This window comes from Morganella sp. EGD-HP17 (assembly GCF_000512315.2).
Lineage (GTDB): Bacteria > Pseudomonadota > Gammaproteobacteria > Enterobacterales > Enterobacteriaceae > Morganella > Morganella morganii.
On sequence record NZ_AZRH01000005.1, the window covers coordinates 172,730 to 226,370 of the forward strand.

58 protein-coding genes and 1 riboswitch (1 of these 59 only partly in view) are annotated in these 53,641 nt (G+C 48.9%); of the genes, 23 read left to right on the forward strand and 35 right to left on the reverse strand.

Annotated features, from left to right (window positions below):
• From X965_RS07635 to mntP, 7 genes are all read left to right on the forward strand, one after another.
• Positions 1 to 254, forward strand: partial view of a CoA pyrophosphatase gene (locus X965_RS07635; protein WP_004237382.1) — the end only. 313 nt of this gene lie to the left of the window's left edge; 254 of the gene's 567 nt are visible here — the last part of the coding sequence; its start codon lies off the left edge, out of view; the stop codon is at positions 252 to 254.
• Positions 255 to 444: 190 nt separating this feature from the next.
• Positions 445 to 1,809, forward strand: a complete 1,365-nt coding sequence (locus tag X965_RS07640) for an L-serine ammonia-lyase (RefSeq protein ID WP_015422671.1) — start codon at positions 445 to 447, stop codon at positions 1,807 to 1,809.
• A 482-nt stretch (positions 1,810 to 2,291) separates the two neighbouring features.
• Positions 2,292 to 3,275 (forward strand): PTS mannose transporter subunit IIAB, encoded by a 984-nt coding sequence (gene manX / locus X965_RS07645; protein ID WP_170927072.1) that lies wholly within the window; start codon positions 2,292 to 2,294, stop codon positions 3,273 to 3,275.
• Positions 3,276 to 3,338: 63 nt separating this feature from the next.
• Positions 3,339 to 4,136 (forward strand): PTS mannose/fructose/sorbose transporter subunit IIC, encoded by a 798-nt coding sequence (locus tag X965_RS07650; RefSeq protein ID WP_004237385.1) that lies wholly within the window; start codon positions 3,339 to 3,341, stop codon positions 4,134 to 4,136.
• Between the two features lie 13 nt (positions 4,137 to 4,149).
• A complete protein-coding gene (locus tag X965_RS07655) occupies positions 4,150 to 5,007 on the forward strand; it encodes a PTS mannose transporter subunit IID (protein ID WP_004237386.1) in 858 nt (285 codons plus the stop codon).
• A gap of 109 nt (positions 5,008 to 5,116) precedes the next feature.
• Positions 5,117 to 5,575 carry a DUF986 family protein gene (locus tag X965_RS07660; RefSeq protein ID WP_004237387.1) on the forward strand — a complete coding sequence of 153 codons (459 nt, stop codon included), beginning with the start codon at positions 5,117 to 5,119 and terminating at the stop codon, positions 5,573 to 5,575.
• 157 nt (positions 5,576 to 5,732) lie between these two features.
• Positions 5,733 to 5,891: riboswitch (yybP-ykoY riboswitch) on the forward strand.
• A 45-nt stretch (positions 5,892 to 5,936) separates the two neighbouring features.
• Positions 5,937 to 6,506, forward strand: coding sequence for a manganese efflux pump MntP (gene mntP, locus X965_RS07665; RefSeq protein ID WP_004237389.1), 570 nt, complete (start codon positions 5,937 to 5,939; stop codon positions 6,504 to 6,506).
• Between the two features lie 51 nt (positions 6,507 to 6,557).
• Here mntP and rlmA read toward each other — a convergent pair whose 3' ends face one another.
• Positions 6,558 to 7,373 (reverse strand): 23S rRNA (guanine(745)-N(1))-methyltransferase, encoded by an 816-nt coding sequence (rlmA, locus tag X965_RS07670; protein WP_036417684.1) that lies wholly within the window; start codon positions 7,371 to 7,373, stop codon positions 6,558 to 6,560.
• An 82-nt stretch (positions 7,374 to 7,455) separates the two neighbouring features.
• Here rlmA and X965_RS07675 point away from each other — a divergent pair, with 82 nt between their 5' ends.
• The 4 genes from X965_RS07675 (at position 7,456) to X965_RS07685 (ending at position 9,829) form a co-directional block, all read left to right on the forward strand.
• Positions 7,456 to 8,286, forward strand: coding sequence for a hypothetical protein (locus X965_RS07675; protein WP_253280767.1), 831 nt, complete (start codon positions 7,456 to 7,458; stop codon positions 8,284 to 8,286).
• An 8-nt stretch (positions 8,287 to 8,294) separates the two neighbouring features.
• Positions 8,295 to 8,504, forward strand: a complete 210-nt coding sequence (locus tag X965_RS19745) for a hypothetical protein (RefSeq protein ID WP_253280768.1) — start codon at positions 8,295 to 8,297, stop codon at positions 8,502 to 8,504.
• Positions 8,505 to 8,603: 99 nt separating this feature from the next.
• Entirely contained in the window at positions 8,604 to 9,326 is a 723-nt protein-coding gene (locus tag X965_RS07680; protein ID WP_004237392.1) for a vWA domain-containing protein, read from the forward strand.
• Positions 9,327 to 9,598: 272 nt separating this feature from the next.
• Positions 9,599 to 9,829, forward strand: coding sequence for a YadA C-terminal domain-containing protein (locus tag X965_RS07685; protein ID WP_004237393.1), 231 nt, complete (start codon positions 9,599 to 9,601; stop codon positions 9,827 to 9,829).
• A gap of 91 nt (positions 9,830 to 9,920) precedes the next feature.
• Here the strand turns inward: X965_RS07685 and X965_RS19525 are convergent, their stop codons facing one another.
• Complete coding sequence (locus tag X965_RS19525; protein ID WP_230679333.1) at positions 9,921 to 11,444, reverse strand: phosphatidylinositol-specific phospholipase C; 1,524 nt, start codon at positions 11,442 to 11,444, stop codon at positions 9,921 to 9,923.
• A gap of 1,168 nt (positions 11,445 to 12,612) precedes the next feature.
• Here X965_RS19525 and X965_RS07700 point away from each other — a divergent pair.
• The gene (locus X965_RS07700) at positions 12,613 to 14,745 is read left to right on the forward strand and encodes an autotransporter domain-containing protein (RefSeq protein WP_036417622.1); all 2,133 of its coding nucleotides are present in this window, start codon (positions 12,613 to 12,615) and stop codon (positions 14,743 to 14,745) included.
• Positions 14,746 to 14,820: 75 nt separating this feature from the next.
• Here X965_RS07700 and X965_RS07705 read toward each other — a convergent pair whose 3' ends face one another.
• The 8 genes from X965_RS07705 to X965_RS07740 form a co-directional block, all read right to left on the reverse strand.
• Positions 14,821 to 16,413 (reverse strand): MFS transporter, encoded by a 1,593-nt coding sequence (locus X965_RS07705; protein ID WP_036414650.1) that lies wholly within the window; start codon positions 16,411 to 16,413, stop codon positions 14,821 to 14,823.
• Between the two features lie 72 nt (positions 16,414 to 16,485).
• Positions 16,486 to 18,354 (reverse strand): amidohydrolase, encoded by a 1,869-nt coding sequence (locus X965_RS07710; protein WP_004237400.1) that lies wholly within the window; start codon positions 18,352 to 18,354, stop codon positions 16,486 to 16,488.
• Positions 18,355 to 18,461: 107 nt separating this feature from the next.
• Positions 18,462 to 19,106 (reverse strand): hydrolase, encoded by a 645-nt coding sequence (locus X965_RS07715; protein WP_004237401.1) that lies wholly within the window; start codon positions 19,104 to 19,106, stop codon positions 18,462 to 18,464.
• 696 nt (positions 19,107 to 19,802) lie between these two features.
• Positions 19,803 to 20,297, reverse strand: coding sequence for a hypothetical protein (locus X965_RS07720; RefSeq protein ID WP_036417624.1), 495 nt, complete (start codon positions 20,295 to 20,297; stop codon positions 19,803 to 19,805).
• Positions 20,297 to 20,773, reverse strand: a complete 477-nt coding sequence (locus tag X965_RS07725) for a structural protein (RefSeq protein WP_051997320.1) — start codon at positions 20,771 to 20,773, stop codon at positions 20,297 to 20,299. The genes X965_RS07720 and X965_RS07725 overlap by 1 nt, the downstream gene beginning before the upstream one ends.
• Positions 20,774 to 20,776: 3 nt before the next feature.
• Complete coding sequence (locus X965_RS07730) at positions 20,777 to 21,049, reverse strand: phage holin family protein (protein WP_228342839.1); 273 nt, start codon at positions 21,047 to 21,049, stop codon at positions 20,777 to 20,779.
• On the reverse strand, positions 21,042 to 21,413 hold the full coding sequence (locus X965_RS07735; RefSeq protein WP_004239554.1) for a putative holin: 372 nt from the start codon (positions 21,411 to 21,413) through the stop codon (positions 21,042 to 21,044). Before X965_RS07735 ends, X965_RS07730 begins: the two co-directional genes overlap by 8 nt.
• Before the next feature lie 95 nt (positions 21,414 to 21,508).
• Positions 21,509 to 23,722, reverse strand: a complete 2,214-nt coding sequence (locus X965_RS07740; RefSeq protein WP_051997321.1) for a hypothetical protein — start codon at positions 23,720 to 23,722, stop codon at positions 21,509 to 21,511.
• A 157-nt stretch (positions 23,723 to 23,879) separates the two neighbouring features.
• Between X965_RS07740 and X965_RS07745 the strand changes: the two genes are divergently transcribed.
• The 5 genes from X965_RS07745 to X965_RS19315 all read left to right on the forward strand — a co-directional run bounded on the left by X965_RS07745 (position 23,880) and on the right by X965_RS19315 (position 26,710).
• Positions 23,880 to 24,131 carry a hypothetical protein gene (locus X965_RS07745; protein WP_036417626.1) on the forward strand — a complete coding sequence of 84 codons (252 nt, stop codon included), beginning with the start codon at positions 23,880 to 23,882 and terminating at the stop codon, positions 24,129 to 24,131.
• A 384-nt stretch (positions 24,132 to 24,515) separates the two neighbouring features.
• Entirely contained in the window at positions 24,516 to 24,692 is a 177-nt protein-coding gene (locus X965_RS19310) for a hypothetical protein (RefSeq protein WP_156341067.1), read from the forward strand.
• Positions 24,685 to 25,077: a hypothetical protein gene (locus X965_RS07755; RefSeq protein WP_051997322.1), complete on the forward strand. Its 393-nt coding sequence runs from the start codon at positions 24,685 to 24,687 to the stop codon at positions 25,075 to 25,077. Before X965_RS19310 ends, X965_RS07755 begins: the two co-directional genes overlap by 8 nt.
• 335 nt (positions 25,078 to 25,412) lie before the next feature.
• On the forward strand, positions 25,413 to 26,171 hold the full coding sequence (locus tag X965_RS07760; protein ID WP_051997323.1) for an ORF6N domain-containing protein: 759 nt from the start codon (positions 25,413 to 25,415) through the stop codon (positions 26,169 to 26,171).
• A gap of 104 nt (positions 26,172 to 26,275) precedes the next feature.
• On the forward strand, positions 26,276 to 26,710 hold the full coding sequence (locus X965_RS19315; RefSeq protein ID WP_156341068.1) for a hypothetical protein: 435 nt from the start codon (positions 26,276 to 26,278) through the stop codon (positions 26,708 to 26,710).
• Here the strand turns inward: X965_RS19315 and X965_RS07765 are convergent.
• From X965_RS07765 to X965_RS07830, 14 genes are read right to left on the reverse strand one after another with little or no spacing between them, the layout of a single operon-like run.
• Positions 26,703 to 30,098, reverse strand: coding sequence for a hypothetical protein (locus X965_RS07765; RefSeq protein ID WP_036417631.1), 3,396 nt, complete (start codon positions 30,096 to 30,098; stop codon positions 26,703 to 26,705). The genes X965_RS19315 and X965_RS07765 overlap by 8 nt on opposite strands.
• Positions 30,098 to 32,833, reverse strand: a complete 2,736-nt coding sequence (locus X965_RS07770) for a hypothetical protein (RefSeq protein WP_253280769.1) — start codon at positions 32,831 to 32,833, stop codon at positions 30,098 to 30,100. Before X965_RS07770 ends, X965_RS07765 begins: the two co-directional genes overlap by 1 nt.
• An 11-nt stretch (positions 32,834 to 32,844) precedes the next feature.
• Complete coding sequence (locus tag X965_RS07775) at positions 32,845 to 33,417, reverse strand: hypothetical protein (protein WP_036417633.1); 573 nt, start codon at positions 33,415 to 33,417, stop codon at positions 32,845 to 32,847.
• Positions 33,417 to 33,881, reverse strand: coding sequence for a hypothetical protein (locus X965_RS07780; protein WP_036417635.1), 465 nt, complete (start codon positions 33,879 to 33,881; stop codon positions 33,417 to 33,419). The genes X965_RS07775 and X965_RS07780 overlap by 1 nt, the downstream gene beginning before the upstream one ends.
• A 3-nt stretch (positions 33,882 to 33,884) precedes the next feature.
• Positions 33,885 to 36,347: a hypothetical protein gene (locus X965_RS07785; RefSeq protein ID WP_036417636.1), complete on the reverse strand. Its 2,463-nt coding sequence runs from the start codon at positions 36,345 to 36,347 to the stop codon at positions 33,885 to 33,887.
• Complete coding sequence (locus X965_RS07790; RefSeq protein ID WP_036417638.1) at positions 36,347 to 36,952, reverse strand: hypothetical protein; 606 nt, start codon at positions 36,950 to 36,952, stop codon at positions 36,347 to 36,349. Before X965_RS07790 ends, X965_RS07785 begins: the two co-directional genes overlap by 1 nt.
• Positions 36,952 to 37,263, reverse strand: coding sequence for a capsid staple protein (gene gp10, locus X965_RS07795; RefSeq protein WP_036417640.1), 312 nt, complete (start codon positions 37,261 to 37,263; stop codon positions 36,952 to 36,954). Before gp10 ends, X965_RS07790 begins: the two co-directional genes overlap by 1 nt.
• Before the next feature lie 49 nt (positions 37,264 to 37,312).
• Positions 37,313 to 37,660, reverse strand: a complete 348-nt coding sequence (locus X965_RS07800; protein ID WP_036417641.1) for a hypothetical protein — start codon at positions 37,658 to 37,660, stop codon at positions 37,313 to 37,315.
• 8 nt (positions 37,661 to 37,668) lie between these two features.
• Positions 37,669 to 38,100 (reverse strand): Bbp16 family capsid cement protein, encoded by a 432-nt coding sequence (locus tag X965_RS07805; protein ID WP_036417642.1) that lies wholly within the window; start codon positions 38,098 to 38,100, stop codon positions 37,669 to 37,671.
• A 54-nt stretch (positions 38,101 to 38,154) separates the two neighbouring features.
• The gene (locus tag X965_RS07810) at positions 38,155 to 39,135 is read right to left on the reverse strand and encodes a major capsid protein (RefSeq protein ID WP_036417644.1); all 981 of its coding nucleotides are present in this window, start codon (positions 39,133 to 39,135) and stop codon (positions 38,155 to 38,157) included.
• A 13-nt stretch (positions 39,136 to 39,148) separates the two neighbouring features.
• Positions 39,149 to 39,811: a peptidase gene (locus X965_RS07815; RefSeq protein WP_036417646.1), complete on the reverse strand. Its 663-nt coding sequence runs from the start codon at positions 39,809 to 39,811 to the stop codon at positions 39,149 to 39,151.
• Entirely contained in the window at positions 39,808 to 40,131 is a 324-nt protein-coding gene (locus X965_RS07820; protein ID WP_046892312.1) for a hypothetical protein, read from the reverse strand. The genes X965_RS07815 and X965_RS07820 overlap by 4 nt, the downstream gene beginning before the upstream one ends.
• Complete coding sequence (locus X965_RS07825) at positions 40,128 to 41,789, reverse strand: portal protein (protein ID WP_036417648.1); 1,662 nt, start codon at positions 41,787 to 41,789, stop codon at positions 40,128 to 40,130. Before X965_RS07825 ends, X965_RS07820 begins: the two co-directional genes overlap by 4 nt.
• A gap of 15 nt (positions 41,790 to 41,804) precedes the next feature.
• Positions 41,805 to 42,011 carry a hypothetical protein gene (locus X965_RS07830; RefSeq protein WP_004239577.1) on the reverse strand — a complete coding sequence of 69 codons (207 nt, stop codon included), beginning with the start codon at positions 42,009 to 42,011 and terminating at the stop codon, positions 41,805 to 41,807.
• 198 nt (positions 42,012 to 42,209) lie between these two features.
• On the opposite strand from X965_RS07830, the gene X965_RS07835 reads away from it, so the two are divergent.
• Positions 42,210 to 42,575, forward strand: coding sequence for a Gp49 family protein (locus tag X965_RS07835; protein WP_036417649.1), 366 nt, complete (start codon positions 42,210 to 42,212; stop codon positions 42,573 to 42,575).
• Between the two features lie 46 nt (positions 42,576 to 42,621).
• Here X965_RS07835 and X965_RS07840 read toward each other — a convergent pair whose 3' ends face one another.
• The 11 genes from X965_RS07840 to X965_RS07890 all read right to left on the reverse strand — a co-directional run bounded on the left by X965_RS07840 (position 42,622) and on the right by X965_RS07890 (position 49,179).
• Positions 42,622 to 44,106: a hypothetical protein gene (locus X965_RS07840; RefSeq protein WP_036417650.1), complete on the reverse strand. Its 1,485-nt coding sequence runs from the start codon at positions 44,104 to 44,106 to the stop codon at positions 42,622 to 42,624.
• A complete protein-coding gene (locus X965_RS07845) occupies positions 44,106 to 44,666 on the reverse strand; it encodes a terminase small subunit (RefSeq protein WP_024472877.1) in 561 nt (186 codons plus the stop codon). Before X965_RS07845 ends, X965_RS07840 begins: the two co-directional genes overlap by 1 nt.
• Before the next feature lie 305 nt (positions 44,667 to 44,971).
• Entirely contained in the window at positions 44,972 to 45,322 is a 351-nt protein-coding gene (locus X965_RS07850) for a hypothetical protein (protein ID WP_036417652.1), read from the reverse strand.
• Positions 45,319 to 45,678 (reverse strand): phage protein NinX family protein, encoded by a 360-nt coding sequence (locus X965_RS07855; RefSeq protein WP_036417654.1) that lies wholly within the window; start codon positions 45,676 to 45,678, stop codon positions 45,319 to 45,321. The genes X965_RS07850 and X965_RS07855 overlap by 4 nt, the downstream gene beginning before the upstream one ends.
• Before the next feature lie 59 nt (positions 45,679 to 45,737).
• Positions 45,738 to 46,031 carry a hypothetical protein gene (locus X965_RS07860; protein ID WP_036417656.1) on the reverse strand — a complete coding sequence of 98 codons (294 nt, stop codon included), beginning with the start codon at positions 46,029 to 46,031 and terminating at the stop codon, positions 45,738 to 45,740.
• A gap of 205 nt (positions 46,032 to 46,236) precedes the next feature.
• On the reverse strand, positions 46,237 to 46,599 hold the full coding sequence (locus X965_RS07865; RefSeq protein ID WP_036417658.1) for a RusA family crossover junction endodeoxyribonuclease: 363 nt from the start codon (positions 46,597 to 46,599) through the stop codon (positions 46,237 to 46,239).
• Entirely contained in the window at positions 46,589 to 47,011 is a 423-nt protein-coding gene (locus X965_RS07870) for a hypothetical protein (RefSeq protein WP_036417660.1), read from the reverse strand. The genes X965_RS07865 and X965_RS07870 overlap by 11 nt, the downstream gene beginning before the upstream one ends.
• Positions 47,012 to 47,217: 206 nt before the next feature.
• Positions 47,218 to 47,691 carry a replication protein P gene (locus X965_RS07875; RefSeq protein WP_036417662.1) on the reverse strand — a complete coding sequence of 158 codons (474 nt, stop codon included), beginning with the start codon at positions 47,689 to 47,691 and terminating at the stop codon, positions 47,218 to 47,220.
• Positions 47,660 to 48,592: a DnaT-like ssDNA-binding domain-containing protein gene (locus tag X965_RS07880; protein WP_036417663.1), complete on the reverse strand. Its 933-nt coding sequence runs from the start codon at positions 48,590 to 48,592 to the stop codon at positions 47,660 to 47,662. Before X965_RS07880 ends, X965_RS07875 begins: the two co-directional genes overlap by 32 nt.
• Before the next feature lies 1 nt (position 48,593).
• Positions 48,594 to 48,827: a hypothetical protein gene (locus X965_RS07885; protein WP_051997324.1), complete on the reverse strand. Its 234-nt coding sequence runs from the start codon at positions 48,825 to 48,827 to the stop codon at positions 48,594 to 48,596.
• A 133-nt stretch (positions 48,828 to 48,960) separates the two neighbouring features.
• Positions 48,961 to 49,179: a hypothetical protein gene (locus tag X965_RS07890; protein ID WP_036417664.1), complete on the reverse strand. Its 219-nt coding sequence runs from the start codon at positions 49,177 to 49,179 to the stop codon at positions 48,961 to 48,963.
• A 131-nt stretch (positions 49,180 to 49,310) separates the two neighbouring features.
• On the opposite strand from X965_RS07890, the gene X965_RS07895 reads away from it, so the two are divergent.
• From X965_RS07895 to X965_RS07915, 5 genes are all read left to right on the forward strand, one after another.
• On the forward strand, positions 49,311 to 49,901 hold the full coding sequence (locus X965_RS07895; RefSeq protein ID WP_036417666.1) for a helix-turn-helix transcriptional regulator: 591 nt from the start codon (positions 49,311 to 49,313) through the stop codon (positions 49,899 to 49,901).
• 327 nt (positions 49,902 to 50,228) lie between these two features.
• Positions 50,229 to 50,387 (forward strand): hypothetical protein, encoded by a 159-nt coding sequence (locus X965_RS19530; protein ID WP_172794082.1) that lies wholly within the window; start codon positions 50,229 to 50,231, stop codon positions 50,385 to 50,387.
• Complete coding sequence (locus X965_RS07905) at positions 50,371 to 52,068, forward strand: PD-(D/E)XK nuclease-like domain-containing protein (protein WP_036417671.1); 1,698 nt, start codon at positions 50,371 to 50,373, stop codon at positions 52,066 to 52,068. Before X965_RS19530 ends, X965_RS07905 begins: the two co-directional genes overlap by 17 nt.
• A gap of 93 nt (positions 52,069 to 52,161) precedes the next feature.
• Positions 52,162 to 53,169, forward strand: coding sequence for a RecT family recombinase (locus X965_RS07910; RefSeq protein WP_371257982.1), 1,008 nt, complete (start codon positions 52,162 to 52,164; stop codon positions 53,167 to 53,169).
• Positions 53,170 to 53,257: 88 nt separating this feature from the next.
• Complete coding sequence (locus X965_RS07915) at positions 53,258 to 53,518, forward strand: AlpA family transcriptional regulator (protein WP_072144566.1); 261 nt, start codon at positions 53,258 to 53,260, stop codon at positions 53,516 to 53,518.
• The last annotated feature ends 123 nt before the right edge of the window (positions 53,519 to 53,641 follow it).

Sequence of the window (53,641 nt, forward strand, 5' to 3'; positions counted from 1 at the left end):
CCGGCTTCCGGGTCACCCCGGTGGTCGGGATTATTCCGCCATATCTGCCGCTGGCCGGTAACCCGCAGGAAGTGTCAGATATTTTTGAGCTGCCGCTGGATGCCGCCCTCGATCTGAGCCGCTACCGCTACATTGATATGACCCGCAATACTGTGGAGCGCCGCCTCTATTTTTACTTATATGAGGGACGGATGATTTGGGGGTTAACAGCGGGTATTTTATATCGCCTCGCAACGCAAGTGAAAAATGATTGATTTGTAACCGAATTCACACTTCTGCCCTATTTCCCCCTGCTTTTTTTCATCAGGTATGCCCGAATTTTATCCGAAAGCGCTGTTCCGCAGTGAAAAATGCGATAAACTACTTTATCCGTGTGAGCAAATAACAGTAAAGTAACGCGCTTTACGATAAATCACTATTACATTGTTTTTTAAGGAGTCTGACGTGATTAGCGTTTTTGACATGTTTAAAGTGGGGATTGGTCCTTCCAGCTCCCACACCGTAGGGCCGATGAAAGCCGGGAAGCAGTTTGCTGATGAGTTGGTTGAAAAAGGTCTGATTTCCCGCGTGACCCGCGTTTCTGTTGATGTCTACGGATCACTCTCCTTAACCGGGAAAGGTCACCATACCGATATCGCTATCATTATGGGTCTGGCCGGTAACTTGCCGGCAACTGTCGATATCGATGGTATCGCCGGTTTTATCCGCGATGTCGAAGAGACTGAGCGTCTGTCCCTGGCCAATGGTCAGCAGACTGTGGACTTCCCGCGTGAAGGCGGCATGAATTTCCACACCGGTAACCTGCCGCTGCACGAAAACGGCATGAGTATCACCGCATTTGCCGGTGATGAAGAGCTGTACACCAAAACCTATTACTCCATCGGCGGCGGGTTTATCGTCGATGCCGAGCATTTCGGTCAGGATAACGCCAACGAAACACCGGTATCCTACCCGTATGCCTCAGCGGAAGAGCTGCTGAATCACTGTCATCAGACCGGGCTTTCCGTCTCCTCCCTGATGCTGAAAAATGAGCTGGATATGCACAGCCGTGAAGAGATCGACGCGTATTTCGCCGATGTCTACAAAACCATGACTGACTGTATCGCTCACGGTCTGGAAACCGAAGGCATTCTGCCGGGGCCGCTGCGTGTGCCGCGCCGTGCCGCTGCACTGAACCGCCTGATCAACTCCGCCGGTAAACTCTCCAAAGACCCGATGAACGTGGTTGACCTGGTCAATATGTTTGCTCTGGCTGTCAACGAAGAAAACGCAGCGGGCGGCCGTGTGGTTACCGCACCGACAAACGGTGCCTGCGGGATCGTCCCTGCGGTACTGGCGTATTATGATCACTGCATCGAGAAAGTGACACCGGAAACCTATCTCCGCTACTTCCTCGCCTGCGGCGCGGTCGGCATTCTGTACAAAATGAACGCGTCTATCTCCGGTGCGGAAGTTGGTTGTCAGGGCGAAGTCGGTGTGGCCTGCTCAATGGCGGCAGCCGGTCTGACTGAAATCCTCGGCGGCAGCCCTGAACAGGTCTGTGTGGCCGCTGAAATCGGTATGGAACACAACCTGGGTTTAACCTGTGACCCGGTTGCCGGTCAGGTTCAGGTGCCGTGCATCGAACGTAACGCCATTGCCTCTGTGAAAGCGATCAACGCTGCCCGTATGGCTATGCGCCGTACCAGCGCACCGCGTGTTTCTCTCGATAAAGTCATCGAAACCATGTATGAAACCGGGAAAGACATGAACGCCAAATACCGTGAAACATCACGCGGCGGTCTTGCAATCAAGGTTCAGTGCGACTGATTTCGTGATTTAACTCACAAAACATAATTCGCTGACATTAATATCCCTGCAACATTGCAGGGATATTTTTTACCTGAAGCGCATCAGCATCGGTCATTTTTCGACCGATTTGTAATATTTTCAGATGTGAATGTTTATAATATGTAAAATATCATAGTGTATAACTCTGCAAAACAGTCAAATATCACCTCATCACTCTGACAAATAGCTCATTCAACACAATAATTAACTATAATTAAGTGTTTAATGTTTCTGTTTTGTTGTTTTCTGACGGAAAGCAAGTTTTTTTACCTTCATAGAATGTTAACCTTCTATTTAATTAGTGCCCCGAAATTAATTATCGCTGTTTAAACGTAAATAATTAGCGGTATCACGGGCCTGAGACTATCTTTACACCGGAGTCTTACGGTTTTTTCCTGACCCATAAAAGATTCTGTGTAATACACAAGAACCATCCTGACTGATGTTAAGGGGGAACAGAGGTGAGTATAGCCATTATGATTGGCACCCACGGCAAAGCCGCTGAGCAGTTACTGCGCACGACGGAAATGCTGATCGGTGAACAGGAGAACGTCTCCTTCATCGATTTCGTACCGGGGGAAAATGCCGACACACTATATGCGAAGTACAATGAGAAGCTGCCCGGTTTATCAACCGCTGACGGGGTATTATTCCTCGTTGATACCTGGGGCGGCAGCCCGTTCAACGCAGCAAACCGTATTGTGACTGAACAGGATCAGGCCGCAGGCGGCAACAGCAATTATGAGATAGTCACAGGCGTTAACGTGCCGATGCTGGTCGAGACCTTTATGTGCCGTGATGATAATCCGTCATTGCAGGAACTGGTTGCGGTGGCGCTGGAAACCGGCCGTGAAGGGATCCGCGCCCTGAAAGCACAGGACGAACCAGCTCCGAAAGCGGCACCTGCACCAAAACCGGCCGCACAGCCGGCGGCACCGGCAGGCCCGGGCGGACACATGACTATCGCTCTCGCCCGTATCGATGACCGTCTGATCCACGGCCAGGTCGCCACCCGCTGGACCAAAGAAACCAACGTCAAACGCATTATTGTCGTCAGTGACGAGGTTGCCAAAGACACCGTCCGCTCAACACTGCTCAAGCAGGTTGCTCCTCCGGGTGTAACCGCGCACGTGGTGGATGTGGCGAAAATGGTGCGTGTCTGGAATAACCCGAAATACGCCAATGACCGCTGCATGCTCCTGTTTACCAACCCGGCAGATGTTCTGCGCCTGGTGGAAGACGGTGTGGAGATTAAATCAGTCAACATCGGCGGGATGGCCTTCCACGAAGGTAAAAAACAGGTTAACAATGCGGTTTCTATCGATGAAAACGATATCGTGGCATTCAAAGCGCTGAATGACCGCAACATCGAGCTGGAAGTCCGCAAAGTCTCCACCGATTCAAAAATAAAAATGATGGATTTAATCAGCAAAGCTGAAAGTTAATTTGACCCATTACTCAATACAAAATTTGTTGTCTGCAAAATGACTGGTTAAAGGAGAAACACAATGGAACTTTCCGTTGTACAAATCGTCCTGGTCTTCATCGTTGCCTGTGTTGCAGGTATGGGGTCAATCCTCGATGAATTCCAGTTCCACCGCCCGCTGGTCGCCTGTACGCTGATGGGGATCGTACTGGGTGATATGAAAACCGGGATCATGATCGGCGGTACGCTGGAAATGATCGCACTCGGCTGGATGAACATCGGTGCGGCAGTGGCACCGGATGCGGCGCTGGCATCCATCATTTCCACTATCCTGGTTATCGCCGGGGGCCAGAACATCGGTGCCGGTATCGCGCTGGCTATTCCGCTGGCGGCTGCCGGTCAGGTGCTGACCATTATCGTCCGTACCATCACCGTGGCCTTCCAGCACATGGGTGACCGTGCGGCTGATAAGGGAAATCTCACCGCGCTGGGGATGATCCACGTCGGTGCCCTGCTGTTACAGGCAATGCGTATCGCTATTCCGGCGGTTATTGTGGCCGTGTCTGTCGGTACTGATGTTGTCCGTGAAATGCTTGACTCGATTCCTGACTGGGTCACCAACGGTCTGAATATCGCCGGGGGCATGATTGTTGTGGTCGGTTACGCGATGGTTATCAACATGATGCGTGCCGGCTACCTGATGCCATTCTTCTATCTGGGTTTCGTTACCGCGGCATTTACTGATTTTAACCTGGTTGCGCTGGGTGTCATCGGTGCGGTTATGGCTGTGCTGTATATTCAGCTCAGTCCGAAATACAACAAATCGGAAGTCGTTGTCGCTGCCGGCAGCAAAAACGACCTGGATAACGAGTTAGACTAAGAAGGTGAGCAACATGGTTGATACTACAAGCAACGTAACCGGCAGAAAACAGTTAAGAAAGAGCGACATCCGGGGTGTCTTCATCCGCTCAAACCTGTTTCAGGGTTCATGGAACTTTGAACGTATGCAGGCAATGGGCTACGCCTTCTCCATGGTACCGGTGATCCGCCGTCTTTATCCGGAAAATAATGAAGAACGCAGACAGGCTATCAAACGCCATATGGAGTTCTTTAACACCCACCCGTATATGGCTGCACCTATCCTCGGTGTAACCTGTGCGATGGAAGAGCAGCGCGCTAATGGTGCGGCTATCGACGACGGTGCCATCAACGGTATCAAAGTCGGTCTGATGGGGCCGCTGGCCGGTGTCGGTGACCCGATTTTCTGGGGTACCGTGCGTCCGGTCTTTGCCGCCCTCGGTGCGGGGATTGCCATGACCGGCAGCCTGCTCGGGCCGTTACTGTTCTTCTTCCTGTTTAACCTGGTCCGCCTGGCAACCCGTTACTACGGCGTGGCTTACGGCTACAAAAAAGGCCTGGATATTGTTCAGGATATGGGCGGCGGCTTCCTGCAGAAACTGACAGAGGGGGCATCAATCCTCGGTCTGTTTGTCATGGGTGCGCTGGTGAACAAATGGACAAAAGTGAATATCCCGCTTGTGGTGTCGGAAATTAAAAACCCGACCACCGGCGAGATGGAAATCACCACTGTTCAGACCATCCTCAACCAGCTGATGCCGGGCCTGATGCCGCTGCTGCTGACATTCGGCTGTATGTGGCTGTTGCGTCATAAAGTGAATGCCCTGCTGATTATTATCGGCTTCTTTGTGCTGGGTATTCTGGGTTATGTCTTTGGTTTCCTGGGATTGTAACCGGTAAAAAACACGTTCTGACGAACGCGTATTTTCAGAAAGAGTATGGTAGTTTAAACGGGAGGCTCGCCTCCCGTTTTCTGTTTCACTTCAGGGGAAAAGAACCACAATGAGTGTAAATGATATTGTTCTGCTGGCTGTGATTGTGCTGATGCTGCTGTTTGCCGTCTACGACGAATTTATTGTTAACACACTAAAAGGCAAAACACAGCTGCGGATAAAACTGCGCCGTAATCACCGCGCTGACGCTGTGATCTTTATCCTTCTTATCGGTATTGTTATTTATAATAATATAACCGGACACGGCAGCCCGTTAACAACTTATTTACTTTCCGGCTGTATTATCATTGCTATTTATCTGGCTTTTATACGTTCACCGAAGTTATATTTTAAGCAGGACGGATTTTTTTACGCCAATGCATATATTAAATATGACAGAATAAAAACAATGAATTTATCAGAAGACGGTATTCTTCTTGTGGGTTTGGAAAATCGTAAAATTTACATCAAAGTCACGCATCTTGATGATTTACAAAAAATTTATAATTTTATGATTAATAATAAATAATAACCCCTTCTTTTTATCCCCCTACAGAAATAAAGACTAATGATGATATTAGTCTTTATTATCTTATTAAAATACCATGTAATGAAAATCATTCTCATTAGCATCTTTTAAAACTAAAATATATATTCTTGCCTTTTTTATTTTCTGTGATATCTTTCCGGTCACGTCATTGGGGAGTAGCCTGTTCTGTTATTAACCTCTCAGGGAAATAACAGAAAATCCGTGTCAACATACTTGCGTGATATTATATCAGCATGGTGCGGATGCCGTTTCGGTTGGCAAGACCATAGACACGCAGTTCACCGGAGGTCGGGGTTGGATTGTGTGTATATGGATAAGCTACCCGACCGAGACTGAGTTTATGAGTTTTTACGCCACCCTCGTCCTTGCCCTGGCCCTGTCTATGGATGCCTTCGCCGTTGCTGTCTGCAAAGGCGCTACCCTGCACAAACCACCTTTACGCGAAGCACTGCGCACCGGATTTATCTTTGGTGTGATTGAAGCCCTGACACCGCTGATCGGCTGGGCTATCGGTATTTACGCCAGCCGCTACGTGATGGAATGGGATCACTGGATTGCCTTCTCACTGCTGTTTATTCTCGGCGCCCGCATGATTTACAACAGCGTCACCGCCGGTGATGACTGCTGCGCCCGCCATGAAAAACCACAGCGCCACAGTGCATTACATCTTGCCACCACAGCGGTTGCCACCAGCCTGGATGCGATGGCGATTGGTGTCGGCCTTGCGTTTCTGGAAGTCAATATCGTCCATACCGCGATGACTATCGGGCTGATGACCATGATTATGGCCACCACAGGGATGATCCTCGGGCGTTATATCGGCCCGATGCTGGGTAAGCGTGCAGAAATTGTCGGCGGGATTGTACTGATCCTGATCGGATTTACCATTCTGTATGAACATATTGGTTAATCGCTTAATCACTTCTGATGACCCGCTCCGGCGGGTCTTTTTGTTTCTGAATCAGGCTTCCCGGCGGTAAACCCGGATCAGAAAATCTGTTTCGCAGGAAAAGGCGGTTTCTGCTGCCAACTGATGTTTCACAGCCTCTGTCGCTTTCCAGGCAAACGGTGTCATTGAAAGCAGCGCGAGTGCGTCCGCACCGTTCAGCAACATCGGGTAAGCCACCTGCTGCTCTTGTGCCGGACCGAATCCCGGGAAATGCTCTTCCTTCAGCGGGTGCAGATGAACTTCATCATAAATAAGGGATTTCAGCTGATACAGATGACGCGGCCCCGGGGTCACGGTAATCACAATGCCGCCCGGTTTCACCACACGGGTTAACTCATCCGGATTACACGGCGCATAGATCCGCAGCACCCCATCCAGACTGTTATCCTCAAACGGCAGCCGCTGGCTGGATGCCACACTGAAGCTGACCTGCGGATAGCGTTTTGCGCCGTAGCGGACAGCAACCTTCGCCACATCCAGCCCGTACACCGTCACCTGCCGTGCCGCAAGGCTTTCCGCCAGTGCGCCGGTGTAGTACCCCTCGCCGCAGCCGATATCCAGTACCTGCTCCGCCTGTGCCGGTAAATGCTGTTCAAATGCCGCGATTACCTGATCCCGCATCGGGCGGTAATGGTGATTATCCAGAAATGCCCGGCGCGCCTGCATCATCTCTTTACTGTCACCCGGCTCTTTCGAGCGCTTGAACTGGACAGGCAGGAGATTGATATACCCCTCTTTCGCGAGATCAAACTGATGGTGGTTTTCGCAGCTGTAACTGCCGGGGCGGTGCGTCAGCGGGTGCTGGCAAAGCGGACATTGGTAAGACATAATCATTCACTGTGAAATAATGTAAGGGTGCAACCGGCAACGGCCTGTGCCGGTGACGGAAAATCTGAGGCGAAACCATACCATGAAAACCTACTGGTGGCAGGATAAAATTGATGATTATCAGCAATGGCACAGCCTGCTTGTCAGGGTTAATCCTGAAGCGGTAAATGACGATGCCCCTGCGCTGCTCAGCGGCCATAACAGCCGGATGCAGCTGCAGCTGCGTGGTTATCCGCTGTTCTGGGCAACCGTACTGCGAGATCACTGTGGTGTCTGGCTGATTTATAATCAGGACCATCCGGCTCAGCAGAATCTGTTATCGCCGCTTCGCTCACAACAGGCTGAGAAAATCGCCGCTCTGCCGGCAGAAGAACAAACCCCGCAGTGGTGCCGTTACTTCGCCCGTGATTTGCAGGAGCGCCCTTCCCCGCTGCTTGCGGCCGGAGAGTGGCTGCTGCGCCCGATGAATATCAGACCGCCGTCCGCCCCTTATGTTGTCAATGCCCCCTGTCCCCGGGAAAAATGGTGTTTCCGTTCACCGTCCTCCAAAGATATCAGTAATGCGGACTGGCTGTTATACAGCGAAGACCTGCCGGATCTGCAATCCCCCGGACGGGTTATATTTGCGGACTGGTGGTTCGGCGGTTACCAGCTGCTGCCGCGTTACGCGGTTGAGCCGCAGAGCAGCCGCCTGAAATACTGGCGTAAAGTTGCCCGCGAAGGCAAACTACCGCCGGTGCTGATCTGGTACATCAGCGGCCTGTGGCATCCTACATTATACTCGATGGCCATCTGCGGTTGCAGGCGGCGTATGACGAAAATATTCCGCCTTCCTTTATTGTGCTCAGCCAGTACCATGAATGCAGCTATGAGCCGGATCCTGCCGCGATTGCAAAAGTGCAGCAGGCAATAGCGCATCAGATGGATAAAAATCCGCATCCGGATATCCGCGGGATCAACCAGACATTAATCAGCCTGTATCAGAACCGCTACGGGCGGCACTCCACCCGCAGCCGGGCAATACTGGGCGACGGCCGTTCATGGGAAGAGGATGTTTCCCGTTATCTGCGCCGCCACGGAGACACCGGGCACCTCACTGCTATTTTGCAGCGGACGGAAGAAACCGCGTGATAGTTAATCAGATAAATCTGCTGTGAATATTTTTTGTTCACCTCAGAATACATCATTATCCGTCGTATAACCCTGTCAGAAATAGTATAAGGAATATCTATGTTCAGACTCTCCCGCACCTTTATTGCACCACTCCTGCTGTTATTTTCCGCCTCGCTGTTTGCGGCAGCCGAAACCAAGCCTGCGGCACCGGCAGATTTGGATCTGGTTTTTGTTCTGGATAAAAGCGGTTCCATGTCCGGTTTTGAACAGGACACCATCGGTGGTTATAACTCCGTTCTTGCCGAAAACCGTAAAAAAGAAGGCAATATTTACGTCACCACCGTTTTATTCAACCACGAAAACAGTACGCTGCATAACCGCGAGCCTATCAGCAAAGTCAAAAACCTGACACTGGATGATTATTCTGTCGGTGGTAATACCGCGTTACTGGACGCTGTCGGTATTACTATTGATAAAATCCGTGAAAACCGCAAAATTACCAAAAATAATAATGTGTTATTTGTGATTATTACTGACGGTGCAGAAAACAGCAGCAATGAATATAGTCGTGATAAGATTAAATCAATGATTAATTCTGCAGAGAAAGAAGATAAGTGGGACTTTATTTTCCTCGGCGCCAATATTGATGCTATCGCAGAAGCCGGTAATATCGGGATTAAAAGTGACAACGCCACCGGTTATGTGCAGGATAAAGCCGGTTACGGCAAAGCGTATGACGCCGTAAATAAAGCAGTTGAAGTAAAACAGCAATCAAAACCAATTACGTCCGAATGGAAATCTGAAGTCGAAAAAGATAACAACGAACGCAGTAAAAAATAACAAAACACCTCTTATTTATTCACCAAAACAGTACGGTCCGCCGTACTGTTTTATTTTCTCATCCCGCCGTTCTTTTTTCCCCGCAACTCTGCTTACCATGAACATCAAATGACTGAAGTTCAGCCGGATAAATACGCCAATTTGACTATATTAATGCTAACACCACGGCGCAGAAAGCCAATAATACCGCGAATAATGCGTATAATCTGGCAACACACAACTCGGCCCGTATTGATAAACTGGAGCTGCGTTATGATGAGCTGAATGACAAGATGCAGCGCGGCTTTGCAATGTCAGCCGCCACGTCAAACCTGTTCCAGCCGTATAATGTCGGTAAATTTAACCTCAGTGCAGCTGTCGGCGGATATAACTCCGAAAATGCGGTTGCTGTCGGCAGCGGCTACCGTTTCAATAAAAATGTGGCAGTTAAAGCCAGCCTGGCAACCTCAACATCAAACGGCGGTGATGTCATGTATGGTGCCGGTATGAACCTGGAGTGGTAACACACCGGCATATACGGGATAACATATTTTTATAGTGAAGAGCCGGTAAGGTATTACCGGCTCTTTTTCTATCGGGTGATAATCATATTCACTATGATATTAATAAAAAAGCTAAAAACAATCCTCTTGCCGGACTTAGTATATTCCGAAAGTTAGTCGTGATAACACCATTAGAAAGCATAGCGATATTATGAAAATCAGAAACGACGACACCACAGCATTCACCACGGGACATTATATGAGTAGCCAGTTCCGGGTTTTTATCTTCAGCATAATCTCGGATACTGGTTGTACCCCAGAATTCAGGTGCAATGCTGGTAAAATTAATCGTCATCCATTCAGGTTTCCCTCTGTCCGCCGAAAAATACCATGCATCTCTTATTGCATGCCATTTTTTGACTTCATCAGTTTGATTATATTCATCCTGTACGTGTATTCTTTCGCCAATATCAAATGTTGCATTATCTTTCCAGGACGTTTGTATTCCGTGGGGTCCGCCAAAGCGGCTGAAAAGAACAATTTTGCCTCTGACTTCCTCCAGCAGAGGGAAACGATCCTCCCCAAACCACCAATAAGAATCATAATATTCCTTCTCAAAGGTTTCCTGAAAACTCCGGGTACATTGCTCTTCTGTATGTTCACGTTTAACTGACATAAGAATAAATTCACTCGGGTTTTCCCGCAAAAAACGCTTGCATTCATTCAGGATATCACCAAACATTTTATTTAAGTATATGATTCCATGATGCATGGCAAATGAATTACTTATATGACGACAACGTGCATCAATAAACCGGACGCCCGATTTAAGTTGCTCATAAACAGACTCATCCTGTGTTTTTACTATTCCGCCTTCACCGATCCCTTCACTGTATGTACCTGTAGCAGAATCGTGTGTCCCGGGTAATGATATCTGATTAATAGGTAATTTTCCGTCAATGAAATTCAGCCAGCGCGCTTTAGTCACTTTTCCCATACAGTGCCAATACTCATTATCCCGACCATCCTCCGGAAAATACCAATGGTGAGCAGATGGTGTACCATTTGTTTTAAAAATAAAATAATTGCCATTCCTTTCATCTATGTAATAATCACCTTTCTGACCTTCATCCTGCCAATATTTAGGTTCTACAGGGTTTCCTGCTTTAAAACTGATAAAGTCCCAATATTCATTGGACTTACCACCAGATGGGAAATACCATTTATTTTCAGATGGATTACCTTCTTTCTTCAGACGCAAATAACCATATTCTTTTTCATAGTAAATACACCCGGGAACACCGTATTCACGCCAAATTTTTGGCTCAAACATAGTTCCGGAAAAATACCCCACCCAATCCCAGTATCTATTACTCTCAGATTCAGTCGGAAAGTACCAATTATTATCAGATGGGTTGCCATCACGCTTTAATTTAAAAAACATCCCTTTTCCCTGGTAATAATAAATATCACCAGCGACTCCTTTACTCCTCCATGACTTAGGTCTATTAAACGTTCCTGATTTTACTTTATTCATAAAAACCTCAATTATTACCGCGTGTAAATTATATTCACACATAACAAAATTTGACTCATTTATGGCGTAAATATTAATAGCGAGAATAAAAAATTCCATTATTAATGGTCAATATTTTTATAAAATCAGACGGAAATAAAAATTTAAATATCTTTAAACGATAATCGCACAGGTTAATATTACCATTAAATTATGATATTTAGTCGGGGAGGGGGGCTGAGGGGGAATTTAAAAAAATGACATCACGAAAATATAATATTAACAGAAACTCTGACATGATATTGATATATCAGCTCAGCCGACATATCAATATCAGAGTCAAATGAGAGGAATATATCCTTCCGGGCTGTTCAGTACTAAAACTGAAGCAACATCGTTCAAAGCACAGAAAAGAGAATAACCGAAAATAAAAATACAATTACAACCGCCGCGAGTAATACCCTGAATATCCCCTTCACCGTCTGTTCAAGAAATACCAGTCCGTGTTTGTTACCCATCTCGTTCAAGATCCATCATTTTACTCATTTTATTTTTAGTTATGTGAAACCCATCACGATATAATGATATTACTTATTCATTTAGTCAATAAATATACTGTTACCGGACTCTTTTTTTGATGACCATCAGTGTCACCCGCTCAGCAGACAAGGCAGTGCTCTGCATTCAGATCTGACGTATTTTTTATCCGTTTTGCTCTTCACCGGGGAAAAAACACATTCCCGCAACCGAACTGAAACAATTCATCGGATGCTGCCAATCAGTTGATAATGCTTTATCACTGAAAGTATGACGTAACGCAACAAACACGGTATCATCATGTTATTACTCAGCTTTTACCCTTACAACACTATACCTTTCATAAAACAGATCTGCCATAAATACAACGTCAATTGCAATTAATTCCAACCTATTCAAAATAACCAGATTTATAATCCGGAAATACCCTTTCAACCTCCCCAAAAGCAGTTCATCTGTTTTTTTTACTAAAAAAATGTGTCTGAGCGCAATTTTCATTTGCCTTAAGATCGAAAACCCAATAAATTACGCGCAAAATTGGTTTAATCCAAAATTTTCATGCAGTCATCCGCAACGGCACACGCGTGCCTGACACGATCTGGTTTGCATCCCCATTTTTATGATGGACACATATTATTAATATAATTAACTAATCTGATTTTTTGACAACACCTTTTAACTAACACCGGGTTTATTGCTGACACCGCAATAAGTCACATCATCGTATTACCTGAAAAGAATAAATATCATCATGGCTTACGCACATAAAAAACACTTTAATAAAACATTACTGGCATTATTACTGACTTCACAAAGCACATTGGCATTTTCCGCAATGGATTATGAAGTCTCAAAGATAAAAAACATTGGTCAGTCTGCCGCCATATCAGCAGATGGTCGTGTAGTTGCCGGTACTTATGAAATCTCAAATGATAATTACCGTCCTTTCATTATTATTGATGGCAATGCAGTTGACCTGAGTAAATATGCAGCCGGGAATAACAGTATTTATGTCTCCGGCCTTTCAGCAGACGGTAATATCGCCATCGGTTATATCGTTGATGTAAATAATAAATCTGACTCTAAAATGTATATTTATGATACCAATACCGATACGGTGAATATCCCTGATCAGCAGGCATTTGCCAGTGTCGCTTCCCTGGGTATTTCCGGTGACGGTAAAACCGTTATCGGCATTGCAGACGAAAAAGCTTTCCGCTTTAGCGGACAGGACGGCATTACATTATTAGATCCGTCAGAAACAGCAACCTCCACCGCAAACGGCGTTAATTATGACGGCAGTGTAATTGTCGGCCGCTTCATCAGCGGCAGTGGTCAGGCATTTAAATATACCGGTGATAAAGGCATGGTTTCACTGGGCACCCTGAGAGAAGAGAATGCGGGCGAATCCGGCGCTAATGCCGTATCCGCTGACGGGCTTGTTACCGTAGGCTGGTCAAATATCAGTGAATATGAAACACATGCGATGAGTCATACCGATAAAGACGGTATGCGTGATCTCGGCACCCTGAAGAAAGATAACAGCGGCTATTCCAGTGCTTCATCTGTTTCAAGTGACGGACAATTTATTGTGGGTTCATCCGATAACGAAGATGATATCGCACGTGGCTTTGTCTATGTTTCAGGTGAAAAAAAGATGTACGAACTGAAACCACTACAGGAAAGCTTTGAAGGTGAATCCAGTGCGGAAGCCATTTCTGCGGATGGCAAAGTGGTCGCCGGTTATGTGCAGAATGACAATAATGAAACATCCGCTGTTCTATGGAAACTGGACTATAAACCACCAATGACCCCGCTTGAGCCGTCAAAACCGGTTGATCCGTCTGAACCACTGACACCGCTTGAGCCATCAGAGCCGGTCAAACCAGTCAAACCAATCCTGCCGCTGACACCGGTTGACCCGGCTGATAACGGCGGTATCACGGTCTCTGATCCTGTTGATATTATTAAAACCCGCAATACAGTAACAAAACTGGCAAACAGCAGTTATCAGGTTCTGGATTTATACCAGACCGCCCTGTATAACCTCGCGGAAAGCCGTTGCCAGATGGGTGACGATAATTACTGCGCCGGCCTGTTTACCCAATATGACAATGTGCATCAGAACAGCCGTGTGGCCACCGGCGTATTTGGTTCATTCCGTTTACCGGCAGAAAACTGGACGCTGGGCGCGTCACTGAATTTCGCCGTAAATACCCGTCTGGCCGATGGCTACGACACCCGCGGCAATAATCATCCCGGTGTTGGCGCATGGCTGCGTTATCAGGAAAATAAAGATAACTCCGGCTTTAACAGTGAGCTTTCCGCTGCATTTTTACAGCAGGGTCTGGAAATCACCCGTCAGGCACAACGGGGCACTGAAACCGGAAAAGGCAATTCTGATATCAAAGGTTACTATGTAAAATTCACCACCGGTTATGGCATTACCGTGAGTGCAAATACCCTGGTGACACCACTGGCTGCTATTAAATATCATAATGTCACCCGTGCCGGATATACAGAATCAAATGGTATTGATTTCCCGGCAACCTATGGCCGTGCCGGAAATAAAAACCTTGATTTACAACTCGGCGTGGATTTGAAACATCAGTTTAATAAGAGCACAGAACTGGATGCAGGTATCGGCGCGGATATTAAACTCAGTCACCAGCGTGATGCCTTTACCGGCCATATTCAGTATGTGAACGATGCTGATTATATTTATGATCACGGCAACAGCCAGAGTGTAAAACCGTATGCCCGTGCCGGTGTGAATTACTTTATCACGGAGAACTCCACCCTTCGCGGCGATATTGGTTATCACACCACGGATTACCGTAATGATGGTTTGCAGATTGGTCTCAGCTATTCATACCACTGGTAACCACTGTTTCAGTTAATTAAAATCATCCGGCAATAACTATTTATTGCCGGATTTTTATTATCTGTACAACCTGTTTTATTTCTGTTTTTCCGTATCCGCAGAATATGAGAGATAATGCACAACCGTTTTGCTCCGGATAATAGCATTTAACTGACTGTCAATCCGGCGATCATCCACGGTTGCCCGTTTATGCTGACGGTGATGTTCTGCCGGGGATGACACCATAAATGTCTCCATAAATTCATCCTGCGTACCGGGAACCGAAAACAGCCCTCTGGAATAACCACCATCCCGTAACCGGATCCGTTTTAATTGCTCCATCAGTGCAAAAAATTGCGCCTGATGTTCCGTATCCACTTTATACTGAATACACACCATCACCGGTTTTTTATCTTCCTCAGAATACGGTAATTCCTCCGGCATTGTCAGATGTTCAGACGGTGATAGATTGATATTGTCGTGGTCAATTTTCACTTTCAGCACACATAACCAGACAACAATAATACCTGCTGCCGCCGCAAGCAGCGCGATTGTTATTGATGTGTGTGAGGCAATCTGCCCCCAGATTAATGACCCCAGTGCCATTGACCCCGAGAATACCGTCAGATACAGCGCCAGCCCTCTCGCTCTGACCCAGTCCGGCAGTGCTGTCTGCGCTGACACCATCAGCGTGGAGAGCGTGATCAGCCAGCTGAACCCGGCAATAATACTGCCGGCGATTGCCAGATATTTTGATGTGGTCACGGCAAAGATCACCAGCACAATAACCGTTCCGGCAGTCCCGGCAGTCACTAATATTCCGGTACTGAACCTGGCCCGCAGCGCAGATAAACTGAATGCCCCGGCGACCGCCCCGATACCGATACTGGTGGTTAAAATCCCGTATAACGTTGCATCCCCCTGAAGCGACACTCTGGCAACCAGCGGCAGCATTGCCCAGTAAGCACTGGCGAACACAAAGAAGGCGGCGGCTCTGATAATGGTTTTAATCAATGCCGGACTGTAACGGGCATAGCGCAACCCGGAAATCATCGCGGCGACAACTGATTCCGCCGGTAAGGTATTTTCTTGGTGTTTTTCCCCTTTCCACCACCACACCGCCACAATAATGGCAATAAAGCTGAGTGCATTAAGCATAAAAGGAAGATAAAGCCCCACCTGCGAAATCAGCACACCAGCCAGCGCCGGGCCGATGGCGCGGCTGATATTAATCCCCATACTGTTCAGTGCGATCCCCGCCTTTAATTCATGCGGCGCCACAATACCCGGGACAATCGCCTGCCATGCCGGGCCTAAAAAAGCCGCACCGGATCCGAGAATAAAGGTAATTAACAATAACCAGCCGATACTGACCACATTGAAGTAAACCAGAACAGCCAGTAATGCAGCGGCAAAAAACATCATGATATTGACAAATATAAGCAGCTTGCGCTTATCGAAAATATCAGCAATCGCCCCGGCCGGTAAGGCTAATAAAAAGACCGGCAATGTGGTCATCGCCTGAATGGTGGCAATCATGACAGGATCAGGACTCAGATTGGTCATCAGCCATCCCGCACCGACATCATTCATCCATGTTCCGATATTAGAAAATAATGTCGCCATCCATAACACAAAGAAAATACGGTTACGCAGCGGCGACCAGGCTGATGATTGCGGATTAGTCATGTGAATATGATCTCCGGTTTAATATGGCCGGTGTTTTACCACCAGCCACAGTATTAACATGTACAGCGATAATTAAAATGCAAAGCAGGAACAACCCAGCGCGCCCCAGAAGGCATTATCATCCGCAACCGGCACAGACGATTTACGGGCGATATCATGCTGGTGTCCGTGAACATGACACGAACCGCAGCACTGGTGTAACTGATTCAGGATCGCAGCTTTATTTTCCTGCTGTAAATAAGAGTAGTGTCCCGGCACTTTAATAACCGGTGACCAGTCAGGTAATACCGGAATTGACGGCGGTGCCAGCGGCCCGAAAATACCGTTGCCGTAAACAACCTCGCCGTTCACCACCGTCAGCAGGGATTCTATCGCTTTAATTTCCGCTTCCGGCACACGGAAATAATCGTCAGATAAGGCAATAAAATCTGCAAACTGCCCTGATTTAATCTGCCCTTTTTTACCCTGTTCATCAGAGAACCAGGAGCTGCCGATAGTCCATAACTCTAACGCGGTATCCCGGTCTAACCGGCTATTGTCGTCATACATCTTCATACCGCCGACTGTCCGGCCTGACACCAGCCAGTAAAGCGCTGTCCACGGGTTATAACTGGCTACGCGCGTCGCATCCGTTCCCAGACCGACCGGCACCTCTGCGTTCAGCATTTTCGCCACCGGCGGCGTGTGTTTCACCGCTTCATGACCATAGCGGTCCGCAAAGTATTCACCCTGGAATGCCATACGATGCTGAATTGCCAATCCGCCGCCCAGCACTTTTACCCGTTCAATATTTCGTTCACTGATGGTTTCCGCGTGATCGAAAAACCAGTGCAGGCCGTCAAACGGGATCTCTTTATTTACTTTTTCAAACACATCCAGCATACGGCTGATGGATTGATCATAAGTGGCATGCAGACGGAACGGCCAGCGGTGTTCAACCAGGTGGCGGATCACGGCTTCCAGCTCCGCATCCATATTATCCGGCAGATCCGGTCTCGGCTGCAGGAAATCCTCAAAGTCAGCCGCAGAGAATACCAGCATTTCCCCTGCACCATTGTGACGGAAAAAATCGGTTCCCTCTCCCGGCGACACCATCGATGTCCATTCGCGGAAATCCTCCAGTTCCTGTTTCGGACGCTGGGTAAATAGGTTATAGGCGATACGGATAGTCAGTTGATTCTGTTTTGCCAGCTCCGCGATAACCTCATAATCTTCCGGATAGTTCTGGAATCCGCCCCCGGCATCAATCGCACTGGTTACCCCGAGACGGTTAAGTTCGCGCATAAACTGACGGGTTGAATTAACCTGATAATCCAGCGGCAGTTTCGGGCCTTTCGCCAGCGCGGAATACAGCAGCATGGCATTGGGTTTTGCAATCAGCATGCCGGTCGGGTTACCGTGCTCATCCCGCTGAATTTCACCGCCCGGCGGGTTCGGGGTATCTCTGGTATAACCGATCACACGCAGTGCCGCTTTATTCAGCAGCGCGCTATCATAAAGATGCAGCACAAAAACCGGGGTATCCGGTGAAACCGCATTGATTTCATCTAATGTCGGCATCCGTCTTTCGGCAAACTGGAATTCACTCCAGCCACCCACAACACGGACCCACTGCGGCGCCGGCGTCACATCAGCCTGTGCTTTTAACATCGCCAGGGCATCCGATAATGACGGCACACCTTCCCAGCGCAATTCGAGGTTATAATTCAGTCCGCCGCGGATAAGATGAAGGTGCGAATCATTCAGGCCGGGAATAATCACCAGCCCTTTAAGATCAATAATCTCTGTTTCTTCATTCCGTAACTGCATAACTTCATCGTTGGTTCCGACAGCAATAAATTTGCCGTCACGGACAGCAACGGCCTGAGCAACGGGATTTTCACGATCGAGTGTATGAATATCACCGTTGATAAATATTTTTGATGCGAAGCGTTTATTCATGATGATGTGTTTCCTGTTTATGAGGAACTCACTGCTTATCAAATACTGTTGCGGCAAGCGGTATAGGAAAAAATAACCGGAGAGCGACCTCTCCGGTTGTTACGCTGTTACTTAATAACGCGCTGAGGTGCTTTATGAACCATAGTATAGGCGTAATCGACACCCATGCCGTAAGCACCGCTGTGCTCCTGAACCAGCCCCATTACTGCGTCATAGGTTTCTTTACGGGACCAGTCGCGCTGGTACTCCAGCAATACCTGCTGCCAGGTCACAGGAATAGCCCCGGCCTGCACCATACGATCAATAGAACGTTCATGCGCATCAACTGAGGTACCACCGGATGCATCTGTCACAATATAAACTTCATAACCGGCTTCAATCGCCATTAAGGTCGGGAAATTCAGGCAGACTTCTGTCCATAATGCCGCCATCACTAATTTTTTACGTCCGGTGGCTTTAACGGCTTCGACAAATTTCGGGTCTTCCCAGGAATTCATGGAGGTACGTTCGATAGGTTTTGATTCAGGATGGACGGCCAGTAATTCAGGCCAGATATATCCGCTGAAGCTTTCTGTTTCAACGGAGGTATAAATTGTCGGCACATTGAAAATTTTTGCTGCTTTTGCCAGGCCAACGGTATTATTTTTCAGCTGCTGGCGGTCGATATTTGCCACACCAAAGGCCATTTGCGGCTGATGATCAATAAAAATAACGGCAGAATTTTGTGGGTTTAACAGTTCTAATTTAGACATAATGCGTTCCTGTTCAATTGGTTAAATTGATAAAAATAAATATTAATCTTGCTCACTGACAGGAAACATAATAGGCCGGCACCGGATAATGACCAGATGCCAAATTTGACTTTAGAAGTCAAAAAAAATGAACGATATTTGTTATTTGTTGATTATATTGTTTTTTATGCTGGTTTTTTCGGAGTAAATGGCAATCGCTTTATGCACCTATAACAATATGCTCATTATAGTTTAACTAAAAAACAGCATATTAATTCTTTCTTTGTTTTATTGTTCCGGAATGAAATGATATCTACTGATCGTCGTATGTTGATGATCATTCGTTATTCAGATGATCCTCAAAAATATCTCATTTTGTCCTTCATCACTCTTTTCTTATTTTATCTTTTTATACCAGCCATAATGTAAGTATCACGGTAAAAAGATGCGATAATACCGACTTTAATACCTCATTCAACTTGTGCTTGGCGCTGCTAATAAGTACCAGATACAACAACCGCCAAAAATAAAAAAGCCCATTTTTACATGGGCTTAACTCATTATTTTGCCAGCCACTGCCAGCTAATTTCTTATTGCAGGATCATTCCCACTCAATTATATTCCATTATCTTAATGAATTGATTTATTTGAATTTATTTTTCATTACCTGAAAATATACCGTCACTGATACCGTCACGCGGAAAACTGTCTACTTTTTCACCGGTAATTTTCGAGCAGTTTTTCCTTCGCTTTCAGGTCAATGATACAGAGATTAAGGAGCCGGGTATTCTCATCGGCCCGCTGAGCTTCACGCCCATACTTTTCAAGTGTGCTTCGTAGTTGTCGAGAAAGTTCACCGGCTTTGTCTCTCTCAATTCGGCAGGTATCGGCGTGGCCGGGATTTGCAACTTCTGCTTTCGTGGTACCGGCTGGCTGCTGCATGCGGTCAAAATGATTAAGCACCCGATCAAGCAGAGCCTCTGTGCGTATCGTATCACTCTTTTTTCCATCCTGATATTCCCTGATGCTTACCTGCTGCCGTTCGTCTGCCTCCCGGCGCAGTTCGATATTTGTGGCCACGTCTTTCTCATCCTGCTGTTGACCGGCGATCTGCCCTTTCATCTGCCTGTTATCATGCAGGGTACTGCTGGCCCACCAGCCAGCAGCGAAAGAAACAGCCAGAGCGATCAGTGCAATGGCTATATTTTTCATCAGATAAGTGTCCAGGCTCGTTTAAAAACATCATCGACGTATGGCTGCTGGCCGTTTTCGACAGTTACAATCGCTTTAGCCATTGCGAGTGACGTGTCTTTGTCATACAGATTTAAACAGTCGTGACGACCAAAGCCGGTTTCTTTACAGACCCGTTTAATGTAGTTCTCTGTGTGGTTGTTATCACCAGACGGTGCCCACCGTTCAATGATTTCTTCCACGGTATCGATCTTACCGCAGCCGATATTTGGTTTACCCTGGTATTTGGTGTACGTCTGCAGGAGCTTCATCAGCGCACGGATGCCGAACTCGGCAGAAATGAATGCACAGAATTTGCTATCCGGCTGTGTCGCTGCAAGTCCCTGCCACTTTGAATTGCTGTGACGGATATTCCCAGGGTTGTTATTCCTGATCCCCCGCGCCCCTGTATTAACGAAACCATCCTTAAAGATTTTTTGTTTAACCTGTTCCGGCATAAATCACCCCGCTTTAAAAAATGACATGACATTGCCGCGATACACCAGCACCGCAGCACAGATAATAAGATTTGAAATCACGCTGGTGATATCAGCGTGATAGACAGGATCAAAGTAGGCCCGCACCGGCACACTCGCGGAATAAGACAGAATGAGCCAGGCTATCCATGCCCCTTTTGCGCAGTGCTGCCGGCCGTTTCGTCTGAACGAAAACACCCGGACAAAAATCACTGAGCAGATGACGGCATTCAGAATGATCAAAACTTTCTCAAACATCATTGCCTCCTTGCGGACTATCCGCTTTTCGGTACGCTTTGATGCTCAGCTTCACCGACAGTAACGCAGATACAAAAGCGCCTACGGCGTCGATGCTATCGATGCTGTAGGCGTCAGGTGGGATCTCGAATATCTTGGTTACTTTGATGAACATCGCCGCTGCAGGACTGAAAAACAGCAGGCCGGAAATAAAGCTGACCAGTGCCAATACCGACCGGCGCAGCAGTGTATATTCAGTGGCAGCGGTGATGAAGTAGATGGCCCCCATCAGGGACCCCATCACCACCTCGGCAGGCAGCCCGGCAAAGTAGCTGAAGAACGCAGCAAGGCTGAGCGTGGTTTTTACAGAGAGGTCTTCATGCATTGCGTAGCACCATGATTATTAAATAACCATGATGCTACAGCAGAAAAAAGATAAACAAAAATGCGTTATAGGGTTTTATGGTAAAACCATATCAATCAGATACACACTATCTCTATGAAAAAAATTGCACCCGTTGGTACCTCTGATAATGGAGATGCCGCTGTGCCGCCATCCTTGGTGATATAAAACCACGCTTTACCTTCTGATGCTTTAGCCTGGTTGTAAAATGGTCTCAGAGAGTACCCTTTTGTATTATTGGTATCCTGGCAGATAACGTAGGGGTTCATTCCGTCATCAAATCCAGGCGTATAATCAAGAACTAACGCATAAGAATCAGATGAAGAAACAGATATTCCATTAACACCGACAGGAGTGTGATAACCGCGCTCAATTTCATAACGTCCAGAACCAGTATGCTTTATCGCGCAAATACGGCGATGTAGCACAGATTTATATTCCAATGTACGATACAGAGAATGGTAAGTATTCTGAGATGAAGAAAATGAAATATGTTTCAGATCCATATTACCTGAAATATAATTATCCCGGCCGTCAACACCTTTCACAACTACAGCCTTGTCCGGCTTTGTTTGATATCCGCTGTAATCCCAGGCGAAAAACTCGATCTTATTCTGTCCTGCGTTATCAATATAAACAGCTTCTTTTGAATCGTTCATCCACTGCTGAACAAAATCAATTTGTATTTCAGCTATCTGTGTATTATATGGGTAAGCTCCTGCGTTAATAGGTATACAGGACATTTCAACACCTCGTTTTACTCCTTCAATCTTTGTGCCCTTAAATTGGCACGATGTTATCCATGAACCACCATCACCAACATGAGGCCCGAGAACATCACTAGCTTTTGCCTGATAAGCCGTCACACGTAAGCCGGTATTGCAATAACCAAAAGTTAGGTTGTTAAACTTACTCCAGCAGATGCTGTTCCATTTACGACCCGGCTGTGAAGGGTCAGTTTCCTGCCCGCCATCTCTGCTTAAATCAGCTCTTAACTCTAAGCCTGTACCTGAAAAATCCGCATAACATCCAACCAGATTTACATTACATACTGCTAAATTTCTCAGGTTATTTTTTCCCAGAACCAAAGCAACTGCATGGTTCCAACCCGTCAGTTTATTATCAACAGCAATTCTTGCCTTATTTCCGTAACCAACAGTACTGAATTCAATATTATCATTTTCAAATACAAACCAATCGTTACGTAGTGAGCGGTTAATTAACTGAGCTCCTCCAGAAAAACGGAAGTTTTTCTTAACCTTGACCTGGCTGTTACAATCAAATGACATTTTAGGGATCAGGATAGTGTTTGCTGCTGCAATTTCCTGAAGGCCAACCAGAATACGTCCGATGTCCGTATTCGCCTGAGCGCCAACAGAGAGGATATCAACGCCGTTTGTCACATCCAGCGTTGCTGTCAGTCCGTTATCCAGATTGACGTTTACGAGAGCGTCAGGCTGGTTATTTGTGATTGCGTAAATGCCCTCACCACCATCACCAGGGGAGTAATATCCGCGCGTTTTGACTGTTGCCCCAAGTGGCAGTGATGTCTCCGCTACCATTGCAGCGACATTATCGAACACACGAAGGTAGTTTTCTGTCAGTCCACCGACCAGTCCGAATCCATCCGGTTTACCCAATTCAGCCAGCACATCAGCAGCACTACCGGACTCAGGCACAATAACAACCGGATTCCCGTTGTCATCGAACGACAGCAGCTTATTGGCGCGTACCGCCGCACCAGGCAGCGCCGGTATGTCCTTATCAGCCACACGCAGAGAGCGTTTATCTTTCGCGCTGACGTGTTCCTTCATAGTACCAAGATCAACCGCGTCACCGTCTTTTACCGGCTTTCCGAGGTTGGAAATTTTATTGCCTTTGGCATCGTAGTGATCAGAGATAAAACTCGGCTTACGCAGGCACAGCGACAGGAAGCCCAGCGACTTCTGGATCAGCATGGTGAGGTAGTCAAAAGCATCCTCATGCACCTCGGCAAAGAATTTCCCCTGGTTGCGCAGGTCGGTTTCCTGAACGGCAGGCAGGTCACGGGCAATACCGATTTTCCAGCCGGTCTCCAGCGGCATTTTTAAAATTACCTTTCCGCCACGGTATGATCCGACGCCGCGCAATGTGTAGTCGGTGCCGTTCGTCAGGATGCGCTCAGTTCCGTCCGGTTCGGCTACGGACACAACGAGGTGTTTGGCTTCAAAGATACGGAAACGGAAGTCGAAATCAGTGGTGACACCGTTGCCGGTGTACTCTTCATGGCTAAGTTCGGTTGATACGGTCATGGCTTTTTCTCCTGGTCAATACTGACAGGATAGCCAAAACAAACCATATACGGAATAATGGTTTTATTTTTATTGGAAATATAAACAAAATTATAAACAAATTACTTTCATATCGATATGATAACAAAGGCAATAATGCACAATATAGGAATAGAAAATGAAACAGAAATATGTGTATCAATCGCCTGAAAATTATGCAGAAAAAGTAAATGACAATGACGGGATTAAACAGCTTTCTATCACATCGATGCTCGAGGAGTTACTGCGGGAAATGGATCGTGATGGTCATGATGTATCAGGGCCGATGACTGAGCTGGTGGCGATGAAAAATTACGTTACACACACGGAGAAGCAGCGAAATACGATAAAGACCCACTTGGAATTTATTTTTGCTGAATTAAATAAATAAACAAAAAATCATATACGCATAATTAAGCACCTTTTAAAGGTGCTTTTTACGTCACAACAGGGATAATTTTATCTCTATGCCATGAAAAACTGTCGGCAATGAGATGAATCATGTATACTTTGATTACCTAGAAGGTCAACTGGATTTGTAGATCGCAATGAAAACCAATGAACTACGCAGAGTGCATAGGCTCATTTCGGTAAAGCATAAGCCTGACATATGCTTAAGAATGCATGCTTGCGTTAATGCTCATGAATTTATTCATCTTTCAGCGCAACAGCATGACCTGATTGAGTCTGTGGATTTTATCCTGCCGCGCATTGGTAAAAGTGGCTTTGGCAAATTCAAAGTGCAGTTCAAGAATTTTAGATTTTGGAGGTAAGCATGGAATATATCATCAGAGCATTGTTAAAATCAGTGGCTACCGGCATCGGTTCGGCAATGATGCTGTGCGGTGCTATATCCTATGTGGTGCCAGCCATTATCACAATCTCGACTGTGGCAACCCTGTCTGCTGTGATGAGTGCGTTCTTCATCGGTCTGCTGTTTAAAAATGCTTGATTTCCTATTAAAAATGTTTGATTTCCTACACCCCGAAAACGTACAGGAACTGTGTAAATTCTACCTGTTCCTGTCTTTGTTTTACCTGCTTATTCATTTAGCGTGGGAACACTTCGATAAGAGCGTCGAAAACTTTTCACTGAAAAGGCTTCCGCAAAAAATGGATATCATCTATGCCGCAGCAACCTTCGCAACCAGCGTGTTCCTGATCATTATTCTTATGGATTTAGGCAACCCACTGAGAACGGATGATGTAATGGCATTGCCTTTTACACTTGCCGGACTGACCGGACTCTGTAGCTCTCTTGGCTCTCTCCAGCCTCAGCGCAAAGCCGTGATAACCCCTATCCAGCCTGCTGCGAACCAGGATAAAAAAGCCTCTTAATATACGAGGCTTCCGATGCCCCACAATTTCCCCCTTCCAAAAACATGACCAAATTGGTATATTTACAACCCCCAAATTATGCGCCATAGTGAATATGCACCAGCAAAATCTGGTGCCGGGATTGGAACCCCGCCGAATACTCACAGCGCATAACCGCGTTAGCGGTTTTTTTATGCACAAAGCACAGCTACATCTTTTCAATGGTGGGCTGGGCGGGGCTACCGAGAGGTAGGCCGGTACTGTGAGTCCGGTAGTTCCAACCCCGTCCAGTTCACCACCCAAGAGATTGGAACCTCCGGTGGTGATTTAAAAAATATCTCACAGGAGACGTCAAAATGACTAATCTCAGCATTTCTGTATCACACCTGCCGTCTATCATTCATAACAACATGCCAGTGATCACTACCGAATTACTCGCTGATGTCTATGAAACCGGTATCCAGAATATCAAAACAAACCATTCAAGAAACAGAAATCGCTTTACCGAAGGCAAGCATTACTTCAATTTAACTGGTTCAATATTAAAGGATTTTAAGAACAGAGTTACTTTAAGTAACCCTGTTGATGGCTGCAAAACAGATACTCGTTACGGTATCATCGGAAAGAACGCCAGAAGCATTATCCTCTGGACAGAGCGCGGCGCTGCCCGTCATGCCAAAATGCTGGACACCGATCGCGCCTGGGATGTATTTGAGATTCTGGAAGACAACTACTTCACCAAATACCGCGGCACCGGTCGGATCAATAAATCATTACCCCGCAATGCCTCTACCGAGGAACTGCTGGCGCTGGTGGATCAGCTGCAACGTACTATTCACGAAGGTGAGTTCATCCCTGCCGGGCAGGTAGCGCAGGAATACAGCTTCCCGAAAACGAAAAAATCACGTTCGCAGATCCTCAATGACTTTCTACGGTCACCGGAAGACGATACGCTCCACCAGCTTCTGGCCTACCTGAAACGGGACGGCCACAACGTGGAAGAAGCAGAGCGCGTCCTGATGTGGCTCCGAGATTATATGTGCGATATGGGTAAAACCATCAACACTATCATCACCCACGCTCAGTACATAGAACACGCTGTCAGTAAGTTATAATGTGATCGGGCACCGGTTTAGACCGGTGCTTTTAAATTGGTGGTAGCCATCCGCTAACTTAGACAGGTATTATCAATACCAAATATTTTTCAATTGGATTGATAATGAAAACCTTATCCAGCGCTGTACTATTTTCAATGCTTTCGATTACCAGCACCGCAATGGCGAGTTATACATTACCAATAGATGGGGACTTTGCAAAATCTGTCACCCCAGAATTAATTGGCGCTTCTAGTGCTATTAATAGAAGCGTCAGAGTCACTTATATAAGTGCAACTGATAGAACTGTTGATATTCTTGTTCGTGTTGGTGCCGTTGATACAACAAAGAACGAACAGTCATCAAACATGATTGACCACGATGTGCCGTCTTATACGAAGAAAAATATCGAGAATAGATATTGCGCGCCTTTCGGTGGTGGAAATATACACTTTGATCAGTTTAGGCAAAGAAATGTGGTGTTGAATTATGACTTCGAGTCAGGTTCATCAACACCGTTATTTTCATTTTCTATAAAACCATCAGACTGCTCTATTTAAGTTGTTCTTCAACCTGATTAAGTAATGGCGCCAAATAAAACAGGTTCTGGAAAGGCAATAACTTGCGTACAGATCGCACTTCGCGATCATCAAATTCACCATTCAGCACACCGGCAGTGATGTTTTTGATATCGCCGCCCAGGTCGAATGTCGGTCCCAGTAATGCGCCGATACCGTTACGGCTCTGATAGCGTGATGCCGGTGGACCGCCGAACATAGCGCTCATGCCGTAGGTACCGCCGCTGAGGTTTTCCAGTACGTTGTTCGGCTCCCCCAGCCACCCCATCATTCCTGACCAGTCCAGCCCCTCTTTTACCAGGTTGGAAGGATCTGTGTTTATTTCCCGCCCGGCCATCATGGATTTCAGTACGTAGACCAGCGAACCCAGCCCGACCTGCAATAACGCACCGTAATAAAACGAGGCATCACCGGACTGAATGCCGGATACCAGCGCGCGGTTATGGGTGGCAAAGAAGAAAGTTTTAAACTGCATCACGATTTTACCCAGCTCACTACTCATCATCAGCGGTGTGTCACCGATACCAGGCGTGATTACCGTGGTGCGGACGTCTTTCAGTATCGCTGACTGGAACGCTTCCCGCACTACTCTGTCATCCCACAGATGGCTATGTCCGGTCAGCAGTCCGTCCAGATCCTCACCATGACGGCTGTACTGGTCTGCAATGCGGTGCAACATAGATTCATCAATGCCGATATGCGCCAGCTTGGTGACTTCTTTTTTGCTGAGTTTTTTACCACCAGCAACGGCCTTGGCTGCGTTCAGCACTTTGGATTGAGTGATAAGCCCGGACCACATTTTCATAGTATCGGTGTACTGGTTCATCAGGGTGAAGTTACCGAATTTCTGTGATGACCATTCCAGCCCTCGCTCCAGGAATGTCCGGCGGCTGTAGGGGTCATTCAGATCGGCAATCACTTTTGACCGGCTGGACAATGCATATTCCAGCCCTACCCCCATTTCCCGCAGATCCGCTTTGGCGATACGCATCTTACTGATGTCCGTCATCATCTTGCCGAGGGGTTTCAGTGCCGAGCGCAGGCCGTGCTGCATAATAGGACGGGCCATATCCGGCAGTGACGAAATAGTCATACCGCCCAGCAGGCGTAGGAAGTTAACGTGACGCGCTACGCGACCGGCACGGACAAAGAAACTGGCTGGATCTTTCGGTGCGCCGTAGGTTCCCAGCAGGCGGTCACGCATTGCCCGGATATCCCGTAAATCAGCTTCACGCCGTTTTTCCAGCTTTGCCCGTTCTTTTGGTGTAGCAGCCTCTGATATCAGGCGGTTGTAGTCCTCCGTGATCGCTTTTATCTGACCGTCCATATCAACACGGCCAAATCGTTTTGTCAGTTCGATTTCCGGGGCCACCTGGCGAATGTAGTTTTCCATCACATAATTCACATCCGATTCCAGGAAATCTTTTATCCGTTCGTCGGGGATGTTCAGGGTACGCGCCTTTGTGAAACCAGCGTGTTTTGTCAGTCCTTCTGGGATCAGTTCTCCTGGAACAATGCCTGCGGGTGCGCCGATGATTTTATTGATAATATCGTCAGCTGCCGCCTCAAGCTCTTCACGGGCCATTGGCTCCATACGGCGCATGGCTGCCTGACGGCGACGGTCAAAGCGGGTCAGTGAATTGGCGTGACGGGACAGTCGTGCATGTTCATTGCGGAACTGGCGCGGTTTATCCAGGATCTCAAGGTGGCGCTGTAGTTTCGGTAAAGTCTGCTCTGCGCTGTCAATTGCAGACAACTTTCTTTCCAGTTGCGCCTGGCGCTTTGCCTGTTTCTTTGTCTGCTTATCCAATCCTCTCAGAGCGCTGAGTTCATCAGTAGCCGCCTGCTTTTCTCCAATCAGCCGGACGTTTTTATCGACCTCTGACAGCAGTTCTGTTTTTTTACCGGACCAACTTTCCGCCTCACGGATTTCAGCGCCGAGTTTATCCGCCGCCGGCCGGGCATTTTCTGCACGTTCAATACCGGCAACTGCTTTATCAAGGCTGCCCTGCGCTTTGTTAACAGCAATCTGATTGGTCTCGCCCAGCCAGTCAACGATAACCTTTTTAAACTCAGATCGGTCACTGAGTATTTTGTCGAATTTATAAATGCGCGGGAAATAGCTTTCTGCTGTGGTGACTTTTACGCCCTCGCGCAGAATACCTAATTCCACCATGTGATTTTTTGTCTGTTCCACAATCGGGCGGATTGCGCGTGCAGCTTCCGCTACCTGTGGTATGGCATGCTGATCACCATTACGCATGGCATCCCCCACCGCCTCGCTGAACTCAATATGACTCATACGGGTATCGCCACCGGTACGGGCTGCCTGCTTATACTGTTTGTAATAGTCGCGGGTGGACTCGACCTGTTTATAGATTAGCGCATCAAAGCGGCGTACAGCAGTCTCCACCGCGCCGAACGAGGCGATCCCCTCTTCGTTTTTTGCATAGGTGAAATTATTTTCAGCCAGCTGCTGGTTAACCTGCCTGGCGATTTTTGACGGTGATTGTGCAACACGGCCCACCGGGCTGACATTCATTGTTCTGTTAACAAAAGATGGTCCCTTTATCGCTTCCTGTTCCAGCGTAGTATTGAATACCTCAGCGGCACCAATGCTTCTGTCTCCGGGAATATTATTTGGAATATTTTGTGGCTGAGTTTGTTGTTCACCGATCACATCATTACGGAACTTTGACGCCAGCGCTCCCCGGTTTTTAACCAGCTGAATTGCCGACCCCATCACGCCACCAAGGGTAGCATCAAATGCAACGTTGAGCGCACTCTCCGTCAGCGTCCGAGTTTCCTGTGTTGCACTGAGAGCCGTTTCTGACAGCACTCCGGCACCTGCGTTTGATAGTGCCAGCGTACCGGCTGTTCTGGCCACGCTTCCGCCACGCACCGCCAGTCCACCGGGAATAAAAGTCGCTGCCACGTTTATCGGGTCAATCACCCCCATAGCCAGACTGCTGGTAAATCCTGCGCCGCCAGCCTCTGCCAGCAACGTTCTGTCCTGTATCTGGCGATCTATTCGCTGCTTGATGGCGGACGTTTCCAGCGGTGATTGAGAGTGAATAAACGCATCAGCATAATCCTCATACCCTGCCAACGTATTATCGTCTTCAAACGGGTTATAGCCCTCTACCGCCTCAAACTGATTAAACGGTATGGTGGCGATCAGGCTGCCGACAGAGTTATCAATCCGGAATGCAGCGTCACGCAGACGCTTTGTCTCATTACTGTCATCAAGCGGATTCAGTGGCGCATACCAGGATAGTTTTTCATTATCACCGTATACCGGCTCAGGTTGTTGTATCGCGTTTACGTCAGCAGGTAGGATACGTTCCGGTTCCATTTCATAGATCGGCATTATTTATTTCCCCATATCAAACGATTGCCAAGTGGGTTTGTGTATATATCAACGCCACCATCCCGGATAAGATCATTCTTCTTGCGCTTATCCGCAGCATCCTTCAGGTTTTGTTTGCGCTCTTCCATCACTTCTCGGTACATCGGTGATGTTGCCTGATCCGGCTTAAAGCGTACCAGTTGCCCGTTATCGCCATAATACGGATGGTAGATTGGTACACCATCACTACCAGTTTGTTTAACCATTACCCCATAACTAAGATCACGTGGAGTGACTGCATCCGGAATCATGACGATCTCAGAGTCACCCGGCAACCCGCCGAACATCTTTGATGCTAGCTGTTTTTTATCTTCTTCCCACTGCCCCTGAATCCAGTTGCCCGCACCAGATGACGTAATGCCATAAGCAGCTTCCGGCGCGTATTTCATGATTTCTTCTTTGCCATTTACTGAAGTGACACCCCATGTCTTTTTCACCTGTGCATCAGTCATTTTCTGAGCCAGTTTTGCGTCACCACCAGTCTCGGCAAAGTTAGCGTCATAAAGCGTCTGATAATCCCGCAGATACTCACGGTTATTGATGCCAGGTTTATCCGTGCCGGGTGATGAGAACGGCTTGTACCACGGGTAATTGCTGTTGATATTGCTTTGCGCCGCGCTGTCACGCGCTTTCATATAGTCTTTGTCGCGTACCTGAGAAGCGATCATCTGTTTTGTACGATCGTCCTGCTCATAAGTCAGTCGGTACGCTGTTTCTACTGCCTTGTCTTCTGGCATCCCGGCGCGGTTAAGTTCGTACACTTTGGTGTAATAGGCCATGGTTGATGACGGCATATCAGTTGCTGCTGCCGGGTTATTATCAAAAATTTGCCCGTACATCTTGGCAATCGGCAGAACCACCTCCGGATCCTTTGAAGTTGCGCCAGCATTGAAGATTGTTTTTACCTGTGACGGGATAATACCTGTACGCGAGGAAAGTTCAGCAACGGCATTCAGGCTGTTTTCATCACGCAGACTGAAACCGGATTGCAGGTTTTTCTCGAAGTAGTTGTCCGCTGCCTCCTGATTGTTTTTGTCTGTCGGGTCCAACGGGAAGTTATTCTGTATGGAAAGCTCCAGGCGGTTTGCGGAAAAGGTTTTCTCTTGTGCCTTAATGTTGCTGTCAACGAATTTACCGAAACGCTCCCAGCGCTGCATGCTGCTGGCGTAATTAGGTTGTGACGGGTCTGGCTTTATCTGCTCCAGCAATGAACGCTGAGCCGGTGCCGTCATATCTTTCGCTGTTGAAATAAGCCCCGCATAGCGTTTTGCCTCCTGCATATCAGTCAGCATCCTGGTGCCTTTATCGTAGCCAAAGGCTGCCATGACTTCACCCGCTGACGGCGCACCGGGTGCATCCAATCCGTTCTCCCACGCAGCATAGGCATCTGCCATTCGGGTGCCGAGTTCTTCTTGTGCTTTCCCTCTTCGCTCTTTATCAATCTGCGATGACTGGCGTATATACCCAGCCTGAAGAGAAGCGCTAAGGCCACTAAAGGCAGCCGATTCTGTCAATCTCTTGGATGAATCAGGTAGCTCTTTAAGCCCCAGCGCTGACTGCATTCCGGATGATATTTGCCCCTCTGAATAACCTATATCATGGCCTTTATTCTCCTGCATCATGATCGCCATAGATATCTTAGTTAATGTGTTAAGGTCGGTAAGATCCAAACGTACATCACGAGAAACACCCAGATAGCCGGAAACAAATTTAATGTAAGCCTCAGTGTCGTTGCCATCTTCCGGTGGTGCCCATTTGGTAATGATCTGCTCTGGAGTTACATAACCCTGACGACTATATGACAATAGATTTTTACCTAACGCTCTAATGCCATGTTCTGGTGATGAAAATTTAACAAAACGACCATCACTTCCAAGTTGCCCAACCCAGTTATTTTTCTTAGAAAATTCAATATTTCCAGGATTATTGTTACGTAGCCCCCTTGTTTCACCACTAGAAGTTCCGTTATTTGCAGTGATATCCCTGCTAACTCCTCCTGTATCAGATGGCTCGCCATTCTGCTGCATGAACTGCATATAGTCCGCGCCGATCTGGTTCTCAATGGCTTTGCGGGCGGTGCTGGTTTTAAACTCCTGCTTTTTAGCCAGAATCTGCTCATCACTCCAGCCGTGGGACAGTCCGAATTCTTCTATCTGCTGAAACACTTGCTTATTGGTTGAGACATACGCCTGATTATCACCGTACTGCGTAGCGGCCGTTTCCGCATTCAGCGTCAGCGTAGACTGGAACTGATCTGTTTCGTATGACTGAATTTGCCCCATCTCATGCTTATTGGCCTGACTGCCGAACTGTAAGCGCATTTCCTGCGCCTGCTGTATGAAGTGCCCGCGCGCATTATCGTCCGGCAGCGTGGCCGCAATCTCTCCGGCGAAAGAATCAAACTGATTCTGGTACTCTGCCGCCTTACCTATGGCGTTTTTACCCTGCTGCGCCAGCAGGCCATTCTGTGGATCGGTCATCAGTTCGTTGGCTTTCTGGCGCAACTGTAACGCTGCATCCTGAGACAACGCCACATTGGCGCGCTGCTTTGCCTCTGCAAAAGCATTGATATACTGATCACCTGCCTGTGCCAGCCCGGCACCGAAGTGTTCAGGTGATGACTGTGCGCTGAATCCGTTGGCTGGCAACGGACTGCTGCTGACCTGTCTTTCGTTATAGGTTGGTACTGTCGGCATAGCGCCCTCCGTTAAAAGAATCGTCCGTAATTGCCGGTCTGGCGGGTCACATCAAACAGGTTTGAGCCGGTGCCTGATGCGGCCTTAGTTGCACCGGATCCAAAGAGACTGCCGGTACCGCCTGCCACTTTGTTCGCACCCCATGCATTCAGCGGCGTGGTCAGTATCGTGCCGATTGCACCAATATTGCCCTGACGACGTGACATCTTCGCATTGAGCCGGTCATTAGCCGCCTGCAGCTTATAGCCATATGCTTCTCGGGAAGCGTTGTTCATCACGGTGAGCGCATCGAGTTCACCCATGGCTGCAGTGTCGCCGAAGATATCCAGCGCACCACCAGCACCAAGATCAACGCCGTTTGCTGACATGGTAGCCGCCTGAGTTCCTGCCAGTTGCCGTGCGCGGGAACGCTGCTTTGCGGCCTCAGCATTACCACGGTTAATAGAATCATCCGCAGCAGCTTCATTCAGTTTGGCATTCTGGTTTGCGACATCGGCGTTAAATTTACCGGATGTGTACTGGCTGTATGCCTGCATAGCGCCGGTGCCGATTGCGGCGGCTGCCAGCATGGTTGGTTCGCACATTATTTCGCCCTCATGGTGAAGTGATGGAAAGGCAGTTTCATTAAGCCGACCGGTTCCGCCGGTTCCAGCCGGAAACCAAGCCAGTGAAGCCAGGCTTTCGCAACGTGGTTACGCGCATCCACATAGTTTTCCAGTGACGGATAGACCGCCAGCATGGCTTTCAGTACCGGTTTGCAGCGGCGCAGGAATATCTTCTGATGTGTTTCAAGGTGAGATGAACTCACCAGCCACGGGATCCCTACGCCGCTCAGGATAGACCCCGGAGCCACACCGAATATTGTAACGACCTGACCATCAATCAGACCAGACCACGCCTTTGTCGAACAGGTAACACCACGGGTAAGAACCTGCTCTGCGGTCTGACCGGAGAATGCCGCGAACTCATCGTGATCAGCCTGGCGGACATACGGCAGAAGCTGCTGAATATGTTCAGCCGTTGCCGGGATAATCTGTACGTGTGCCATCGGTTAAAACCCTCCGACATCAAGACGCGGGATAACCGCGAGAATGGACAGCGGCAGCGGGTCTTCCTGCCGGATAAAGACGCGCCCGTTTTTGCTCCAGTTGGAATCCAGATTGATTTCCACAATGCCGGTCGCGTCATCAACAGGGTTGTCGTAATACTCAAACTCACGCTGAGGGTATTCATACAGGTGGTCTTTGTCGGTACCAGCCCACACGCCACGGCTGGAATTAACGATAAGACTGGCAACCTTTACCAGTTTCTTTTTATCCAGCAGCGTTTCCTGCCCGTTAATATGAATGTCCAGCGTTTCCAGTTCGCTGGTGACCGGCAGGCCGATATGCACCACTACTGACGGCGTGTCGATTTCCACCCGCTCACCGGAGACAACAACCGGCGGCGCGACATTGGCATCTGCCAGCACACTCACGGTTTTTCCTTCCAGGTGCCCGATACCGGTAAAGAATTTACGGGCAAAGCCCCATGCCACGGTCATTGTGCTGCGTAACGCTGGTGGCACGTTACGGTTAGGTGACACCGTAACCTCTTTATTATTAATGACTTCAACAATGCGACATTTCAGTATTTTATGCTCATCGTCCTCGGTGTAATCAATGTGGATCTCGTTCCCGATGTCACTCTCTTTGAACACGTTGTCAGCCAGCACAGACAGGCGGTATTCTTCCTGATATGACCAGTCGTCAGTACCGCCGGTAATAACGACGGTTTTATCCGGATCTGCATTACGACCGTCATAACTCAGGCCGGAGTCCACAAAGAACGCATCTTCCGTTCTGGTGAATAACCTGCTCGCCAGACGTTCGACATAACGAACCGTCTTTTTGCCGGTCTTGCGCTTCACCACGAAGTACACCGCATCTTCCGTGCCCTCGCTGATGGTACAGACAGATTCAAATTCACCATCAGTATGTTGCGGCGCCCAGGCGAAAACCTGCTGTTCACGCAGATAAGTTAACGCCAGCAGTTCGCCGTCATCCCGGACACACCAGGCAACGGAATAAGGAACAGTCGAGAAAGCCCAGTCAACAATCTGGTGCTTCTGGAACAGGTGATTGGCGAGAATGGTTAAGTCTGTGCCCTGATACCCGTCCACATCGAATGAATACGCCAAATCACGGACAGCGCTGCCTTTTTCCTGCACATACAGCGCAATGTTCGCCACGGCAATCGGCGGCAGATTACTGGATCCGTTGGCACCTTGTGACGACATAGAGAAACTGGCCGGGGTGAGTACCTTATTCTGATCACCGGTAACCTGATATTCTCCGCCGGAGGTCAGCGCCACCAACGAACCGACGTCAATAAGGTGGCGAATTTCATTCACCTGCCGCCCGGCATAGGTGTAGATAATGCGGTCGTCATCCTGAATAGGGTTACTGCGCCCGAAGTCTTTATAATCGCCGCTGCGGCTGGCCCATATGGTTTGTGGTTGAGAACGGGATCCGGCAAAGAACAGGCGCTGCTGGTAATAGGTAACGGTACTCGGATAGCCCAGCTCTTTATTCCAGGCTGCCCGCGCCCATTTGTGGCTGGCATTAGCCTCTGTGACAGCGTTGGACGGCAGATAAGAAATCACTTTACCGGTAGCGGTTTTACCGTCACTGCCGACAGATTCAATTTTGACAATACCGAACCCGCTGTGCAGGTATTCCCACTGAATGCCGTTATCACCGCCCCACCCGTCCCAACTCATGCCCTCGGTGTGAGACGGACGCAGCGTACCGGTTTTACCGGCGGTATTGGCACGGTAATAGTGACTGCCGGCACGACGCTGATCGTTCACTGCAGTTTCTTTATCTGTTTCCCACACCGGAACTTCATCAACAGCACGCTGTTCCAGGTAAAACTGTTTTCCCACCTGTTCACCGCCGAAGATATTGTGTGTCGCTGTCAGCGTTACTGTGCCGGTACTTGCACTGGCGTACACTTTGATCACCTTGTCGGTGTTAATGTCTTCAAACGGGCCGTTCTTTGTCTCCACTTCCGCCAGCCGCCAGTCATCGTGATCGTAACGCTGTAATTCCATCGGTGGGTGATCAGTGTGAACGATGGTCATTACGTCAGCAGACTGCGTAAATTTCAGGGTAAACAGTTCAGATTCTGTATACGGTGTCGCCAGTTCAAACACTTCACCTTTGTGCTCACCATCGGCATACAGCACCTGACCGCCGTCTTTGAACACGCGGATATACCGATCGCCGAACTCCAGCGCATAGGTTTGAACCGTACTGAACTGAAACGGGATCAGGCGGCATTTTTTGTCACCGTATTTAGCTGCGGCAATGAAACGGGTACCCGGGCGGTTTTCTGCTCCACCGTACTGCCGGACAATGAAATTGCGGCACTTACGCAATGCTGTGGCGTACTTCGCCATGTCGACGCGCCCGTATAAACTCGGGGCCATTTCGCCGCCGGAGAATGACGGCTGAATAATACTGTAGGCCATTACGATAACCTCGCTGCGGTAAACTCATCCATGTAATCGACCGGCTCTGACGATTCCCCGAGGGAGTGCGCCGCCGCACCGGCAATCGTCATCTGGTAAAGTTGCAGAGCCTCATTACCGATACCGGCATTCGGTGCCAGAGGCCGCGCCAGTTCAGCAGCCAGACGCCACGCCAGCGCATCTTTAAACAGCGCGTCATACATGTTGACGTCTGTCACGCGGGCGGTGTATTGCAGCCACGCCTCCGGCTGATCGGTATAAATCAGCTTCCCGGTACCTTCTTCATCAGCACCAACCTGAAAATGAATCGCGGTATCAGGGCGGTGATACTTTTCTCCTGGACGGATAATAGAAATGGCTTTCATGCAGTCCGTAGGATAGCGGTAGGCATATTTCCATTCAGGCGGCGGATTATTGGTATCCGCCAGCGCCACGCGCTTAACAGCAAAGTTCCAGGGGAAGTCTGACAGTACCGCATCGCGGCACTGCTCATAGTGCAGGCTGCACTGATTGGCCTCTTTGCTGGCCTCGGTCATGCTGTTGATAGATCGGCTGTTACCGATGCGGCTGAGCGCGATATTGCAGATTTCGATTTCTGAGGCCACTATTCACCTCCATCAAACAGCACATCAGCCGCTGTTTTTTCACTGCCGGATCCCAGCGCCATATCGGTTATCTGAAGCTCTACGTAAACAGACTTCTTTCCTTCGCGTTCATTGACGGATTTCGACAGAACTTTAGCCACGCCATGCAGCTCAATGCTTTCACCAACATCCGGCACAGCGGTGCCGAGTTTTTCTATCGTGTCGTTATCCAGAGAAATGCGCAGGCCATACGGGTATTCATCACGGGTTTCTTTCTTGCCGCTGGCGTTCTCGTAGGTTTCAGTGCTGGTTTTAAGGTTGACCATTTTCATTGTCTGTCTCCAATAAAAAAGGGGCTTTCGCCCCCTTTTGAATCGGGGGTTAAACCCCAAGCTCTTTACGTTTCGCGTCAATATCTGCGCGGAGTTTTTCGGCACCGGCATTGTGATGAGGTTTCTTACCAAACAGCTGCTGGTACTGATCCTGCAGCGCGGCCAGTTCATTATCTGCGCCGCCATCACCACCGTAGGCTCCGGTACCACCTTCACCGCTGCCATCACCACTGTGATTATCGTTACCGGCATTGGTATCTTCATTCACCGCTACACGCTCACCGGTTTCAATCAGCAGCAGGTTGCTCCCCGCCATGCCGTCGAACTCAATTTCCTCACCCGGATAAAGCAGGCGGCCATTGATAAAGGATTTCTTCAATACTTTATATCGTGACATGTCACACCTTAATTACTGACAGCTTCATAGACCGGATGAGCATCCACATTCAGGATAATGCCTGATGTGAACTTACCCGCCGTTAACGGGCCATCACCCACGATGTACTGGAGACGCAGGAATTTAAGACTGCCCTGCGGCACTTTGGCCACAATGCGCTTACCGGCATTCAGTGATGCAATCGGCATAGCCTCAGACAGAAAAATAGCCTTAGCATCAGAGAATGCTTTATCAGACGCGGTTTCCAGTTTGATCTGCACCGTGGCATCACCGGCGGCTTTTGCCTGCTCTGTCACCTGCGCGAACAGTTCAAGCGGCTCACCGATACCGATATCACGGAAATCATTACGCAGCGGGCCGAGGTCGATAATGCTGGTACCGGCAGCTGATACAGTAACCGCCTGATCGACGGAGAACATCGTTTCTTTATCTAAAATCATTGTGTTACCCCTGTTAAAAGGTTGCCGGAGGCTGATGCCATCCGGCATACGCGGTTACTTAACCTGACTTTCGGTAGTCAGAATGGAATCTACGCGACGCACCGGGATCTCATCGAACGACACCACCTTCTTACCAGCCACTTCCTGCATGGAGATATTGACGTTCTTGGAGTTTTTAATCTGGCGGCGCATCCAGCTACGGATAGCCTGATTGCAGTAGATTGCCGGGCGACCCATTGCGAGGTTAGGGATCTTCTCAATCGCCTGAATCAGCAGATCTGGCAGGTCGAGCGAATCGGCTGCTTCCGGGTCTTTCTTCAGTTTGCTGATGTCGATATTGGCAATGCGGACCACATAGCGCCAGTCACGGACAGTCAGGCCGTTTTTCCACTGGAAATGAGTGCGATAACCTTCGTACTTCCCGCCGTTCTCATCTTCCAGCGTCACCTGACCTTTGTGTTCCTGCTGCAGGCCAGACTTAGAGCCTTTCGGGAACAGGCCATGAACGGTATTTTCACCCCATACTACCAACCAGATGGAGGTCAGATTGCTGCCAGTACCACCGGCATCAATGATGTTTACCCCGTTCTTCGCGGCCAGACTGTTGAAACGGGCAGACAGCCCCGTAAAGCGCTGCGGATGTACCGTGGTATCACCGTAGATCAGTGTTTCTGCCATTTCTTGGTTCATCGACTCCAGAAACGCCAGTGACTCAGAGAGTAAAAACTCCGCAGTCTGACCGTTCAAATCAGCCAGTTCTTTATCCACTTCGGAATAAGTTTCCAGCATCCCGACCGTATCAGTAACCTGTGCGGTGGTTGATTTACTTGGCGGTACACCATAGTTCAGCATGCGCCACGTTGCAGACGGCAGGCCGGTACGCACTGTAGTGCGATGTCCGGTTGCCTGGTTAGCTTCGACAAAAAGCATATCGTCGAGGATCTCGTTGGTCTGATTCAGCAGTTCGACAATTTTCGCCTGTTTGCTGTCAGGGCCTTGTCGTTTAGCCCAGTCAAGTAGCGTAAGTGCTGGCATGGTTTCCCCTTAATTATCCGAATAACACATCAGCGGCACTCTTCGTGCCGCCGCTATTGCCAGTGACAAGACCGTCCTCTGACATGGCTTTGCCGATATTGGCAAAAATACGCACCAGCTCCGGATGATTTCCGAGGCCGGTTTCGTTCAAATACTGTTTCAGTTCAGGTGAGCCGAACTTATCCATGGCTTTCTGCGCTGCGCCAATGGAAGCATCGGTACCGAGGTCTTTATCTGCCTTAACCTGCTCAGCCCACTGTTCGATCTGCTGCTGCCACTGTGCCGCCTGCTGCTCAACCAGCTTCGGCATAATTTTGCTGCCATACACATCCACCAGCTTTTGCGCCTGCTCGTTGCTCAGGTTCAGCTCTTTGGCGATCGGCTCAAAGGCTTTTACTGCTTCGGCATCCAGCTCCTGACCGTCTGCGGCTTTGAATTCATACTTTTCCGGGGCCGCTACAGCGGGTTTACCGGGATCGGCTTTCGGATCTTTGGCCGGTGGCTCAGCACCTTTATTCTGCTCATTACCCGCAGGAGTACCGCCGTTATCCGCTGATGATGTATCCGCGCCAGCTTGTGCGTTATCTGCGCCTGTAGCCGCTCCGCCATTGTCACCACCCTCCGCGTTCTGCTCTTCACACAAGCGACGCATCATTAAGCGCTGCCATAAGTTCATGATTGTTTCTCCTGTTGTTTTGCGGCTTCATCAGCCATCAGTGCATAGAGTTCAGGGCAGACACGATGAAGCCCTTCAAACATCTGTAAACCAAAGTTCCGGCAGCCCTCTTTAAAGGCTGTCAGATACGGGTCTGCTGAGAAAGATGAGCCAAACACATTGCTTTCACCCAGTAACCGCCACATAAACCGGCGGCCTTCCTCTGTTGACATAACTGATTTCAGGTCATCATCAGCGCGTTTCTGTTGCTCGCGCTGTGCAATATCGTGTGCGGCCTGTTCCTGCGGGGTGAGCAGATAGGTTTCCGGTGCGTCTGTCACTGACCACCTCCGGCCAGCGCTGCCAGTGCGCTGTTATCATCCATCGGTGTATTACCCAGCGCCTGAGCGCCACCGACAGCGGCCTGCGCCATCTGCATCTGTTGTGCCATGGCCTGCTGCTGAGCGCGGTTTTCACGGATCTGCGCCACCTGTTCATTGGTTGCCACCACGGACGGCGGAACACCGATTGATGCGGCGTAGGCGTCGATAGTTTCGTCCACGTTGATTTTGTCCAGGGCATCCGGTTTGAACTGACCTATGCCGCTGGTGAAGCCGATGAAACGCTCAATGCTGCTGACGCCGATCGCTTTCTGCGCCTGCGCCATCACTGAGATATATTCGACTTTCAGCTGCATACCCTGCATCTCATCCGGCGGTACCGGCAGCAGGTTGTTCTCAGCCATTACGCTGAACGTGCGGTTAATCAGCTTATCCAGCAGCTCAGAATCCAGACGCTGTAATACCGGCCCCAGCATCAGCAGTTTTTCTTCCCGCATTTCTGCCACGGCCTCAACCGGCATTGAACGGGTATTCACAGTCTGCATCATGCGGAACAGGTCAACGAAATAGGCGTGGTCGATAATCTGGCGGGTGTCCTGGATATCTTCCAGCAGGCCGTTGGTACCGTTAGCAGGGATCTGGAACAGTGGTTTGATCTGGTTGTTCACGTCCGCCATCGGCAGATAGTTAATCCCGCCGGGGATGGTCGAAATTCGCTGGCTTTTGATAGAGGCCGGAGCCTGTAACGGCGGGTTGGTGATTTTGTCGATCATCTGCGCTTTGCGGCGCTGCAGCAGCTGCAGGGCTTTCACGCTGCCGAGTGCCACCATGCCGGGACAGGATGAACCGTAAACGTCCTCCCCGTTCACTTCCCAGCGTGGTGCCATGATCGGGAATTCATCGTAACCGGATTCACGTAACAACTTGTCGTCAGTGCTGTTGGCCTCGTAATAAATGGACTTGTACGCCTTGTGTTTCGCTTCCAGTTTGCCGGTCTGGCGGTCAAGGTTCGGATAAACGGCGTGAACCACATTCACCCACTGCCCGTATTGACCGCTGTTCCACTGTGATTTCACTGTATCGCTGGCAGCATCCATACCGAACTCAGTGATCACCTGACGCACTGTCATGCTGAATTCACGGACGGCAGTATCGACACTCAGATCCGCGCCGTTGGCAATGTAAAAGCTGCCGGTCGGAAACGGTACTGTACGGATCACCCTCTGCGGGTCGGCAACAACAGCCATTGCACCGGTGGCGAACGTGCCTAAATCCTCGTACATCAGCGGCAATGACTGGTATAGGTTGGAGCGGTTAAACACTTCGTTCATCCGCTGCTCGACGGTTTCCAGCCAGAGTTTTACCGGCCCGTAGTCCATCAGGTCACGGTCAGGTGTCGCCAGACGGAACCACGGACGCGCCGGGCTGGTAATGCCGGACATCATGCCGCTGGATAAGGTACGCGCCGCCATGACGGCAGCAGGATCAATAATCTTGCTGTTGCGACGATCGCCACGGTTAACTTCCGAGGCGGTAAAACGGGTACTGCGCGGACGGGTGAAATCAGACAGCTCACGCCAGTGCGGCTCAAAAGAGAGACGCTCATCTTTGAGCTGAGAGAGTTGTTTATTTAACTGCTGTTTCAGGCTGTCTGACATTATCCGCCCCTGTGATTACTGGCCTAACAACGTTTTACCGCTGGTGGACGCGGCACCGGTGGCCCCCTGCGATCCGGTCAGCATGGTTGACTTACGGCCTGATGCTGCACGGCGGCGGCGCATTTCTTCATCACGGCTGCTGGTTACAGCTTCGTCCTGCTCCTGTGGTGCTGCCTGAACCGGTGGCGGCGTACTGATTTTCGGCTTACTGAATCCACACATATCCACACCTCAATAAAATAAACATAATTACTTTATATGGATTGTATATCATGTTAATTGACATTTAAAATAAACATGACTAACATTTTGTTTATCACTCAGCCGTGATCCTTTTTACCCTCCATAACAGGTGTTGCCAGTGCTACAGCTTTTGCCCTCTTCGTGAGGGCATTTTTTTAACAATAGACAGGTGAAATTATGAACAACCCAGATATTGAAACAGAGATTCAGATGAAAGGTAAAACCGCTCCGCGAGTTACTCCGGCGCACATTGAAAGCCTGATTACCAGCGAGCACTATTTCACCGCTGCTGATGGCGTTTCTGGGCTATATTCCGCAAAAGTACAGCGCTACCCTGATGATGCATCGGTACCACCAGCGCTTAATTTACTGACATTTTGTGTTCTTGTTCTGAAAAACGGTTTTACGGTAACCGGGGAATCAGCCTGTGCCAGTCCTGAAAACTTCGATGCAGAGATCGGTCAGAAGATTGCCAGACAGAATGCCGTAAATAAAATCTGGCTGCTGGAAGGTTATCTGCTAAAACAGAAATTAAGTGAATAATGTCGCGGTGACATATCACAGTAAGCCCGCCGGTGTGCGGGCTTTTTTATGCGTAGGGATCGTAATCATTGTCGGCCACAACTGAGCCGTGAGAAATGTTCTGTTTGAATTGCGGGTCTTTTTTGGTGACCGGATAAGCAAATGTCAGCGCCAGCGCATCACCTTTGCCCGGAGAACGGCCGATACGCTTTTTGATATCGTCTTTGGATTCCAGCAGTATTTTTCCGTCCAGGCGGACTTTGTATTCCGCAGCAGATAAATCGTCAGCGGTTTCCTGGTCGTCCAATGCCCCGCCAATCTTAAGCCACGTTTTAGCGCTGTTATACATCTCACCGCGCTTGTTAGCCATCTGCGGATCAGTCGATGAACCGTTGAACTGCACCAACTGCCAGTCTCGCCCCCAGTTCATGCCAACAGAATAAATACCGGTACCGTAACCGAAATCGATATGCACAGCATCCGCCTGGAGGCTGTCTTCAAAGTCAGCAATACGTTTCGCCATGATCACATCATCAGTGGTTTTGGCACCTGACCATAAAAACTTACAATGCAGCCCCTGCCGCATGTAGATCACCGCATCATCAGCGCCGGAATAGGCGGGGTCAACGCCGATGATTACCGGGGCGTGAGCCACCTCAGCGGCGGTTACCGTCCGTTTCATGGCAGCATCGGTAAGGCCGGTCGGTATAAACTGCGTTTCAGAGGCTGACGGAAAGATGCCGCGCACACGGATTTTGAAGAAGTCACTGTCTTCCCCCATATCTTCTTCCCACTTTTTTATCTGCTCTTTGTTGGTTCCCTCCACAGTCCGGCTATCTATCTGCTTTGTGCGCCAGCGGTGTTTAAACTTGCGGAAGCACTCGCGGAAGCGCCCAGTGTTACGGGTCGGGTTACCAAACGCAATCCAGATAATTTCCGTGTTCTCATCCGTCAGCGCCCCCTCTGCTACTTCCCATACCAGATCGGCAATATTGGATGCCTCATCGAATACCAGAATGATGCGCTTGCCCTGGTTGTGCAGCCCGGCGAATGCCTCGGTGTTGTTCTCTGACCACGGTACGGCATCTGCCCGCCATGCGTTGGTGTGGTTCGGGTCGTTGGAATAGATAGCGGTCTTGGTGCAGGTGAACCAGTCGCGGGTGATGGAAAGACGCTGCCACTTGGCAATCTCAGGCCATGTTTTGGTTCGCAGCTGGTTTTCGGTGTTGGCGGTGACCACGACTTTGCAATCTTCGCAGGTATCCATGCCCCACTTAATCACCATGGAAATGAATGCTGATTTACCGATACCGTGCCCGGATGCGCGAGCCAGCAGCAGCGGCTGATGCCGGGTGTCCGGATTACGCAGATGCTGGCCGATTTCACCCAGTGCCTCTGCCTGCCACTGACGCGGACCGCCGGCCGCTTCCAGTTCGGTACCCGCCTCACCCCACGGAAATGCATAAAGCGCATAACTGAGCGGGTCATGTGTGAACATGGCGATATCATCAATCAACTGTTCTTCCGGTGACGTGGCGGCGGTATCGGTCATTACTCAATACCCTCTGCTGCCCGTTTACGTGCCGCTGCCAGTTTATCCGCCAGCGAGATATTGACGTCCACCTGTACGCGCTCCCGGAATGCATTGATATCGACGTGCTTACCGATGAGTTCCAGCACCTTGAGTTTGTCCAGGAGTTTCACTTTTTTCAGGCGGGTATCGCCATCTATGTCAATGATATCGAATGCGGCCACCGATTTACGCCAGACCGGCGACCATTCACTGATGGGCTTGATATCACCTTTCTCATTGAGTATGTCCGCGATATCCGCGTCCAGCATATCCACCAGCCGCTTAAGCACGGTGTCGGCGCTCATCTTGGTGCGCTTGTTCCGCTGCTGCATAAGCTGGGCGATACGTTCCTGAATACGGGGATCTGCCATCAGTACCGATGCACGCTTACAGGCACTACCGGGAGCGTACCCGGCAGCAATGGCGGCATCAGTCTGATTATCAGGCGCTTTGAGATATTCCTGACAGAAACGCTCCATCTGAGCGTTCAGCGGTGTGGGCTTTCGTGCTGGTGGTTTGCGTGGTCTTTTGATGGTCATGATGATTACCTCTTTGTTTATTATGACCAACTAAAAGATAACATTCAAACCCGTAAAGTGTTTTGAACTACCTGAAAATCTTCGGTAGTTGGATTTCCCGCTATGGGAATCCACATAACGGAACAATATCAGGTAGTTAGTCAGTGTCACCCTCACGCATGAGGGAATCAACACGGTGTAATTACACCAGATTAAACCCATTCGAATTCGTCAAAACCTTCAAACTCATCAAGCATGACAGCCTCATAAAATAATTAAATATCAGTTTGTTATAAATCGCGTCAACCAAATTTCAGTTTTACCTGCTATTTGTCAACCACCCCGAGTTTAAGCTCATGCCACCCTCTGGTGTTCCAGCATTCAGCATCACCGGACAGGCAGCACTCGGCAACCGGCAACGCCTCACCACACTTACCACAGCAGCGCTGTGATAACTCCGCAATCTCACGCTTAAGCCGCGCATCATCGTTGCGTATCAGCATCTGGATATACTCGGCTTCGTCGTATGGTTCACGACCGGCGCGGCGCAGAGCGCAGTTACGCTTGATCATCTCATGTTCTTCGGCCTCAATCTGCCACTGCGGGGTTACCATGCCAGCGCTACGCTGGCGTTTACGCTGTGCGGCTTTGCGTTCGGCGGGGGATTTGGCTGTCATTTCAGCAGTTCCTCAGGCACACGAACCTCACGCCCCATCTTCACCGCCACGACAGCACGGCATATTGCGATACGCGGTGTATCACCGTCTTCATAGCCATCCTGCACGTAATTACAGGATGCAGACCAGACCATGCGCCCGCCCCATTGCTCATCCGGGATCAGTTCATTTACAAGCTCAATAGAATATTTCTCGACAAATTCACCACAGATAACCCACGACCCAGACGGCACGTAAACGCATTTATTGGCATCAACGATATACTCAGCGCCTATTTCAACCTGCATACCCATAGCCTGCGCCACAGCCCAATCCAGTGCCCGGCCTGAAAGCTCACTCGTTTTTACGGTTTTCATCACTCCTCCGGTGGTTAATTTTTTAATTAATATCCCCGTGACATGTCACGATTGTTTATTTATCTGAACAGACCAAATTCCCAATTCAGGTTATTCAGACACTCCCTGTCTTGATTGAAGCAGTAATCCCACATCTCCTGGTCTTTGTACTCTCTGACCAACTGCCAGCACCAGCCGCCATCGTGTTTAACCCGTCTTACTTTCCTGATTTCGACATCATCACAATCAAATATAACGCCACCGCCAGAACCTAAATGAGCGCGTAAAACGTCAAGCTCCACACTGATAACCCGGAACAACTTCGGCATCGGTTTAATGCCATTGTGGAAATCATCTATTTTTGGATATTTCATTGTGTTACATCTCCCACATCATCAATGAGGTCGCAGCAATGCACCCAGCGCCTCACATAATCATTAATAATCCGGTGTTGATACCTCAGAAAAATCGACACATAACAGCATGATTTTTAACTCATAACTTATTACCGATATCATTCACCAATAAAATAACCCGCTCACAAACTTACCCGATGGTAATAAGTTCACGATTCCGCCATTATTCCGGCAACCTTACCGTTATCTTCCCGGTCTCACCCCAAAGCTTTGATGCCCTGCCGTCCCATACGCGACAATCTTCACCAAATACCGCATCTAACAACGCCTTTTCAAAGTTATCCTTATCCGGTCTCTGCTGGTGTGGCTGTCCATTCATGGCGGCTCGTTTTTTCTTGCTCCACGATTTGGGCATGGGTACTGTAAAAATGACGTGATAACCACACTCAGGAAGCGTTAATCCGCGCAATCTGACTTCATCCTTAAACGCCCAGTAGCGCACTGTTTCAGGGCGTTTCTGCCACTTGTCCCGCTGTGTCATGCGCGGCTTTGGCACCGGCGTGATATCGAACTCGTTAACCTGCATTGTTCCTGGCCTTTTTCAGTAGTGAATCAAACAGTTTTTGCATCCGTGCTGGTTCGCCGTACTGCTCAATCGGCTGGCGCACTCTCGGCTTTCGCTCTGTCACCCGGGGTTTAGCTGCCGTTTCCTCGCTGCGCTCATGGCTGCGCCTGAGAGCTTTAGCGATATTCTCGCGCCGGGTCTGCTCCTGATTCTCAAGCCCTTCCCGGTGGTCATACCGAAGCCAGTGGACGAAGTTGTATGAGTTTCTTTTGCGCCCTATCACATTCCAGCGATACAGCTGGTCGAGCGCATACCGTACTGCAGATATTCCGACCTTCCGGTTGTGGTCATTCCTGATGGCGACCACCAGCTGCATGGCAGTGAGATCCGGCTTATCCGCAAGAACCCGCACGATGTAGTCCTGAACCCGCATATAGCCCCCATGGTAATTACCTTATAGGTAAATATAACCATATTGTTTATCTTTTCAAGAATAAAAATACCAATATGCCGCATGCGGTTAAAACGCACTGTATCGAATTCTGAGAGACTTTTAAAACCACATCATGAAAACGTACTGACCACATAGTTAAAACCTCGCTCCGTTGCGCTGGCTTACGATTTTGATGATTCATGCACTCAGGCAGATCGTTGTTTCTTTCTTTCGAGCATTTCCATCCATGCCGGAGACGGACGGGTTTTATCTTCCACACGCAGAACCGGACGGGGTATCGGCTCACCTTTGGCTACACGGTCAGCCCACTGCCGGATCATCTTCGCCAGGCGCTTTTCAACCTCAGGCTCAGTCAGCCGCAGGTCATGAACCTTGTTTCTCAGGTCAGTGAAGATCCAGTACTGCACCGGGTGCCGGAACGGGTACATCTCAGCACTGCTGTAATAACCCCGCTTCGCCATGTATTTATTAAAATCACGCAACATGTCGTCAAACGGGATCCCGAATGCGTTTGAGTCCACCAGCTTATCCGACAGCATCACAATCACGTCAGACAGTTCAGGCGGCCACGTATTGCCGTTCATGCAGCGATCGAGGCAGAACGTGAATATCATCTCAAACTGGTCATCACTCAATCCGGCGGTCGCTCGCTTCCACATCGATGACGGTTCCGCCCCGTTCTTGCCCGTCCACTTGTCCCCATACAGCTCGGTCATCCTCAGCCAGAGAGTCGAGATATTCCTGCCCGTATTTTTTCCGGATCCCATGCTCGACGAGTTGTACCGCTCTGGATTTCCCGCTGGATGGGTTAAATTTAAATTCTGAGTCATCGGTGTGTCCTCCGCTCTGTTTCGGTTGTTTCATGCGCTGCTGATGAATGCTCTTTGCGAAGGCCATTTCCCACTGTGCGTGGTGTTTGGCTTTCCCTTCCGCCTGCCAGTACGTGATGAACTCGGCCAGTTCTTCTGGCCGGTACGGCTCATTCAGTATCACTCCCCACTGTGCCGCCTTGCGGCTGAAATCCGGATCCGGCTGCCAGTGACCGGTCATGACGAATTTACCCGGATAATCTGACCAGTTCCCTGCCGGTGGATCTTCCTCCTCAGGAGCAGGAATGAAATTTTCTGCGCGCGCGTCAGAGAGAGTTGTTTTTATATTCCTTTCCTTTCCCTTCCCTTCCCTTCCGGGTGGTAGTTCTCCGGTATCACTACCGTAGTCTTCCGGTATTAAATCCATCTCTTTGATTTTACTTATTGTTTTCTTATTAATTACCTGGTGTTTTGTAAAATTAATGATCAGCCCGAAGCGCTTACCATTTTGTGCAGAAAACAGGCGTATATAACCGCAGTTGGAAAGCTCCTGTAGTAATACCGGAATACTACCGGAGGGTTCACGTAGCGGAAAAACAGCCGCCTTAATCAGTTTCGGGTTAGCATTAAAATACCCCTCATCGTCAGCATAATTTAATAGCCCGATAGCCAGTAAACAGGCAGCTTCTGATACCTCTGCCATGTCCTCATCCGTCCAGAATGTTGGCTTGATGGTTCTTATACGAGCCATATCACCCCCTGAATTCACTCTCATGAATGCGCCCATCTGTTTTATTCAGTTCCTTTGCCAGTTTCAGTAACCGGTTCATTTCCTTTCGGTACTCCGTAGAATGCATAGCCGCACACACTACACATGCGCCGGTGCTGGTATAGCGTTCAGCATCGTGGCCGTTTTTACATGGCTTACCCGTATAAAACCGGACAAGCCCATTAAGAACCGCTGTTTTTCTGTTGATAACTTCCATACGTCCCTCTTAACCAAGTTGTTTAAGAAGTAAGATAGAGAATCATAAAAAATAAATCAACCCTAAATGAATGATTGTTTATCGCACATAACCAGAAAATAAAAAGGCCGCACAAAGCGGCCTCATATGTTCATCACTCGAAGAACCGTATCAGCTCTTCCATTGTTACCGCTGCACCGTGTTCAGTGCATGCCTGGTGTAATCGCCTGATAGTTTTCAGTCCCGGCTGCCTGCGGGCATAGCTCAGGTGTGTCCTGATATAACCGACAGTTACCCCGGCTTTCTCTGCGAACGCAACACGATCTTCTTTGTTAAGACCATTCCAGAATGCCTGAAAATTGAAATCTTCCATATTTTTCCTGTTCTATCGGTAACCATTCTGCCGATAATAGCAAACGTGGTCATTTACCAACAAGGTCATGATTCTGTTTAATGTCAGAATCAGATAAACATTTACGAATACATTTTAATCAGGCAACCCATATGAAAAACATCAATGAGATAAGGAGAGATAACCTCATCTTCATTCTGGAAAAGTATTACGACGGCAGACAGAAAGCGCTGGCCGATGCGCTGGGGTTCGCTCCGAACATCATTTCCCGCTATCTTTCTTCATTCGATTTGAAAAGCCACCGTAATATCAGTGACGCGGTTGCCCGGAAGATAGAGCACGTCACTCGAGTGCAAAAATACTGGATGGATACCGACCATTACAACCGGCCGGCAGAAAGCGCCGACGATATCTATTCACCGACGGAGATCGGCGCAATACTGGCAGATAACATCAGTACCTTTATGCTGACAGACGGTGTGAAGTCACAGACTCAGCTGTCTGTCAGAAGCGGGCTGGGGCAATCAACGATTAACCGTATCGTGAAGAATGAAACCAGTGCCACCGTGGACAGCGTGGACTCCATTGCCAAGGCACTTGGCCGTAAAGCCTATGAGCTGCTGATCCCGTCCAATGATACCGATGTCATTAAGTATGACCAGAAACGGTATGCTGCACTGTCACCGGCAGAGAAAGAACAGATCCAGGACTTTATAGAGTTCATCATAAATAAAAGCCGGTAATAAAATCATGCAGATGTGAAATCAGCCAGCCTCGAGCTGGCTTTTTTTCGTCGTGATAATGATCATATTGTTTATTTTTTATTGTTTTTTATTGTTGACAACGTTCAGGTACGGGTTATTATTCATATCAAGTTGACCACATTGGTCATGCTCTTTAACAATCGAGACTGCAACACAAACCCTAATTCTGATGCAGCAGAATGTCCTTGCTAACCCGTAGAACCGGAACGCGGGATCGGAACGTGAAAAATTACATGAACTGGCGACAACCGCCGGTTTTGCTATACGCCAAAACATAACCAAATGGTTTATTTAATGGTGAATAAAATGAAATTTTTTATTCTCAACGGCCTGCACGTTTTTATCGTGTGCGGCAAGCAACAGCAGTTTAAATCATTCAGTGCTGGCATTGAGTGGGCTTTCACCACCAAAACCGCCGCACGGACGGATCAACTTATAGGTGAGCACAATGGCAACGACCAATAAAGAACGTATGGATGCTAATTTAGCCGCGGCGATAATGATGGCCAGCGGCGAGGCATGCATTGATATAGCAAAAGCAACGACAGATCTGATTGCCCGTATCAACGGCGATAAATCGAACCAGGTACTGGAGAAATACGACAACATTATTTTCCGTGTCGGCCTCGCTGCCACATCATCAACCTGCTTACAGTCACTGCAGGATGAGCAATGCATTGAAGCGCTGGCACACGTCATCAGAAATATGGATAAGTACCCGGCCACCAGCGATAAAAAGCAGTATTTTGAATCGCTGTGTGGTGCCGTTGATCATTCTGCTGCAAAAAATGATAAACAAACCGTTTATCAACAGGATGAGGTGATGACCGATAATGACTGTAAGGCTGCCACAGAAGCGCCACATTTTGAGCCGGGCCGCTATCCTGATATCCCTAACGAAACGTATCACGCATCGAACGGCATCAGCAGCACCATGCTGAAAGATGCGCGGATCAGCCTGATGTATTACCGGCGCCGCCACATCACGAAAGTGATTCAGCGTGAACGCTCTGAGGCGCTGGATTTCGGCAACCTGTTTCATACCCTGGTACTGGAGCCGGAAAAGCTGGACACGGAATTCAGCCTGCCGCCGGTTATCCCGGCTGATGCACTGACCAACACCGAATCCATGAAGAAATGGATTGAGAGTTATAACGCCTGGCTGGCGCCAGTGATGAGCAACGACGAGCTGAAAGCAGAGATTGAGGCACATAACGCCACGCTGCCGCAGCCGTTATCTCTGTCCGGTAACGCTGAAGAAATCGGCTCTCTCTATGTTTCTCTGCCTGATGCTTTCCGCACCATTCCGGAACATGAAAAGCACACCGCCGCGGCAATGAAAGCCTGTATCAAGACGTTCAATAATACCCTGCCGGTACCGCTGAAAACATCCGGCGGACGTATCGACATGATTCGGGAGCTGGAAGAAATAAATCCTGAGCTGGTGGAAGCAGAACGCAATAAGCCGGATCCGCTGATTACCTCCGGTAAGAAAGAAGACCTTATCGCCAGAATCAAAGGCGTATCACCGGAAACTGTTTTCGCTGATGAATTAATGCAGGCATGGCAGGCAGATGAATCACGTATCCGTATCACTGGTGATCAGTTAAAGCTCGGCAAAGCCATGCAGGAAGCTGTCTACCAGCACCCTGAAATCAGGCCGCTGATTAATCATCCGGGCCGCGCCGTGGAAGTCAGTTATTACGGTATTGATGAAGATACCGGGCTGGAAGTCCGCGTCCGGCCAGACCTTGAAATATCCACCTCGGACAGCCGTATCGGGTTCGACCTGAAATCGGTATCACTCGGACGTTTCAAGCAGGATGCAATCGAGGCCATGATCCGCCGGGAAATACTCAACCGCGATTATCACGTCAGTGCTGCCATGTACTGCGATATTGCCGAACTCGAACAGTTCTTCTGGATCTTCGTCAACAAAGACGAAAATTACAACTGGGTCGCGGTAGTCGAAGCTTCGCCGGATTTACTGGAACTCGGCCGCCTGGAATACAAAAAGACACTGCGCGATATCCGCCAGGCTATGGACACCGATGTATGGCCGGGACCGGTCACCACCACACTCACTATCGGCCTGAACGATTTCGATATGCGCCGCCTGGAATCGCTGCAAATGGACGCCGCATAACACTCACCCTATTTTATGCCCGGCAATAGCCGGGCCGGAGATTTCACTATGTCAGAAGTAACAACTGTTCAAACCAATACACCGCCGACCGTTATGAATAACACCTCATTGCTGATGAATCCGGATTCAATGGATCGCCTGATGCGCCTTGCCGAGTTAATGGCGTCCGGCACCGTGACGGTACCGAAACATTTACAGGGTAAACCCTCTGATTGCCTGGCAATAACAATGCAGTCGGTCCGCTGGGGTATGGATCCCTACGTTGTCGGTCAGAAGACCCATGTTATTAACGGCACACTCGGTTACGAAGCTCAACTGGTCAATGCCGCAATCACAAGCTCAACCGCTATTGATGGCCGGTTCCATTACCGCTACGGCGGCGAATGGGAAAAAATTGTCGGTAAAAAAGACAAAAACCGCGATGAGTCTGGCCTCTATGTTGAAGTTGGCGCGGTGCTGCGTGGTGACAGTGAAATAACCTGGGGTGAGCCGGTTTATCTGGCTGATGTCCAGACGCGCAACTCACCACTCTGGACAAATATGCCAAAGCAGCAGATCGCCTATCTGGCAATAAAATACTGGTCACGCCTGTATTGCCCAGAAGTGATTATGGGTGTTTACACACCTGATGAGATTCAGGAACGCGCCATGAAAGACGTCACCCCGCCGAAAGAGCGCGTAACACTCAGTGAACTATCCCACCAGCAGGAAGAACCACAACAGCCGGAACCGGTAAAAGAAGTCACCGGTGAACTGGTTGAAGAATTCGACGCTGAGAAAATCCGCCGTGCTATCGATACCGCCGAAACACTGGATGCCGTGAAAGATATCCGTAGCCGGATTGATGAAGGCAAAAAGGCAATGGGTATCACCCTGTTTACTGAACTGAAAAACAAAGCGATTCAGGCATATCACGTTATCGATTCACGCAATCTCCTGGAAGCAGAGATCAATTCTCTGCCGGAACCCGGCACACCGGAAGCCGCAGAAGCATTTCAGAAAGTGGAACAGCTGCTGAATGCCCGTAAAACGAAGCTCGGCGCTGAACTGTATGAGCAATTCAGTATGACGCTGAGTGATATGAAGCCTGAATATCAGTAATACGTTAAAGGATAACCACCAGCACAAGGACGTGTGCCGATTTAAGGAAAATATGATGACAACGTGCAGAGAGTATAACGGGATTTTGATGGATCCAAACGATAGGCTGATCGACTTCAAGATGGTGGCCTATTTAACAGGGCTGTCTCGCTCAACGATTTGGAAATTAGAAAACAATGGTGATTTCCCTGAGCGAATTACTTTATCAAAACGGTCAATCCGCTGGATTGAAAGTGAAGTTATGCAGTGGGTTAGCGTCCGTATGAGAATGCCCATTGAGCAAGACGACTCTATTCATAAAGCGCGAGCCAAAAGGATGGAAAAACTTGAACAACAGCGCGCGCTTTAATATCGCTGATGTGATTCTGTCACCGCACGGGATCGCACTCTGGTGCGCTATCAGCGGTGTTATCTGCGTGATTGATGGTGACACCCAGCAGCTGATTATATCCCCTTCTGATAACCCCACCGT

Coding starts and splice junctions, on each gene's coding strand:
- X965_RS07650 (WP_004237385.1), top strand. CDS start 3,339: ATGGAACTTTCCGTTGTACAAATCGTCCTGGTCTTCATCGTTGCCTGT.
- X965_RS07655 (WP_004237386.1), top strand. CDS start 4,150: ATGGTTGATACTACAAGCAACGTAACCGGCAGAAAACAGTTAAGAAAG.
- X965_RS07660 (WP_004237387.1), top strand. CDS start 5,117: ATGAGTGTAAATGATATTGTTCTGCTGGCTGTGATTGTGCTGATGCTG.
- mntP (WP_004237389.1), top strand. CDS start 5,937: ATGAGTTTTTACGCCACCCTCGTCCTTGCCCTGGCCCTGTCTATGGAT.
- rlmA (WP_036417684.1), bottom strand. CDS start 7,373: ATGTCTTACCAATGTCCGCTTTGCCAGCACCCGCTGACGCACCGCCCC.
- X965_RS07675 (WP_253280767.1), top strand. CDS start 7,456: ATGAAAACCTACTGGTGGCAGGATAAAATTGATGATTATCAGCAATGG.
- X965_RS19745 (WP_253280768.1), top strand. CDS start 8,295: ATGGATAAAAATCCGCATCCGGATATCCGCGGGATCAACCAGACATTA.
- X965_RS07680 (WP_004237392.1), top strand. CDS start 8,604: ATGTTCAGACTCTCCCGCACCTTTATTGCACCACTCCTGCTGTTATTT.
- X965_RS07685 (WP_004237393.1), top strand. CDS start 9,599: ATGCAGCGCGGCTTTGCAATGTCAGCCGCCACGTCAAACCTGTTCCAG.
- X965_RS19525 (WP_230679333.1), bottom strand. CDS start 11,444: ATGGAATTTTTTATTCTCGCTATTAATATTTACGCCATAAATGAGTCA.
- X965_RS07700 (WP_036417622.1), top strand. CDS start 12,613: ATGGCTTACGCACATAAAAAACACTTTAATAAAACATTACTGGCATTA.
- X965_RS07705 (WP_036414650.1), bottom strand. CDS start 16,413: ATGACTAATCCGCAATCATCAGCCTGGTCGCCGCTGCGTAACCGTATT.
- X965_RS07710 (WP_004237400.1), bottom strand. CDS start 18,354: ATGAATAAACGCTTCGCATCAAAAATATTTATCAACGGTGATATTCAT.
- X965_RS07715 (WP_004237401.1), bottom strand. CDS start 19,106: ATGTCTAAATTAGAACTGTTAAACCCACAAAATTCTGCCGTTATTTTT.
- X965_RS07720 (WP_036417624.1), bottom strand. CDS start 20,297: ATGAAAAATATAGCCATTGCACTGATCGCTCTGGCTGTTTCTTTCGCT.
- X965_RS07725 (WP_051997320.1), bottom strand. CDS start 20,773: ATGCCGGAACAGGTTAAACAAAAAATCTTTAAGGATGGTTTCGTTAAT.
- X965_RS07730 (WP_228342839.1), bottom strand. CDS start 21,049: ATGTTTGAGAAAGTTTTGATCATTCTGAATGCCGTCATCTGCTCAGTG.
- X965_RS07735 (WP_004239554.1), bottom strand. CDS start 21,413: ATGCATGAAGACCTCTCTGTAAAAACCACGCTCAGCCTTGCTGCGTTC.
- X965_RS07740 (WP_051997321.1), bottom strand. CDS start 23,722: ATGACCGTATCAACCGAACTTAGCCATGAAGAGTACACCGGCAACGGT.
- X965_RS07745 (WP_036417626.1), top strand. CDS start 23,880: ATGAAACAGAAATATGTGTATCAATCGCCTGAAAATTATGCAGAAAAA.
- X965_RS19310 (WP_156341067.1), top strand. CDS start 24,516: ATGGAATATATCATCAGAGCATTGTTAAAATCAGTGGCTACCGGCATC.
- X965_RS07755 (WP_051997322.1), top strand. CDS start 24,685: ATGCTTGATTTCCTATTAAAAATGTTTGATTTCCTACACCCCGAAAAC.
- X965_RS07760 (WP_051997323.1), top strand. CDS start 25,413: ATGACTAATCTCAGCATTTCTGTATCACACCTGCCGTCTATCATTCAT.
- X965_RS19315 (WP_156341068.1), top strand. CDS start 26,276: ATGAAAACCTTATCCAGCGCTGTACTATTTTCAATGCTTTCGATTACC.
- X965_RS07765 (WP_036417631.1), bottom strand. CDS start 30,098: ATGCCGATCTATGAAATGGAACCGGAACGTATCCTACCTGCTGACGTA.
- X965_RS07770 (WP_253280769.1), bottom strand. CDS start 32,833: ATGCCGACAGTACCAACCTATAACGAAAGACAGGTCAGCAGCAGTCCG.
- X965_RS07775 (WP_036417633.1), bottom strand. CDS start 33,417: ATGTGCGAACCAACCATGCTGGCAGCCGCCGCAATCGGCACCGGCGCT.
- X965_RS07780 (WP_036417635.1), bottom strand. CDS start 33,881: ATGGCACACGTACAGATTATCCCGGCAACGGCTGAACATATTCAGCAG.
- X965_RS07785 (WP_036417636.1), bottom strand. CDS start 36,347: ATGGCCTACAGTATTATTCAGCCGTCATTCTCCGGCGGCGAAATGGCC.
- gp10 (WP_036417640.1), bottom strand. CDS start 37,263: ATGAAAATGGTCAACCTTAAAACCAGCACTGAAACCTACGAGAACGCC.
- X965_RS07800 (WP_036417641.1), bottom strand. CDS start 37,660: ATGTCACGATATAAAGTATTGAAGAAATCCTTTATCAATGGCCGCCTG.
- X965_RS07805 (WP_036417642.1), bottom strand. CDS start 38,100: ATGATTTTAGATAAAGAAACGATGTTCTCCGTCGATCAGGCGGTTACT.
- X965_RS07810 (WP_036417644.1), bottom strand. CDS start 39,135: ATGCCAGCACTTACGCTACTTGACTGGGCTAAACGACAAGGCCCTGAC.
- X965_RS07815 (WP_036417646.1), bottom strand. CDS start 39,811: ATGAACTTATGGCAGCGCTTAATGATGCGTCGCTTGTGTGAAGAGCAG.
- X965_RS07825 (WP_036417648.1), bottom strand. CDS start 41,789: ATGTCAGACAGCCTGAAACAGCAGTTAAATAAACAACTCTCTCAGCTC.
- X965_RS07830 (WP_004239577.1), bottom strand. CDS start 42,011: ATGTGTGGATTCAGTAAGCCGAAAATCAGTACGCCGCCACCGGTTCAG.
- X965_RS07835 (WP_036417649.1), top strand. CDS start 42,210: ATGAACAACCCAGATATTGAAACAGAGATTCAGATGAAAGGTAAAACC.
- X965_RS07840 (WP_036417650.1), bottom strand. CDS start 44,106: ATGACCGATACCGCCGCCACGTCACCGGAAGAACAGTTGATTGATGAT.
- X965_RS07845 (WP_024472877.1), bottom strand. CDS start 44,666: ATGACCATCAAAAGACCACGCAAACCACCAGCACGAAAGCCCACACCG.
- X965_RS07850 (WP_036417652.1), bottom strand. CDS start 45,322: ATGACAGCCAAATCCCCCGCCGAACGCAAAGCCGCACAGCGTAAACGC.
- X965_RS07855 (WP_036417654.1), bottom strand. CDS start 45,678: ATGAAAACCGTAAAAACGAGTGAGCTTTCAGGCCGGGCACTGGATTGG.
- X965_RS07860 (WP_036417656.1), bottom strand. CDS start 46,031: ATGAAATATCCAAAAATAGATGATTTCCACAATGGCATTAAACCGATG.
- X965_RS07865 (WP_036417658.1), bottom strand. CDS start 46,599: ATGCAGGTTAACGAGTTCGATATCACGCCGGTGCCAAAGCCGCGCATG.
- X965_RS07870 (WP_036417660.1), bottom strand. CDS start 47,011: ATGCGGGTTCAGGACTACATCGTGCGGGTTCTTGCGGATAAGCCGGAT.
- X965_RS07875 (WP_036417662.1), bottom strand. CDS start 47,691: ATGTGGAAGCGAGCGACCGCCGGATTGAGTGATGACCAGTTTGAGATG.
- X965_RS07880 (WP_036417663.1), bottom strand. CDS start 48,592: ATGGCTCGTATAAGAACCATCAAGCCAACATTCTGGACGGATGAGGAC.
- X965_RS07885 (WP_051997324.1), bottom strand. CDS start 48,827: ATGGAAGTTATCAACAGAAAAACAGCGGTTCTTAATGGGCTTGTCCGG.
- X965_RS07890 (WP_036417664.1), bottom strand. CDS start 49,179: ATGGAAGATTTCAATTTTCAGGCATTCTGGAATGGTCTTAACAAAGAA.
- X965_RS07895 (WP_036417666.1), top strand. CDS start 49,311: ATGAAAAACATCAATGAGATAAGGAGAGATAACCTCATCTTCATTCTG.
- X965_RS19530 (WP_172794082.1), top strand. CDS start 50,229: ATGAAATTTTTTATTCTCAACGGCCTGCACGTTTTTATCGTGTGCGGC.
- X965_RS07905 (WP_036417671.1), top strand. CDS start 50,371: ATGGCAACGACCAATAAAGAACGTATGGATGCTAATTTAGCCGCGGCG.
- X965_RS07910 (WP_371257982.1), top strand. CDS start 52,162: ATGAATAACACCTCATTGCTGATGAATCCGGATTCAATGGATCGCCTG.
- X965_RS07915 (WP_072144566.1), top strand. CDS start 53,258: ATGGATCCAAACGATAGGCTGATCGACTTCAAGATGGTGGCCTATTTA.